The sequence below is a fragment of the Actinomadura luteofluorescens genome, from assembly GCF_013409365.1.
GTDB classification, from domain to species: domain Bacteria; phylum Actinomycetota; class Actinomycetes; order Streptosporangiales; family Streptosporangiaceae; genus Spirillospora; species Spirillospora luteofluorescens.
In genome coordinates, this window is record NZ_JACCBA010000001.1 from 5490305 (window position 1) to 5544130 (window position 53826).

A 53826-nucleotide genomic window follows, 5' to 3' on the forward strand; every position below is an offset into this window, starting at 1 on the left:
GCCAACAAGACGCAGATCAAGCAGGCCGTCGAGTCGGTGTTCGGTGTCAAGGTGACGAACGTGAACACGATCAACCGGCAGGGCAAGCGCAAGCGCACGCGGTTCGGCTACGGCAAGCGCAAGGACACCAAGCGCGCCATCGTCAGCCTGGCCGAGGGCGAGCGGATCGACATCTTCGGCGGCCCGGCCTAAGCAGGCCGGACCGTCCCGAAGACAGACAAGGGATGAACGAAAAAGATGGGCATCCGTAATTACAAGCCGACGACTCCCGGTCGTCGCGGCTCCAGCGTGGCCGACTTCGTCGAGGTCACGCGCCGCGAGCCGGAGAAGTCGCTGCTGCGTCCGCTCCCCAAGAAGGGCGGCCGCAACAACCACGGCCGCATCACGACCCGGCACCAGGGCGGCGGTCACAAGCGCGCGTACCGCGTGATCGACTTCCGCCGGCACGACAAGGACGGCGTCCCGGCCAAGGTCGCGCACATCGAGTACGACCCGAACCGCACCGCGCGGATCGCTCTGCTGCACTACGCGGACGGCGAGAAGCGCTACATCCTCGCCCCGCGCGGCCTGCGCCAGAACGACCGGGTGGAGAACGGGCCGGGCGCGGACATCAAGCCGGGCAACTGCCTTCCGCTGCGCAACATCCCGACCGGTACGGTCGTGCACGCCATCGAGCTTCGCCCCGGCGGCGGCGCCAAGATCGCCCGCAGCGCGGGCGCCGGCGTCCAGCTGCTGGCCAAGGAGGGCAAGTACGCCACGCTGCGCATGCCCTCCGGCGAGATGCGGATGGTGGACGTGCGCTGCCGCGCGACGGTCGGCGAGGTCGGCAACGCCGAGCAGTCGAACATCAACTGGGGCAAGGCCGGCCGCATGCGGTGGAAGGGCAAGCGCCCGACCGTCCGCGGCGTGGCCATGAACCCGATCGACCACCCGCACGGTGGTGGTGAGGGCAAGACCTCCGGTGGCCGGCACCCGGTGAACCCGGCCGGTAAGAAGGAAGGCCGCACTCGCCAGGCGAACAAGTCGAGCGACCGGCTGATCGTCCGTCGTCGCAGCAAGAAGAAGCGGTAGGAGTCGCTCGTCATGCCACGTAGCCTGAAGAAGGGCCCGTTCGTGGACGACCACCTGATCAAGAAGGTGGACGTGCAGAACGAGAAGGGCACCAAGAACGTCATCAAGACGTGGTCGCGGCGCTCCATGATCGTGCCGGACATGATCGGTCACACGATCGCCGTGCACGACGGCCGCAAGCACGTCCCGGTGTTCATCACCGACTCGATGGTGGGACACAAGCTCGGCGAGTTCGCGCCGACGCGCACGTTCCGCAGCCACGTCAAGGAAGACCGCCGCAGCCGCCGAGGCTGAGCAGGCAGAGCAGTTAGCACGTAGGAGAGAGGGAACAGCGATGGAAGCCAGGGCCCAGGCGCGGTTCATCCGCGTCACGCCCAGGAAGGCCCGCCGCGTGGTGGACCTCATCCGCGGCTTGCCTGCCGCGGAGGCTCAGGCGGTGCTGCGGTTCGCCCCCCAGGCAGCGAGTGAGCCGGTGGGCAAGGTGCTGGCGAGTGCCATTGCCAACGCCGAGCACAACTTCAAGCTCGACTCGGGGACGCTCGTCGTCAGTCGCGCGTGGGTGGACGAGGGGCCGACGCTCAAGCGTTTCCGCCCCCGCGCCCAGGGCCGGGCTTACCGCATCAACAAGCGCACGAGCCACATCACCGTGGTCGTGGAGTCGCGAGACGACGCTGTGGCCGCGTCCGGCGGCGGTAAGAAGACGAGGAGGGCCCGGTAGTGGGTCAGAAGATCAACCCGCACGGGTTCCGGCTCGGCATCACCACCGACCACAAGTCCGTGTGGTTCGCCGACAAGCTCTACAAGGACTACGTCAAGGAAGACGTCCAGATCCGGCGCATGCTGCAGAAGGGCATGGACCGGGCGGGCATCTCCAAGGTGGAGATCGAGCGGACCCGTGACCGCGTCGAGGTCAACATCCACACCGCCCGGCCGGGCATCGTCATCGGCCGCCGCGGCGCGGAGGCCGAGCGCCTGCGCGGCGACCTGGAGAAGCTGACCGGCAAGCAGGTCCGGCTGAACATTCTCGAGGTCAAGAACCCCGAGATCGACGCGCAGCTCGTCGCGCAGGGCGTGGCCGAGCAGCTGTCCAGCCGCGTCGCGTTCCGCCGCGCCATGCGCAAGGCGATCCAGTCCGCGATGAAGTCCGGCGCCAAGGGCATCAAGGTCCAGTGCGGCGGCCGTCTCGGCGGCGCCGAGATGTCGCGGTCGGAGTTCTACCGCGAGGGCCAGGTCCCGCTGCACACGCTGCGCGCCGACATCGACTACGGGTTCTACGAGGCCCGGACGACGTTCGGCCGCATCGGCGTCAAGGTGTGGATCTACAAGGGCGAGGCCGCGCAGACGCGCGCCGAGCGCGAGCAGCAGGCCGCGCAGCAGCGCGCCGCGGGCGGCGGCGGTGGCCGCGAGCGCCGCGGTGAGCGTCGCGGCGGCGGCCGTGGCGGCCGTGGCGGACGCGGCGGTGCCGGCGGTGCCGGTGGCGGCGGCGGCCGTGGCGGCGAGCAGAAGCAGCAGCAGGGTTCCGAGCAGCCGGCGCCGACCGCCGAGGCTGCTCCGCAGGGTGAGGGGAGCTGAGTAACCGATGCTGATCCCTCGCAAGGTCAAGCACCGCAAGCAGCACCACCCGAAGCGCCGCGGCATGGCCAAGGGCGGCACGAGGGTGACGTTCGGCGAGTACGGCATCCAGGCCGTCGAGAGCGCGTACGTGACCAACCGGCAGATCGAGGCCGCGCGTATCGCCATGACCCGCCACATCAAGCGCGGCGGCAAGGTCTGGATCAACATCTTCCCGGACCGTCCGCTGACCAAGAAGCCCGCCGAGACCCGCATGGGCTCCGGCAAGGGCTCCGTGGAGTGGTGGGTGGCCAACGTCAAGCCGGGTCGCGTCCTGTTCGAGATCTCCTACCCGAACGAGGACGTCGCCCGGGAGGCGCTCACCCGCGCGATCCACAAGCTCCCCATGAAGTGCAAGATCGTGAAGCGAGAGGTGGGTGAGTCCTGATGGCCAAGGGTCTTACCGCCGACGAGCTGCGGACCGAGCCCGAGGACGTCCTGGTCACCAAGCTCAAGGAGGCCAAGGAGGAGCTGTTCAACCTCCGCTTCCAGGCCGCCACCGGCCAGCTTGAGAGCCACGGGCGGCTGCGCACCGTCAAGCGCGAGATCGCCCGCATCTACACCGTGATGCGGGAGCGCGAGCTCGGCATCGTGACGGTCGAGGACGCCGCGGAGGGCAACGAATGACCGAGCAGACGACCGAGCAGCGGAGCAGCCGCAAGATCCTTGAGGGTCTCGTGGTCAGCGACAAGATGGACAAGACCGTGGTCGTGTCCGTCGAGGACCGCGTGAAGCACCCCAAGTACCACAAGGTGATCCGCCGCACGAAGAACTACAAGGCGCACGACGAGGCCAACGAGTGCGGCGTCGGCGACCGCGTCCGTCTCATGGAGACCCGCCCGCTGTCGGCCACCAAGCGGTGGCGCGTGGTGGAGATCCTCGAGAAGGCCAAGTAGGGCCGCAGGCCCGCGGGACCCCGTCCCGCTATTGACCACAGTCTGGTTCCACCAGGCTCGGCGCCCGCGAAGGGGGCGCCGAGAACCGGTGTGACGAACAGGAGTTAGACGTGATCCAGCAGGAGTCGCGACTCAAGGTCGCCGACAACACGGGTGCGAAGGAGATCCTTTGCATCCGCGTTCTCGGCGGCTCGGGTCGGCGCTACGCGGGAGTCGGCGACATCATCGTCGCGACGGTGAAGGACGCCCTTCCCGGCGCCGGCGTGAAGAAGGGTGACGTCGTCAAGGCGGTCGTCGTGCGCACCCGCAAGGAGCGCCGGCGCCCGGACGGCTCCTACATCCGCTTCGACGAGAACGCCGCCGTCCTCATCAAGGACGGCGGCGACCCCCGCGGCACCCGTATCTTCGGCCCGGTGGGCCGCGAACTGCGCGAGAAGAAGTTCATGCGCATCATCTCGCTCGCGCCGGAGGTGCTCTGATGAAGATCCGTAAGGGCGACGAGGTCATCGTCATCGCCGGCAAGGACAAGGGCGCGACGGGCAAGGTCCTGCGCGTCATCCCGCGCGAGGAGCGCGTCGTCGTCGAGGGCGTCAACCTCATCACCAAGAACATCAAGGCCGACCAGCAGCGTGCCGGCAAGGAGAGCGGTCGCGTCACGGTCGAGGCGCCGCTGCACGTCAGCAACGTCGCGATCGTCGAGGACGGCAAGCCGGCCCGGGTCGGTTACCGCACCAACGACGACGGCACGAAGGTCCGGATCTCGCGCCGTAGCGGTAAGGAGATCTGAGACCGATGACCGAGACCGTTACCGAGCGTCCCGTGCCGACGCCGAGGCTGAAGGTGCGCTACCGCGAGGAGATCGCGGGCCAGATGCGCGAGCAGTTCGGCTACGCCAACGTCATGCAGGTCCCCTCGCTGACCAAGATCGTGGTCAACATGGGGGTCGGCGACGCGGCCAAGGACGCCAAGCTGATCGAGGGCGCGATCCGCGACCTGGCGGCGATCACCGGGCAGAAGCCCGCGGTGAACCGGGCCCGCAAGTCCATCGCGCAGTTCAAGCTGCGCGAGGGCATGCCGATCGGCGCGCACGCCACGCTGCGCGGCGACCGGATGTGGGAGTTCCTGGACCGCCTGCTCGCCACGGCGCTGCCCCGTATCCGCGACTTCCGCGGGCTGTCGCCGAAGCAGTTCGACGGCAACGGCAACTACACCTTCGGGCTGACCGAGCAGGTCATGTTCCACGAGGTCGACCCCGACAAGATCGACCGCTCGCGGGGCATGGACATCACGGTCGTGACGTCCGCGAAGACCGACGACGAGGGCCGGGCGCTGCTCAAGCTCCTGGGCTTCCCCTTCAAGGAGAACTGAGCATGGCGAAGAAGTCGCTGATCGCCAAGGCGGGGCGGAAGCCGAAGTTCGGCGTGCGCTCCTACACTCGGTGCTCGCGCTGCGGGCGTCCGCGCTCCGTCTACCGGAAGTTCGGCCTGTGCCGAGTCTGCTTCCGGGAGATGGCCCACCGCGGCGAGCTGCCTGGCATCACGAAGTCCAGCTGGTGACCGCGTCCCCGGAGCGCGCTCCGGGGACGGCGGGAGCCGGCCTGTAATGACCAACCGGGCGCCTGAGAAGGCGCCCACGACCGCGCCAAAGGTCCACGGGCCGCATCAACCCGAGGAAACCGTGGCGAGGGAGGGCCAGTAGGCCATGACGATGACCGACCCGATCGCAGACATGCTGACGCGTCTGCGCAACGCGAATTCGGCGTACCACGACTCCGTGGCGATGCCGTACTCGAAGATCAAGGCGCACATCGCCGAGATCCTCCAGCAGGAGGGCTACATCTCGGGCTGGACCGTGGAGGACGCCGAGGTCGGCAAGAAGCTCCTGATCGAGCTGAAGTTCGGCCCGACCCGTGAGCGTTCGATCGCCGGCATCAAGCGCGTCTCGAAGCCGGGTCTGCGCGTGTACGCGAAGAAGGACAACCTGCCGAAGGTCCTGGGCGGGCTGGGCGTCGCGATCATCTCGACGTCCTCGGGCCTGATGACGGACCGTCAGGCCGGCAAGCGCGGAGTGGGCGGGGAAGTCCTCGCCTACGTTTGGTGAGGGGAGGGCACAACAAATGTCTCGTATTGGACGTCTCCCCATCAGCGTGCCGAGCGGCGTCGAGGTGAAGCTCGACGGCCGCAAGGTCACCGTCAAGGGCCCGAAGGGCACGCTCTCGCACACCGTCGCCGACCCCATCGAGGTCACGCAGGAGGACGGCCAGCTGGTCGTCTCCCGGCCGAACGACGTCAACAAGGTGCGCGGTCTGCACGGGCTCACCCGGACGCTGATCAACAACATGGTCGTCGGTGTCACCGACGGCTACAAGAAGACCCTGGTCATCCAGGGCGTCGGCTACCGGGTGGTGGCCAAGGGCAAGAACGTGGAGTTCTCGCTCGGCTACAGCCACCCGATCCCGTTCGAGGCGCCGGAGGGCATCACCTTCACGGTGGAGAGGCCGACGCAGCTCGTCGTCGAGGGCATCGACAAGCAGCTCGTCGGTGAGATCGCCGCCCGCATCCGCAAGCTGCGCAAGCCCGACCCGTACAAGGGCAAGGGCGTGCGCTACGAGGGCGAGCAGATCCGCCGCAAGGTCGGAAAGGCTGGTAAGTAGTCATGGCAGGCACCAAGACCCTGGCCGGCAAGGCCACGAGCGGTCGCCAGCTTGCTCGCAAGCGCCGGCACCTGCGGGTCCGCAAGAAGGTCGTGGGCACCGCCGCGCGGCCGCGCCTGGTCGTGACCCGCTCCAGCCGGCACGTGTTCGTCCAGGTCATCGACGACGACAAGGGCCACACGGTGGCCAGCGCGTCGACGATGGAGGCGGACCTGCGCGCCGACTCCGGCGACAAGACGGCCAAGTCCCGCAAGGTCGGCGAGCTCGTTGCCGAGCGGGCCAAGCAGGCCGGCGTCCACGCGGTCGTGTTCGACCGCGGCGGCAACAAGTACCACGGCCGCATCGCCGCTGTAGCGGACGGTGCCCGTGAGGGGGGCCTGGAGCTGTGAAGGCCCTTTACAAGGCGAACGAGAGGAACCACTGATGGCAGCGCAGAGGCGTGGTGGCGGTCAGGGTGGCGACCGTCGCGACCGCCGCGACGACCGCCGCGGTGGCGCCGACAAGGGCCAGTCGTACATCGAGAAGGTCGTGGCGATCAACCGTGTCGCCAAGGTCGTGAAGGGCGGTCGTCGCTTCAGCTTCACCGCCCTGGTGATCGTCGGTGACGGCAACGGCACCGTCGGCGTCGGCTACGGCAAGGCCAAGGAGGTGCCCGCGGCGATCGCCAAGGGCGTCGAGGAGGCCAAGAAGCACTTCTTCAAGGTGCCGCGGATCCAGGGCACGATCCCGCACCTGGTGCAGGCGCGCGACGCGGCGGGCGAGGTCCTGCTCCGTCCGGCCAGCCCCGGTACCGGCGTCATCGCCGGCGGCCCGGTGCGCGCGGTCCTGGAGTGCGCCGGCATCCACGACGTGCTGAGCAAGTCGCTGGGCAGCGACAACGCGATCAACATCGTGCACGCCACGATCGCGGGTCTGAAGTCGCTGAAGCGTCCCGAGGAGATCGCGGCCAAGCGCGGCCTGCCGATCGAGGACGTCGCCCCGGCGGCCATGCTGCGCGCGCGCGCCGCCGGCAGCGAGCCGAGGGCGGAGGTCGCGTCGTCGTGAGCAACCTGAAGATCACGCAGACCAAGTCCGTGATCAGCGAGAAGCAGAACCAGCGTGACACGCTGCGCACCCTGGGCCTGAAGAAGATCGGGCAGAGCGTGGTCCGCGAGGACCGCCCCGAGGTGCTCGGCATGATCCGGACGGTGGCGCACCTGGTCACCGTCGAGGAGGTCGACTGACATGGCGGCTGATCTCGGTAAGGACTCCGCCGCGGAGACCGAGGGCACCCCGCTCAAGGTGCACGACCTGCGTCCGGCCCCCGGCGCCAACAGGGCCAAGACCCGCAAGGGTCGCGGCGAGGCGTCCAAGGGCAAGACCGCCGGTCGCGGCACCAAGGGCACCAAGGCCCGCAACACCGTCCCCGTCGGTTTCGAGGGCGGCCAGATGCCCCTGATCCGCCGGCTGCCGAAGCTCAAGGGCTTCAAGAACCCGAACCGGGTCGAGTTCCAGGTCGTGAACCTGGACAAGCTCGCCGCGCTCTACCCCGAGGGCGGCGAGGTCACGGCAGAGGACCTGGCGACCAAGGGCGCGGTGCGCCGCGGCCGTCCGGTCAAGATCCTCGGCACGGGCGACATCTCCGTCGCGGTCCAGGTGAAGGCGCACGCCTTCTCCGGCGCCGCCAAGGAGAAGATCGCCGCCGCCGGCGGATCCGCCGACGAGCTGTAAGAAGGAACACCTTCGATGCCGGGGCCGCGCCCGCAGGAGGCCCGGGGCCGTGAGGCCACCGGGTCCGGCGGGGCGGCCCCGGTGTCATCTGCTGTTAGAGTCACACGAGCGAAGGTACTCGGCGTGAGATTGCGCACTCTGCCGTCACACGGGGTATTCTCCGCCCGAACTCATGGACCTGAAACCGCCCCCTCGGCGGCCATGAACCCGCCAGTCGCGCAGGAGGAATGGTGCTGACCGCGTTCGCTCGGGCTTTCCGTACGCCTGACCTGCGTAAGAAAATCCTCTTCACGTTGTTCATGATCGTGGTGTTCAGGATCGGTTCGATCCTGCCGACGCCCAACGTGAACGTGAAGGTGCTGAAGGAGACCGCGGACGCGGCCAAGGACAGCAACCAGCTCTACGGCCTGGTCGACCTGTTCAGCGGCGGCGCGCTGTTGAAGCTGTCGGTCTTCGCGCTCGGCATCATGCCGTACATCACGGCCAGCATCATCTTGCAGCTGCTGACGGTGGTGATCCCGCGGCTGGAGGCCCTCAAGAAGGAGGGCCAGGCCGGCACGACGAAGATCACCCAGTACACCCGGTACCTGACGGTCGGGCTGGCGATCCTGCAGGCGACCGGCATCGTCGCGATGGCGAGCACCGGTCAGTTGTTCCAGGGCATCTCCGGCAGCGGCGACATCCTGTACGACAAGGGCATCTTCCCGATCATCACCATGGTGATCATCATGGTGTCCGGCACGACCGTCATCATGTGGCTGGGCGAGCTGGTCACCGACCGCGGCGTCGGCAACGGCATGTCGATCCTGATCTTCACCCAGGTGGTGGCGGTCTTCCCCGCCCAGTTCTGGAGCATCTACAAGTCCAAGGGCGGGTTCGTCTTCGCGATCGTGGTCCTGGTGGGTCTGGCGATCATGGCCGGGGTGGTGTTCGTCGAGCAGGCGCAGCGGCGCATCCCCGTCCAGTACGCCAAGCGGATGGTGGGACGCCGCATGTACGGCGGCACCTCGACCTACATCCCGCTGAAGGTCAACCAGGCCGGCATCATCCCGATCATCTTCGCGTCCTCGCTGCTCTACCTGCCGGTTCTGGCCACCCAGCTGTGGCCCAACACCAAGTGGCTGCAGAAGGTGCAGCCCTATCTCCAGCAGGACAACGCCTGGCACATGGGGATCTTCTTCGTCTTCATCATCTTCTTCACGTACTTCTATGTGGCGATCACCTTCAACCCCACTGAAGTCGCCGACAACATGAAGAAGTATGGTGGATTCATCCCAGGTATCCGTCCTGGTCGGCCGACCGCCGAGTACCTCGACTTCGTGCTGACCCGGATCACCACACCCGGTGCGCTCTACCTGGGGCTCGTGTCCCTCATCCCGATGGTCGCCTTCGCACTCATGAAGGCGAGCTCGGACTTCCCGTTCGGCGGCACGAGCATCCTCATCGTCGTCGGCGTCGGACTGGATACCGTGAAGCAGATCGAGAGTCAGCTCCAGCAGCGCAACTACGAGGGCTTCCTCCGGTAGTGCGTATCGTCCTGGTGGGCCCCCCGGGTGCGGGCAAGGGGACGCAGGCCCAGTTCATCGCATCTCATCTGTCGGTCCCGAAGATCTCGACAGGTGACATCTTCCGCGCGAACGTCAGCGGCGGGACGCCGCTCGGCCGGCAGGCCAAGCAGTACATGGACCGCGGCGACCTCGTCCCCGACGAGGTCACGATCGCGATGGTCCGCGACCGGCTCGGCGAGGACGACGCCCGCGACGGGTTCCTGCTGGACGGGTTCCCGCGCAACGTCCCGCAGGCCGAGACGCTGAAGAAGATCCTCGCCGAGTGGGACACCCGCCTCGACATCGTGCTGGAGCTCGTCGTCGACGAGGACGAGGTCGTCCGGCGACTGTCGGGCCGGCGCACCTGCGACAAGTGCGGCCGGATCTGGCACGTCGACTTCGACGACAAGCAGGACGACATCTGCGACGACTGCGGCGGTCACCTGTTCCAGCGGGACGACGACAAGGAAGAGGTCGTCATGCACCGCCTGGAGGTGTACCGGCATGACACGTCGCCGCTGGTGCAGTTCTACGCCGACGAGAACATCCTCGTCGGCATCGACGCCACGGGGCCGGTCGAAGAGGTCACCAAGCGCGCCCTCACCGCGCTGCGCCCGCTGGAGAAGTGACGGGCCCGCAGGAGAAGTGACGGGCCCGTCGTGGAGCCGTCGGCGCGGACGCGGTGCTCCCGCGTCCGCGCGGCCGTTCCGGCGCGAGAACCGGGGCAAGGGGAGAGATGTTCAAACGGCGTAGGCTCATGATCCAGATGAAGACCCCGGAGCAGGTCGAGCTGATGCGCGCGGCGGGGCTGCTCGTCGGGCGGACGCTGGAGCTGCTGCGCGAGGCCGCCAAGCCCGGCATGAGCACCCTGGACCTGGACGCGCTCGCCGAGGAGCACATCCGCGACAACGGCGGCGTCCCGTCGTTCAAGGGCTACCACGGCTTCACCGGGACGATCTGCGCGTCGGTCAACGAGGAGATCGTGCACGGCATCCCGCGGAGCGGCAAGATCCTGCGCGAGGGCGACGTGCTGTCCATCGACTGCGGCGCGATCGTCGAGGGCTGGCACGGCGACGCGGCGATCACGGTACCGCTGGGCGAGGTCACCGACGAGCAGCGGCGGCTGCTGGAGGTCACCGAGGAGTCCCTGTGGCACGGCCTCGCGGCCGGACGCGCCGGCGCCCGCCTCACGGACATCTCCCATGCGATCGAGGCCCACATCCGCTCTCAGGGCTCCTACGGCATCGTGGAGGGCTACGGCGGCCACGGCATCGGGACCGAGATGCACATGGACCCGCTGATCCCCAACCACGGGGCGCCCGGGCACGGGCCCGTCCTGGAGCCGGGCATGTGCTTCGCGGTGGAGCCGATGGTGAACCTCGGCACGAAGGAGACCGCCGAGCTCGACGACGGCTGGACGGTCGTGACGACCGACGGGCGCACCTCGGCGCACTTCGAGCACACCTTCGCGGTCACGGCGGACGGCCCCCGCGTCCTGACGGCGCTCGACGAGGGCCGGGACCGGTTCGCGAACCTCGGATCCGCGCCGCAGAATGGATAGGGAAGGCAGGTCCTGAGGAGCGGAGGAACGATGGCGCCGAACCCTGACATCCGGGCGTCGGACGCCGACCGCGATCGGGTGGCGGCGAGTCTGCGCGAGCACTGCGCGGAGGGCCGGATCACGATGGACGAGCTGCAGGAGCGGCTCGACGCGGTCTACGGGGCGAAGACGGTCGGGCAGCTCCAGGAGGTCACCTCCGACCTGCCCGAAGAGGATCTGTACCAGCTCCCGGTCCCCGCGAACCAGGCCAAGGGCACCGCGTCGCCGGCGCGGCGGCCGTCCGGCGACCTCGCGACGCAGCGGATGCCGGCGATGTGGGGCGCCTGGGCGACGGTCAGCGCGATCAACCTGACGGTATGGCTGATCATCCTGGTGACGTCGGGCGCGGTCTACCCGTGGTGGATCTGGGTGGCCGGACCCTGGGGCGCCGTCCTGCTGATGCGCACGATCTTCGGCGGGCGCCAGGACGACCGCTGACGCGCCCGCCCGGCAGGGCCGTGGACGGCCCGCCCGGCGCGGTTCACTCCACGTCCATCAGGGGCCGGTAGTTCCCGGTCGGGGCGAAGTGGGTGGTGGCGGTGCCGTCCTCGCCGACGAGGTGGAGGGCGAACCCGGCGGGTTCCCCGGTGACGGCCGCGCGGCCCCGCTGGGTGAGGTCGAGGAACAGCTGCCGGTAGGTGCTCGGGCAGGTGGTGCAGACCCGTCCCGCCAGGGAGCCGACCGTCGCGCGGTGCGCGTGCCCGGAGATCACCCGCACGACCTGCGGATGCCGGGAGATCACGGCCGCGAAGCCGGCGGGGTCGACGAACCGCAGGTCGTCGATGAACCGCATTCCGATCGGATACGGCGGGTGGTGGGTGGCGATGACGGTCGGGACGCCGGGCGCGGCGCCCAGCGTCTCCTCCAGCCAGGCGAGCCTCTCCTCGCTCATGTGGCCGTGGGGATGGCCGTCGACGGTGGTGTCGCAGCAGATCAGGCGCACGCCGGCCACGTCGACGGCGTACTGGACGGGCGCGCCGGGGCCGGTCCCCGTCGCGGCGACCGCCGGGTGGTCGGCGAACATGCGGCGCATCTCGTCGCGGTCGTCGTGGTTGCCGCACATCGGGTAGACGGCCATCGGCAGCGGCGACAGCAGCGCGTGCAGCCGGGCGTACTCGGAGGGCAGCCCGCGGTCGGCGAGGTCGCCGGTGAGGACGACGGCGTCGGGCCGCGCGGGCAGCGACAGCAGGCTCGACACCGCCGACCGCAGCGCGCGGACCGGCCCGGAGTCGTCGTCCATCCGGCCGTCGCGTCCGGCCGCCAGATGGATGTCGCTCAGCTGCGCGATGATCGCCATCGATCCCCTCCCCGTTGCCCCAAGCACATCACGGAACCCCACGCCCCGGGCAGCCCGGGCGAGCGGGCGCCGAGACGATCTTCGCGTCCGCGCGGCGGCACTGTCGACTCGCCCCGGGCGCCGCGCGCTCAGGGAGCGCTCAGGTAGTGCTCAGGCGGGGCTCAGACGACGCTCAGGCGGACCTTCGATGGGAGCCGACCCCCGCGCTCCGGCAGTCTGCCGGACGGCGCTCAGGCGACGTGCGGGATCACCAGGGACAGGGCCGAGGTGACCTCTTCGGGAGCGGGGGCGATGTCGGGGACGACGTCGCGGAGGGCGAGCCAGCCGTTGATGGCCTGGACGGTCGGCTTGGCCTCGATGAGCTGGGGGTCGTCCAGCCCGTACCAGGCGGCGACCTTGGACCACCGCCACAGCCGGTGACCGGCGGTGGACATCTCCGAGGACGGGAAGCCGGTGGCGCCGCGCGCCCCGGTGATCGCGTGCCGGACCGAGTCCAGGGACCGGCCCACCCGCTCGGCGATGTCGCGGATGGTCAGCAGCGGGTCGGCCTCCACCCGCAGGACGTGCACGCCGGGCGCGCTCTCCTCGACGTGCCCGACCACCTCCATGATCGCCGCGGCGAGGGTGGCGCCCGGCCAGGTGCACGAGGCGTTGCCCAGCCGGTCGGCCGAGCGGAGCTCGTCGTTCGAATGGTGGCGGGCGGGGGCTGGAGGACGGGCGGCCGAGCGGAGCTCGTCGTTCGAATGGTGGCGGTCGGCGTGCTGCGGCTCGCTCATGATCGACACCGTGACGGCGCCGTACGTGCGGTCGAACAGCGGGTCGAGCTCGTCCTCGTAGAGGGGTCGGCTGAGGATCAGCGCGAAGTCATAGCTCGGCATGCTGACCCTCCTCGAACGTCGCTCTCCTGGAAAGGTACAACGCGCAGGCGATGTATGCTTGACTCGGGAGCAGTCTCCGGGCACGTATCATGCGTCGATTTCGCATTGCACGGCCGGTTGGCGTAGACTCCCTTGTCGGTCCGTCGACGGCCGCCCGATTCCCCTTCCTGGCGCATCCGCGCCGCGGTGCGGGTTGCGGCCGATTCTCCCCTGGAGAGCCGGGCCGCGTCCAATGAGCCGATCAGCGAAGCGCGGAGGACATGCCCAAGAAAGAAGGGGCCATCGAGATCGAGGGCACCGTCATCGAGTCGCTGCCGAACGCCATGTTCAGGGTGGAGCTCGACAACGGGCACAAGGTGCTCGCCCACATCAGCGGCAAGATGCGGATGCACTACATCCGGATCCTGCCGGACGACCGCGTTGTTGTGGAGCTGAGCCCCTACGACCTCACGCGCGGTCGGATCGTCTACCGCTACAAGTAAATCCCACTGGGGTTGCCTTCCCCGTGCGTGGCGGCGCGGGGGTGACCCTTATCTCTAGGAGACCCAGTGAAGGTCAAGCCGAGCGTCAAGAAGATCTGCAACAAGTGCCGCGTCATCCGCCGGCACGGCCGGGTCATGGTCATCTGCTCCGACCCGCGCCACAAGCAGCGTCAGGGCTGACGCTCACCACCAGCAAGCGCACCGCAGCCTTCACACGGCCGTACGTGCAGGGTCCCGGAAACCCGGGGCCGAGCACGTACGGCAGTGGTGTGTGAAGGAGCACCCCCGGAACTTCGGAGGCCGGGGCCGCCACCCGGGCAGGGTGTTCGCGGACGCGGTGCGTCCATACCTCCGGACGAATGAAGGGAACTGCCCACGATGGCACGCCTCCTCGGCGTCGACCTCCCGCGCGAAAAGCGCCTCGAGGTCGCTCTCACCTACATCTTCGGCATCGGCCGGACGCGGGCGCTGGAGACCCTCTCGGGCACCGGCGTCAGCGGCGACCTGCGCGTGCACCAGCTCGGCGACGACGAGCTGGTCAAGCTCCGCGACTGGATCGAGGCGAACTACAAGATCGAGGGTGATCTTCGCCGCGAGGTCCAGGCGGACATCCGCCGCAAGATCGAGATCGGGTGCTACCAGGGCATCCGGCACCGCCGCGGGCTTCCGGTGCACGGTCAGCGCACGCAGACCAACGCGCGCACCCGCAAGGGCAAGAAGAAGACCGTGGCCGGCAAGAAGAAGGCCGGCAAGAAGTAGTCCGGAGTCGGTCCTCCGGATCGATGACCTCAAGAGTAGAGAGAGCACATGCCTCCTAAGAGCCGTGTCGGCGCCAAGAAGGTGCGCCGCAAGGAAAAGAAGAACGTCGCTCACGGGCACGCCCACATCAAGAGCACGTTCAACAACACGATCGTTTCGATCACCGACCCCAACGGCAACGTGATCTCCTGGGCCTCCTCGGGCCACGTCGGGTTCAAGGGCTCGCGCAAGTCCACCCCGTTCGCCGCGCAGCAGGCCGCCGAGGCCGCCGCCCGGCGCGCGATGGAGCACGGCATGCGCAAGGTCGACGTCTTCGTGAAGGGCCCGGGCTCGGGCCGCGAGACCGCCATCCGGTCGCTGCAGGCGACCGGCCTCGAGGTGGGCTCGATCCAGGACGTCACGCCCGTTCCGCACAACGGCTGCCGCCCGCCGAAGCGTCGCCGGGTCTGAGCAGGGGAGATCTAGAACAATGGCTCGTTACACCGGTGCGGACTGCAAGCTCTGCCGCCGCGAGAAGATGAAGCTGTTCCTCAAGGGCAGCAAGTGCGAGGGCCCGAAGTGCCCGATCGAGATCCGTCCCTACCCGCCGGGTGAGCACGGTCGCGGTCGGCCGAAGGAGACCGAGTACCTGCTGCAGCTTCGCGAGAAGCAGAAGGCGCGGCGCATCTACGGCGTGCTGGAGCGGCAGTTCCACAACTACTACGTCGAGGCGACCCGCCAGCAGGGCAAGACGGGTGACAACCTGCTCACGCTGCTGGAGCGCCGGCTCGACAACGTCGTCTACCGGGCCGGCTTCGCCAAGTCCCGCGACATGGCCCGCCAGCTCATCCGGCACGGCCACATCCGGGTCAACGGCAAGAAGGTCAACATCCCGTCGGCCCTCGTCGGCGAGGCCGACATCGTCGACGTCAAGGCCAAGTCGATGGAGATGACGCCGTTCCAGGTCGCCAAGGCCGAGGTCGGCGAGCGTCAGGTCCCGGCGTGGCTCGGGGTCGACGGCGAGAAGATGCGGATCCTCGTGCACTCGCTGCCCGTCCGGCAGCAGATCGACGCTCCCGTCCAGGAGCAGCTGATCGTCGAGCTCTACTCCAAGTAGCGGCTCAACGCCCGCCGGGGTCCCGGGTGGGACCCCGGCGGATCGGGGAAGAATCCAGAACGCGGTAGTCAAATAGCGGGCACCGCGGAAAGAAGGCACCACCATGCTCATCGCTCAGCGTCCGACTCTCACCGAAGAGCAGGTCGACGAGTTCCGGTCGCGGTTCACCATCGAGCCGCTGGAGCCGGGCTTCGGCTACACGATCGGCAACTCGCTCCGGCGTACCCTGCTCTCCTCGATTCCCGGTGCGGCCGTCACCAGCATCCGGATCGAGGGCGTCCTGCACGAGTTCTCGACCGTGCCCGGGGTGAAGGAGGACGTCACCGACATCATCCTGAACCTCAAGGAGCTCGTCGTCTCCTCCGAGCACGACGAGCCCGTGGTCATGTACCTGCGCAAGCAGGGCCCGGGCGAGGTGACCGCGGCCGACATCGCGCCGCCGGCGGGCGTCGAGGTCCACAACCCGGACCTGCACATCGCCACGCTGAACAACAAGGCCAAGCTGGAGATGGAGCTGACGGTCGAGCGCGGCCGCGGCTACGTCTCGGCCGCGCAGAACAAGCAGCCGGGCCAGGAGATCGGCCGGATTCCGATCGACTCCATCTACTCGCCCGTGCTCAAGGTCACCTACAAGGTCGAGGCCACCCGAGTCGAGCAGCGCACCGACTTCGACCGCCTCATCCTGGACGTGGAGACCAAGCAGGCGATGCTGCCGCGCGACGCGGTCGCCTCCGCCGGCAAGACCCTCGTCGAGCTGTTCGGGCTGGCCCGGGAGCTCAACGTCGAGGCCGAGGGCATCGACATGGGCCCGTCCCCGACGGACGCCGCGCTCGCCGCGGACCTGGCCCTGCCGATCGAGGAGCTGAACCTCACGGTCCGCTCCTACAACTGCCTGAAGCGCGAGGGCATCCACTCGGTGGGCGAGCTCGTCGCCCGCAGCGAGCAGGACCTGCTCGACATCCGCAACTTCGGCGCCAAGTCGATCGAAGAGGTCAAGCAGAAGCTCAACGACATGGGCCTGTCGCTGAAGGACTCCCCGCCCGGGTTCGACCCGAGCGCGGCGGCCGACAACTACGGCGACGACGACCAGGGCTACGCCGAGACCGAGCAGTACTAGGAACCCGAGTCCGGCGGCCGGGGACCCGCGGTCCCCGGCCGGTCCGGAACCAGCTGACACCGGTACCTGACACGGCCGGTGCAGGAAGGAAACGACATGCCCCAGCCCACCAAGGGCGCCCGCCTCGGCGGCGGTGCCGCGCACCAGCGCCTGATCCTGGCGAACCTGGCCACGGCGCTGTTCGAGCACGGCCGCATCACCACCACCGAGGCCAAGGCCCGGCGGGTGCGTCCGCTGGCGGAGAAGCTGATCACCAAGGCGAAGAAGGGCGACCTGCACAACCGTCGCCTGGTCGCCAAGACGATCCGCGACAAGGGCGTGCTGCACGAGCTCTTCACCGAGATCGCGCCGCGCTTCGAGACCCGTCCCGGCGGCTACACCCGCATCACCAAGATCGGGCCGCGCAAGGGCGACAACGCCCCGATGGCCGTGATCGAGCTGGTGCAGGAGCAGCTGGCGGCGTCCGGCGGCACGGCCGCTCCGGCCGCCCCGGCGCCGAAGGCGGAGGAGCCCGAGGCCAAGACGGAGGCCGACGACACGGCCGCCGTGGACGCCAAGGACGAGGCCGCCGGCGACGCCGAAGCCAAGGACGAGGGCGAGAAGGAGTAATCCGCCGCTTGAACTGGGCGAGCGTTTGCTCGAAGTTCGTGAGGGCCCGCCGTTTCCATCGGGACGGCGGGCCCGAACTTTGCCAGACTTGATCGCATGGTCATGGCAGGAGGGCGACGGTTTTCCGGGGAGCGTGTCAGGGGAGTGCCCGACGAACGCGGGCTGCCCGGAGGGAAGAACGGACGTTGGAGAAGGACGACTCGGCTGACATGACCGCACTGGTACGACTCCGGCTCGACATCTCCTACGACGGGTCGGACTTCGCGGGCTGGGCGAGGCAGCCGAACCAGCGGACCGTCCAGGGCGTCATCGAGGACGCGCTGGCCCGGATGCTGCGCCTGGACCCGCCGCCCATGCTCACCGTCGCCGGCCGCACCGACGCCGGCGTCCACGCCCGCGGGCAGGTCGCCCACCTCGTCGTTCCCGTCGCGGCCTACTCGGCGATCAACGGGACGATGCCGCGGCGCCTCGCCGGGCTGCTGCCCCCGGACGTGCGGGTGTGGCGCGTGTCGATCGCCCCGGAGGGGTTCGACGCGCGGTTCTCCGCGCTGTCGCGCCGCTACGTGTACCGGGTGTGCGACAACTCCTTCGGGGTGGAGCCGCTGCGCCGCCACGACGTGCTGTGGCATCCCCGTCCCCTGAACCTCGGCCGGATGAACGAGGCCGCCCGCAGGCTGGTCGGCGAGAACGACTTCGCCGCGTACTGCCGCAGGCGGGAGGGCGCGACGACGATCCGCGAGCTGCTGCGCTACGAGTGGGCGCGCGACGACCGCGACCCGCACCTGGCGCTCGCCACCGTGGAGGCCGACGCGTTCTGCCACTCGATGGTCCGCGCGCTCGTCGGCGCGCTGCTGATGGTGGGGGACGGGCGGCGCGAGGTCGAGTGGCCCGGGCAGGTGCTCGCGGCGCGCGTCCGCGACTCCGGCGTGAACGTGGCGCCCGCGCACGGCCTGTCGCTGGAGGAGATCCGCTACCCCGAGGACGAGAGCCTGGCCAGGCGCGCCCAGGAGACCCGCCGCGTCCGGACGCTGAACGCGACGGCCGCCGCGGCCGCCGACCAGCCCGCCCCGCCCGGCGGCGCGCCCCTGCAGGGCGGCTGACCCGGCGGTCCGGGGTGCGGCCCCCGGGGCCTCAGCCCCGGGAGCGGGCGATGATCGGGCGCAGGTCGTAGTCCAGGAACAGCTGCGCGGCCTTCTTGATCGTCGGGTCGCCGGGCTTGGCCTTCTTGCCGTTCGCCCACTGGACGTAGGCGTAGGCGACGTACCGGCCGCGGACGGTCGCGGCCGCGTACCCGCCGGCCCGGTCGATGTCGGGGGACCGCTTGCCCGCCATGCCGCGGAACCACTCGTAGCGGGCGGGGTCGCCCGCCTTGCTCACGGCGATCGCGGCCGCCTTCGTCGGCAGCACCGCGATCCCGGAGGTGACGGCGAGCTTGCTCTCCGGGTCGATGTAGGTCGCGCGGACGATCTTGCGGCACTGCTGCTTGCGCAGCGCGGCGAGCATGGAGCCGCGGGCCGCGTAGGTGACGTCCCGGTTGAGCGACCAGCGGTCACGGAGGTAGGTCCGGTCGCCGAACCGGATGTTCTCGGTCGGGAAGACGTCGCGGAACGACAGGTCGGCGGTGTCGGTCTTCTCGTTGGTGATGTCGACGGGGGGCCGCGGGCGTGGCGGACGGGGTGACCGCGGGCGTCGTCTGCGCCGCCGCGGGGGCTTCGGGGGTCTTTCCGGACTTGTCGTCCTTGCTGTCCGATCCCGTTCCGCCGATGAGGAACAGGGCGCCGACCGCGGCGAGGATGACCGCGGCGACGCCGCCGATCAACACCGAGCGCCCCTTGGCGCCGCCCCGGCCGGTGGCGGGCATGCCCTGCGGCGGACGTCCGGGCGGCGGGCCGCCGGCCGGGGGCCCGCCCTCGCCGTGGTAGGTCGGCGCGCCCGCCGGGGGCTGTTCTGCGGGCGCCGCGCCCACCGCTGCCGGATCGGCGTGCGGGAACGGGCCGCTTCCGGTGGGCGGGACGACGCCGGGCGGGAGGATGGCGTCCGGGACGAGCACGGGGGCGAGGGACGCGGCGTCCTCCGCCTCCTTGGCCTTCTCGAACGCCGAGAGCGACGCGGGGATGTCCGTCGCGGTGTCGGTCACGGCGGGGTTGTCCACGGTGGCCTCGGTCTCTGGTGTGACGGCCCCCGCGCCCTCGCCTCGCGGCGCCGCGTCCCGGGATCCGCCCTGCGCGGGCGGGACGGGCGGGAAGCCTTCGGGGTCGGTGTCGTCGGGGGAGATCGGGGGCTTGACGATCGGCTCGGCGGGGACGGCGCCGCGGGAGTCGACGCGCGGGACGCCTTTCCCGGCGACGAGCGTCCCGGGCGGTGCCGGGGCGGCCCCGAACGCGGCGGGGGGCTCGGGGGCGAGGGGGGTCCCGGAGGCGGAGGCGTCCGCCTCGTCCTCGACCTCCTCGACCACGGGCGCCGACAGCATCTCCGGCGCCGCGGGCGCCTGCCCGGCCGGCGGGGCGGCGGCGTCCGCGGACTCGGCGGCCCACCAGGGGGCCTCCAGCCCGAAGGCGGGGAGCTTGAGGGGAGCGGCCTCGCCGGCCGGCTCGCCGTGCTCCCGTGCGTCTTTAGGTCCGGACATAAGCAGTGAGGGTATTCATGGGGGTCACTTCTGGAGGGGCTTGCCTTCGGTCTCCCGGTAGTGCAGCGCCAGTGCCAGGTTGCTGCCCTTGACCAGCTGGGTGCCGAAGACTTGGACGGCGGCATGGTACTTGCTCGAAATCTTCTTGCCGTCCGGCCTCTGCACCCACGTCATGATGACGTAGTGGCCGCGCGCCTGCGAGGTGCCGAGCGCCTCGCCCTTGCCGTTGTTCTTGGTGACGCCCTTGCCGGGCAGCGCCACCAGGAACGCGTCCTTGGCGGCGGCGGCCTTGACGGCCTTCTTGGCCGCGGCCTCGGTCTGGAGGTTGAACACGCCGACCGTGCCGATGAGAGAGCCGTTGCTGAGCGCGTAGGTGGCCCGGAGCGACTGCGTGCAGCGCCCCTTCTTGAGGGCCTTCGCCAGGGACACGCCGCCGACGACGCCGGTGCAGCCCTTCTTCCCTGTGGCGGCCGTCCGCACGTACTTGTGGCTGCCCGCCTTGAAGGTCGCCTTGCCGAAGACCTCCTTGAGGGTCAGCGGCGCGGGGTCGGTCGTCCGGCTCTGCAGCTTCACCGGGGTGAGGACGGGCTGCGTGGGGCTCGGCGTGGCCTGCGGCTGCTGGGACGCGGCCTGCGTCGGCTTCGGCTTCGGCTTGGAGTCGCCCTTGAGCATGGACGACAGCCCGACGCCGCCGCCGATGAGGAGGATCCCGGCGACCGCGGCGCCGCCGATGATCAGCGGCAGGTTGCGGCGCTTCTCGGGGCGCTCGGGCGCGGCGGACGGCCCGGGCGGCATGCCCTCGTAGGAGCCGAAGCCGCCCTCGCCCGGGGCGTTCTCGCCGTAGGCGCCGCCGGCGACGGGTTCGTCGCCCCACGCGGGCGGCTGGTCGGACCAGGCCGCGGTCTGCTCGCCGGGCGCCTCGCCCTTGGGTGCGCCGCCGGGGGCACCGCCGGGGGCACCGCCGCCGTAGGGGGCGCCGCCGAACCCGTCGTTGCCGAACCTCTCCTGGCCGAAGCTGTCGCTGCCGAACGGCGGCGTGCCGGACCCCTCTTCACGTGGTGCGAAAGGGGATTCGTCGTTGTCGTGGCCGTACGGCGGCGCTTCGGCTCCGGGTCCGTACGGCGCGTGCGGCGACTGCCGGGGAGGCCAGTCGCCGGGTTTGCCTTGATCGCCCGGATAACCCATGGGTTGGACCTTACCGTTCCTCATTCAGGGCTCTGGACCTTCGCGACACCCACCATGACATGGGGGCGAACCGGACGCCGGTGATTTGCCGAAGGTCATGTCCCCGCCGATCGGGGGCGGTCATTTCCAGCCGAAGTCCTGCGTCCACAGGGGCCCGCCGGACCCCGAGGCCATACCGACGCCGATGGCGCGCAGCCCGCAGTTCAGGATGTTGGCCCGGTGGCCGGGGCTGTCCATCCAGCCCTTCACGACGGCCGAGGCGGTCGGGTAGCCCTTGGCGATGTTCTCCGCTCCGGGGCTGCTGTATCCGGCGTCCTCCATCCGCTTCCAGGGGCTGTCGCCGTTGCGCGACGTGTGGTCGAAGTAGTTGTTGGCCGCCATGTCCGCCGAGTGCTTGCGCGCCGCGGTGGCGAGCCGCGCGTCGTTGCGCAGCGCCGGGCATCCGTGCTTGGCGCGTTCGGCGTTGGTGAGCGAGACCACGCTCGCCTCGGGACCGGACGAGCCGCCGGAACCGCCGGAACCGCCGCCCGGGGTCGTGCTCCCGCCCGGGGTCGAGGGGGCGTCGGGCGCGGCGGACCTCTTGGGCGTGGAGGGCTTGGCCGACGTGCTCTTCTTCGGCGGGTGGATCGCCTTCAGCGGCGGCGTCTGCTCCTCGGCGGCCGGCGCGGGGGAGGCGCTGGTCCGGCCGCCGCCCGCGCCCGTCCCGGAACCGGAGCCCGAGCCCTTGCCGGTCGCGGCGAGCGGGTCGCTCTGCGGTCCGGCCGGGACCTCGACGGACGGGCTGCGCTCCGCCCCGGAGGCGGACGTGTTCTCCGACCGGAACTGGGGCAGGACGAGCCGGTCGATCACGACTCCGGTGCCGATGGCGAGGGCGGACGCGGTGGCGGCCACGACGATCCCCCTCGCGCCCTTCCTCCCGGAGCGCTTCCCGCGCGGCGGGCGGCTGTTCCAGAACGCGTCGCCGTCGCTCGGCGACCGCTCCGCGCGCGGGGGTTCCCGGCGGGCGCGCCGCGGACCGCTGGCGACGAGTTCGTCCCGGTAGGGAGGAGCGGGCCGCGGCGGGACGTCGCGCGGCGCGGAGGCGCCGTGCCGCGCGGGGCCGGGGCGCCCGGCGTCGCCGGGCCGGCGGCCTCCGGCGGGATCGGCTGGTCTGCGGGGAGTAGTCAGCGGGGGCTCCCGGGTGCGGGCCGGCGTGAGCCGGCGTGGACCGGTCGCCCGGCACCATATCCCGATATGGACCCTCTGTTACCAAAATGAATCCAGAAAGGACCAAAACGCTACATGGTGTGATCATCGCGGTGCTGAACGTCCACTCCCGGGCATCGCGGGGCGTACGGCATACTGGAGGCGCGGCCGGAAGCGCCACGGCGCCTCGTTTTGACCCGTGTGCGCGCGGCCGAGTATCCTGCGTGTTTGTTGTGTGCGTCGGCGCCTGCTCGCTGCAGGCGAGAGGCGCGACGACCTGTCGGTGCGTCCCCATCATGTGCGTCCTCGTGGCCGCGTGCGGGCCCCCGGCATCCCGGAGCGCCGGGTCGGATGATCCTCTGATCGGCGCGAGCAGGATTCCGCTGCCAGGTGGCACCCGTCCACGCGGACGGGTGGAGGATCGAAACCGCTGAGAGTCGACGAGAAACGAAGGCTTACGACCGTGCGCACGTACACCCCTAAGCCCGCTGACGTCCAGCGTCAGTGGTACGTCATCGACGCGACCGATGTCGTGCTGGGCCGTCTCGCCAGTCAGGTCGCACAGCTGCTCCGGGGTAAGCACAAGCCGATCTACGCCCCGCACCTCGACACCGGTGACTTCGTCGTCATCGTGAACGCCGACAAGGTGGCGCTGTCGGGCAACAAGCTGGAGCAGAAGCGGGCCTACCGGCACTCCGGCTACCCGGGCGGTCTGCGCTCGGTGAGCTACGGTGACCTGCTGGCCAAGCACCCCGAGCGGGCCGTCGAGAAGGCGATCAAGGGCATGCTGCCCAAGAACTCCCTCGGCCGGAAGATGTTCGGCAAGGTGAAGGTCTACGCCGGGCCGGACCACCCGCACCAGGCGCAGAAGCCGGTCCCGTTCGAGATCACCCAGATCAGCCAGATCAAGAAGTGACGCCCGCGCACGAGCCGATCGTGCGCGACCCGGAAGCAGAGGCCGCCGGGGCACCCGCCTGACGGGCCAGCCGCCCTGGCTAGAACACCCATAGGAGAACCGTGGACGACACCACCGGCGCCGAGCAGGCCGCCGAGCTCGACTCGTACGAGGAAACGCCCTCCGAGTACAGCACCGAGACCCCCGAGGCCGCCGGCGAGGGCTTCCTCGGCCAGCCGGTCGCGACCGGCCCCGCGGCCGGCACCGGCCGCCGCAAGCAGGCCATCGCGCGGGTCCGCATCGTTCCGGGCACCGGCCAGTGGAAGATCAACGGCCGCACCCTGGACCAGTACTTCCCGAACAAGGTGCACCAGCAGATCGTGAACGAGCCGTTCGTGCTGCTGACCCTGGAGGGCCAGTTCGACGTACTCGCGCGCGTGAACGGCGGCGGCACCACCGGCCAGGCCGGCGCGCTGCGCCTCGGCATCTCCCGCGCGCTGCAGTTCGCCAACATCGAGCACCGCCCGGCGCTGAAGAAGGCCGGCTTCCTCACCCGCGACGCGCGGGTGCCCGAGCGGAAGAAGGCCGGTCTCAAGAAGGCCCGCAAGGCTCCGCAGTACAGCAAGCGTTGATCGACGGCACGAGCCGTCGCACCCCGTGGCTTCTCCGCAGCCGGCCCGCAGGGCCGGCGCACCCGGGTGCGGCGGCTCGTCCGCTTTTCCGGGTGTTCTTCTCTTTTCCGGAACCTTCGCTCTGATCGGGAGTTGAACTGTGGCTCGTCTGTTCGGGACCGACGGCGTGCGCGGACTCGCCAACCGCGATCTGACCGCCCCGCTCGCCATGGACCTGTCCGTCGCGGCGGCGCGGGTGCTGGGGGAGCAGGGCGCGTTCAAGGGGCACCGCCCGGTCGCGGTGGTCGGCCGCGACCCCCGCGCCTCGGGAGAGTTCCTGGAGGCCGCCGTCGTGGCGGGCCTCGCGAGCGCCGGGGTGGACGTGCTGCGCCTCGGCGTCCTGCCGACGCCCGCGGTGGCGCACCTGACCCACGCGCTGGACGCCGACCTCGGCGTGATGCTGTCGGCCTCGCACAACCCGGCCCCCGACAACGGGATCAAGTTCTTCGACCGCAGCGGCTACAAGCTCCCCGACGACCTGGAGGACCGCGTCGAGGCGCGGCTCGGCGAGGCGTGGGAGCCGCCGACCGGCGCGGGCGTCGGCCGCGTCCGGGAGGCGCACGGCGCGGTCGAGCAGTACGTCGCGCACCTGCTGACCACGGTCCCGGTGTCGCTGGACGGCCTGCGCGTCGTCATCGACTGCGCCAACGGCGCCTCCAGCGACGTCGCCCCTGAGGCGCTGCGCCGCGCGGGCGCCGAGGTCATCACGATCGGCACGGCCCCCGACGGGCTCAACATCAACTCGGGCTGCGGCTCCACGCACCTGGAGGCGCTGCAGAAGGCCGTCCGCGAGCACGGCGCGGACGCCGGCATCGCCAACGACGGCGACGCCGACCGGTGCCTGGCGGTCACCGCGGGCGGCGAGGTCGTCGACGGCGACCAGATCATGGCGATCCTGGCCCTGGACCTGCGGGAGGCCGGCGCGCTCGCCGCCGACACCGTCGTCGCGACCGTGATGTCGAACCTCGGCTTCAAGCTGGCCATGCGGGAGGCGGGCATCACCGTCGTGGAGACCGCGGTCGGCGACCGGTACGTCCTGGAGGCGATGAAGGAGGGCGGCTTCGGCTTCGGCGGGGAGCAGTCCGGCCACGTCATCATGCTGGATCACGCGACGACCGGGGACGGCGTCCTCACCGGCCTGCACCTGCTCGCCGCGATGGTCCGCCGCGGGCGGCCGCTCGACGAGCTGGCCAAGGTGATGACGCGGCTGCCGCAGGTCCTCATCAACGTCAAGGACGTCGACAAGGACCGTGCCAAGACGTCCCCCGAGCTCGCCGCGGCCGTCTCCGTCGCCGAGGAGGGCCTCGGCGAGACCGGCCGCGTCCTGATCCGCCCGAGCGGCACCGAGCCGATGGTGCGCGTGATGGTGGAGGCGGCGTCCGAGGCGCAGGCCCAGTCGGTGGCCGAGCACCTCGCCGGCGTGGTCCGCACGACCCTCGGCTAGCCCGCCGGGCGCGGCCGGGCGGGCGGCGCCCGCCCGGCTAGCGCTCGTCGATCTCCAGCCGGCCGACCTTCAGATGCGCGATCTCGACGGTCCCGGCCTGGAGGTGGCCGACGACCGCCCGCTTCACGACGAGCTTGCCGATCGCGACCGCGCCGACCGCGACCGCGCCGAGGGCCATGGCCCCGAGCGCCAGCGACCCGAGCCCGTTCCCGGCCCGCAGCGTCAGCCCGGTCGCGGACGCGCCGGTCACCTCCGCGCCGGTCGCCCGGGCCCCCACGCCCCGCTCCGTCCGCACCCGCGGCCGTTCCCGCTCGGTGCTCTCCATGTCCTTGCCGGCGTCCTCGCCGCGGGATTCGCTCATGGGGACGAGCCTACGGCCGGTCAGCAGCGGGCGAGGAAGTCCTGCAGCGCGTCGTGGTCGGAGCGCGTCACCGGGAGCGAGTACTCCTTCGCGACCGCGACGTACTTGATCGCGTAGACGCACTGGAACCCCTTCTGGGGCTTCCACTCGCCGGGGCCCGAGTCGCTCTTCTCCCGGTTGGGCACGCCCCAGACGGCGAGCAGGTTGTCGTGGTCGTTGGCGAACTGCTCGCGCCTGTCCTCGCTCCAGCGGGAGGCGCCCATCCGCCAGGCGAGGGCGAGCGGGTAGACGTGGTCGATCTGCACCTCGGAGGCGTCCTTCTTCTCGAAGGTGATCTGCTTGCCGCTGTAGGGGTCGTCCAGCCTTCCGGCGAGCACGATGCAGCGGCCCTTCTTCTCGACCTTCGTCAGGTCGCGGGCGAGGACGTCGTTGCGCTGGTCGCAGCCGTTGTGGTCGGTGTCCTTCCAGCGCGTGCCGAACTTGTCGCGCCGGTAGCCGCCGTCCGTCGCCGACGCGATCCGCAGCCCCGACAGGTTCTTGCGCGCCTTGGCCTCGTCGCCGGAGGCGGGCCTGGTCGAGCCGGACGAGGGCGATCCCGTCTGCGAGAGGCCCACGTCGCCCTCGCAGCCCGCCGTCGCCAGCGGGACGGCGAGCGCGAGGCCCGCCGCGGCCGTCCGCGCGGCCTTCAGCAGCACCGGAGGCTGTGTCATGACTTCACCGTCCTGGGGGGAGTTTCTTGGCGTTTTTGCCATCTTTCAGGCAAATAATCGATCAAACATTGTGGCCTGGTCTTCCTCCGGATGCGCTCGTGACACAGCACCGCGACGCATACGGCACGATTGGCCCGTGTTGCATCTCAGAGCGATCGTCCCGGCCGAGCGCACGGAAGCGGTCTGCAAGGAGCTCGCGGCCTGCGCGGGCGCCACCAACGTCGTCGTGATCGAGGGCGCCGCCCGCGCCCCGCGCGGCGACCTCGTCACCGCCGACATCGCCCGCGAGTCGGCCAACGAGGTGCTGGACGCGCTGCGCGCCCTCGACGTCGACCGGGACGGGTCGATCGCCCTCGACAAGGTCGACCTGACGCTGTCGGACCGCGCCGAAACGGCCAAGGACCTGGCACCGGGGCACGGCGACGACGCCGTCGTCTGGGAGGAACTGGACCGGCAGGTCAGCGAGGGCACCGCGCTGACCTGGTCGTTCGTGGCGTTCCTCGTGCTGGCCACGCAGCTCGCCGCGATCGCGGCGCTGATCGACTCACCGGTGCTGGTGGTCGGCGCCATGGTCCTCGGACCGGAGTTCGCGGCCATCGCGGCGATCTGCTACGGGCTGGTCCGGCTCCAGCCCGGGCGCATCGTGCAGGCGGTGCGGGCGCTGGCCGTCGGGTTCGCCGTGGCGATCGCGGTCACCTACGTGTGCGCGCTGGCCGCCCGGTGGACCGGCGTGATCGAGCTGGACCGCCTGCCGGACGACCGCCCCCTCACCGCGTTCATCTACAGCCCGGACCGCTGGTCGTTCATCGTCGCGCTGCTCGCCGGCGCCGCGGGCGTCCTGTCGCTCACCGCGGGCAAGTCGTCGGCGCTGGTCGGGGTCTTCATCTCGGTCACCACCGTGCCCGCGGCGGGCAACCTCGCGGTCGCGATGGCGCTCAAGCACGGCAGCGAGATCAACGGGTCGCTGCTCCAGCTGGGCGTCAACGTCGGCGGGATGATCATCGCGGGGACGCTGACCCTGCTCCTCCAGCGGGCCGTGTGGGCCGTCGTGCTGCGCCGGCGCGGCCGAAGGAACGCGATGCGGGGAACTTAGGTCGCTTCGGCATCGGACCAAAGGCTTCCCCTGATCGCCCTTCAGGGTGACGTGCCACGCCGGGCCAGCCGCTAGGTTCGACGGTATGCCCATCATCGCCACCCAGGGCCTGACGATGAGGTTCCCCCGGGTGACCGCCTTGGACGACCTCTCCGTGGCCGTCGAGCCCGGAGTCGTCGGCCTGGTCGGCGCCAACGGCGCCGGCAAGTCGACGCTCATCAAGATCCTCCTCGGGCTGCTGCCGCCCACCTCCGGGACCGCGACCGTGCTCGGCCTCGACATCGCGCGCGAAGGCCTGCGGATCAGGGAGAGCGTCGGGTTCATGCCCGAGTACGACTGCCTGCCGCCGGACGTGTCCGCGACCGAGTTCGTCGTGCACATGGCCCGGATGTGCGGGCTGCCGCCGACCGCGGCCCGCGAGCGCGCCGCCGACACCCTGCGGCACGTCGGCCTGTACGAGGAGCGCTACCGTCCCATCGGCGGCTACTCGACGGGGATGCGCCAGCGGGTGAAGCTCGCGCAGGCCCTCGTCCACGACCCGAAGCTCGTCTTCCTGGACGAGCCCACCAACGGCCTCGACCCGGCCGGACGCGACGAGATGCTCGACCTGATCCGCCGGATCGGCACCGAGTTCGGGATCAGCGTCCTCGTCACCTCGCACCTGCTGGGCGAGCTGGAGCGGGTCTGCGAGCACGTCGTCATCGTCGACGGCGGGAAGCTGCTGCGCTCCCAGGCGGTCGAGGCGTACACGGCCGAGAGCGGCGTCCTCACCGTCGAGGTGGACGAGGAGCGCGACGCGCTCGGACGGCACCTGTACGACCAGGGCGTGGCCGTCCGTCCGGAGGGCCGGTTCCTCGTCGTCGACATCGCCGGCGAGCAGACCTACGACCTGGTCCGCGACGGCGTCGCCGAGCTCGGGCTCCGGCTGATCCGGATGGAGCAGCGCCGCCACCACATCGAAGAGGTCTTCCAGACGCCGCCCGCGCCGCCGCCCCCGGCCGGAGGCGTGCGGCCCGGCGACGTGCAGGAGGGGGCGCCGCGATGAGCACCAGCACCATCCACGACATCGGCTACCGGCACTACGAGGGGCGCCGCAACGGCCGGGCGTACGTGCTGCGGTCGCTGTACGTGCACAACCTGCGCGCCGCCTACGGCCTCGGCCGCCCCGCGCGGGCGAAGGTGATGCCGTTCCTGCTGGCGGCGATCATGCTGCTGCCGGCGGCCGGGTCGGTCGCGGCGTTCGCGTTCACCAAGCAGGAGGACGCGCTGTTCCGCTACGCCTCCTACGCCAACATCATGCAGGTCATCGTGGCGATCTTCCTGGCCACGCAGGCGCCGGTGCTGGCCTCGCGGGAGGTGCGCTTCCACGTCATCCCGCTGTACTTCTCGCGCCCGGTCGGCCATCTCGACTTCGTGCTGGCGAAGGCCGCCGCGATGGCGACCGCCCTCTTCGCGCTGATGGCGGTGCCCGTCACCGTCCTGTACGTCGGCGGCCTGATCTCCAAGATGCCGGACTCGGGCGAGCAACTGCTGAAGTACCTCGGCGCGCTCGTCGGGTGCGTCCTGTTCGCGCTCGTCCTGGCCGCCATCGGGATGGTGGTCGCGGCGTTCACCCCGCGGCGCGGGTTCGGGGTCGCGGCGGTGATCGCCGTCTACATGATCAGCGCGGCGTTCGTCGGCGCCGTCCAGGGGATCGCGGAGGCGCAGACGAACTTCACGGTCCAGGGCTGGGCGGGGCTGTTCACGCCGTTCAACCTGGTCGACATCGTCCAGGTGCGGCTGCTCGGCGCCCAGTCGTCGTCGGCCGGGGTGCCGTCCGGCGTCGCGGGCGGCGTGGTCGCGCTCGCGGTGTGCGCCCTGGTCGTCGTCGGTTCGGTCGCGGTGCTCTACCGCAGGTTCCGGAAGGCGGGCCTCTCCTGATGAGCGAAGCGAACCGGGGGGTGTGGAGGGTCGCCTCCCCACATGGGAGGAAGATATGAGCGAGCTCATCTTGGAGAACGTGTCCCGGTGGTACGGGAACGTCGTCGCCGTCAACGGCGTGACGATGAAGGTCGGGCCGGGCGTCACCGGGCTCCTCGGCCCGAACGGGGCGGGCAAGTCGACGCTCATCCACATGATGGGCGGGTTCCTCGCGCCGTCGTCCGGGTCCGTCACGCTGGACGGGACGCCGATCTGGCGGAACCCGGGCGTCTACCGCAGCCTCGGGCTCGTGCCCGAACGGGAGTCGGCGTACGACTTCCTCACCGGCGAGCAGTTCATCCTCGCGATGGCCAAGCTGCACAAGCTGCCCGATCCGCGCGCCGCCGCCCGCCGCGCCATCGGCCTGGTGGAGATGGACTACGCGGCCGGGCGCCCCATCGGCAACTACTCCAAGGGCATGAAGCAGCGCATCAAGATGGCGTCGGCGCTGGTGCACGACCCGCCCGTGCTGCTGCTGGACGAGCCGTTCAACGGCATGGACCCGCGGCAGCGGCTCCAGCTGATGGACCTCATCCAGCGGATGGCGGCCGAGGGACGCACGATCCTGTTCTCCTCGCACATCCTGGAGGAGGTGGAGCGGCTCGCCAGCCACATCGAGGTGATCGTGGCGGGGCGGCACGCGGCGTCCGGCGACTTCCGCAAGATCCGGCGGCTGATGACCGACCGGCCGCACATCTTCCTCGTCCGCTCGTCCGACGACCGGCGCCTGGCCGCCGCCGTCATCGCCGACGGGTCGGCCCGCAGCGTCCAGCTCACCGACAAGGGCCTGCAGGTCGAGGCGGTCGACTTCCAGCGCTTCACCTGGCTGCTCCCGCAGGTCTCCCGGGACGCCGGCGTGCGCCTGTGGGAGGTCTCCCCGGCCGACGAGTCCCTCGAAAGCGTCTTCTCCTACCTGGTGGCCCGATGAATGGCACGATCGCGATGATCACGTTCCGGGCGATGCTCGGACGCAAGCGCGCGCTGCTCCTGCTGGGGCTGCCGCTGCTCCTGCTGGTGCTGGCGGCGGCGCTGAAGGTGACCGGCAACGACGACCTGGACGTGTCGGCGAACGTCCTGCAGAAGTTCGGCCTGGCGACGCTGCTGCCGCTGCTCGCGCTGATCGCCGGGACGGGCGTGATCGGCCCGGAGATCGACGACGGCCAGATCATGTACGTGCTGACCAAGCCGGTCCCGCGCGAGGTGATCGTGCTGACGAAGCTGGTCGTGGCGATCGTCCTGGTGACGGCGTTCGCCGCGGTGCCGACGCTGCTGGCGGGGCTGATCCTCACGGGGACGACCGCGCAGCTGACGCCGGCGTTCGCGATCGGCGTGCTGATCGGCGGCGTCGTCTACAGCGCGGTGTTCGTCGCGCTGGCCGTCGCCAGCCGCAACGCGGTCACGATCGGCCTGCTGTACGCGCTGGTGTGGGAGTCGCTGCTCGGCAACTTCGCGCCGGGCGCCAAGTCGGCGTCCATCCAGCAGTGGTGCCTGTCGGTGACGGACGCGCTCACCGGCGCCTCGCCGGTGAGGTCGACCGTGGACCTTCCCGTGGCGATCGGGCTGCTGGTCGCGGTGACGCTCGTCGGGGCGTTCCTCGCCACCTTCCGGCTCCGCTCCCTGCCGGTCGCCAGCGCCGACTAGCGGGCGAGGAGGCCGCGGTCCATGGCGACGACGACGGCGTGCGTGCGGTCGCCGACGTCCAGCTTCGCGAAGACGCGGAGCAGGTGGGTCTTGACGGTCGCCTCCGTGATGACGAGCCGCCGCCCGATCTCGGCGTTGGACAGGCCGTCGGCGACCGCCCGTAGCACCTCGATCTCCCGGGCGGTCAGCGCGGCCGGTTCGGGGCGGCGCATCCGGGCGACGAGCTTCTCGGCCACCCGGGGCGCGAGGACGGTCTCGCCGCGCGCCGCCGCGCGGACGGCGTCGACCAGCTGGTCGCGGGTGGTGTCCTTGAGCAGGTAGCCGATGGCCCCGGCCTCGATCGCGCGCTCGATCTCGGCGTCGGTGTCGTAGGTGGTGAGGACGAGGACGCGGGTGCCGAGCCGGCCGAGCTCGGCGGTGGCCGCGACGCCGTCCAGCACGGGCATCCGCAGGTCGAGCAGCGCGACGTCGGGACGGAGCCGCTCGGCCAGGGCGATCGCCTCGCGGCCGTCGCCGGCCTCGCCGACGATCTCGATGCCGGGCTCGGCGGCCAGCAGCGCGACGACGCCCGCGCGCATGACCGTGTGGTCGTCCACCACGATGATCCTGAGTTTCGCGGTCATCTCACGCCCTCGCGGGGATCATGGCGAGGATCCGGGTGCCCTCGCCGGGGGAGCTGGTCACGGTGAGCTCGCCGCCCAGCTCGGCGAGGCGGCGGCGCATGCCGTCGAGGCCGAAGCCGCGCGAGGCGGCCACCGCGAACCCGCGCCCGTCGTCGGTGATCTCCAGCTCGACGCCGTGCGGGTGCCGTTCGAGGACGACGCCGACCGTCGACGCGGCTGCGTGCTTGCGGACGTTGGCGAGCGACTCCTGCGTGCAGCGCAGCAGCGCGATCCGGGTCGTCTGGTCGCATTCGACGTAGGGCAGCTCGGCGTGCACGGTGAGCCCGGTGTCCTCGGCGAACCGGTCGAGGGTGCGGCGCAGCGTCCGGGCGACCGACGCGGGGGCGACGCTGCCCTGCGACGCCGCTCCGACGAGGACGCGCGCCTCCGCGAGGTTCTCCCGCGCCGTCTGCTCGATCGACACGAGCTGGCGGCCGCTGCGGTCCGGGTCGGAGCGCAGGCCGTCGCGGGCCGCCTCCGCCAGGACGACGATGGACGCGAACCCCTGCGCGAGCGTGTCGTGGATCTCGCGGGCGATCCGTTCGCGCTCGTCGGCGGCGCCCTGCCGGCGCTGCGCCTCGGCGAGGCGGCGCTCGGCGTCGGCCAGGTCGGCTTCGAGGCCCCGGGCGCGCTCGTCGTACTGCCGCACCACCCGGTGCATCCACAGCCCGAACAGGACGCCCGTCGCGTACCCGATGAGCGCGGCGATCGAGTTGCCGGTCAGCGGCTCCCCGCCCGGGGCGTTGTGGAGGGCGCCGCCGGCGACGGCGGCCGCGGTGGCGGCGCCGCTGAGCAGCACCGCGCGCCGCGGGCTCCCCGCGAGGATCCAGAAGTGCGGGAGGGACGTGATGAGCAGGGACGCGGCGCCGCCCATGAGGTAGGAGACGGCGCCGATCCCCGCGATCAGCGTGCCCAGGAACGTGTTCCGGCGCAGGGCGGGGTTCCCGGGGAACGTCTCCGTGATCGGGTAGCAGAGCCCGAGCACGGAGAGCAGCGCCAGCGTCGGGGCTCTGGTGGAGTCCGGCTGGTCCGCCACCGCCAGCGCGGGCGGGATCAGCCCGAACAGGACCCAGGCGGCCGCGTACCACCTGCGGAGCGCCCGCACCTGAGGACGTTCACCGGGCTGCACCATGCCGGTCAGCCTATGTTCTGCGGCACGGACCCGGTCGCGCGGTCCGCCGCCCGGTGGGGGCCGCGCCGGTGCGGCCGTCCGGGCCACCAGCACCGGTCGCCGAGCAGCAGCATCAGCGCGGGCAGGACCGTGATGCGGATGACGGCGGCGTCCAGGAGCACCGCCACCGCCAGCGCGAAGCCCATCTGCTTCAGCTCCATGATGTGGACGGTGGCGAACCCGGCGAACACCGTGACCATGACGAACGCGGCGCTGGTCACGACGCTCGCCGAGCCGCCGACCCCGTCCAGCACCGCCTGCCGGGTCGGGACGCCGCGCAGCGCCGCCTCCCGGATCCGGCTGATCACGAACACCTGATAGTCCATCGACAGCCCGAACAGGATCACCAGGAGGAACAGCGGGACGCGGGAGCCGACCGAGCCGGTGGAGGTGAAGCCGAGGAGCCCCTCCGCCCACGTTCCCTGGAACACCAGGGTGAGCAGGCCGAGCGAGGCGCCGGCCGACAGCAGGTTCAGCACCACGCCGATCAGCCCGAGGACCACCGAGCGGAACGCCCACACGGTCATCGCGAACGTCACCAGCAGCAGCGCCCCGATGACGAACGGCAGCTTGCCCTCCTGGTGCTCGGGATAGTCGGCGTAGCGGGCCACGTCCCCGGTCACGGCGGTCTCCACGCCGAGCCTCCCGACGGTCTCCGGGACGTACTCGCCGCGGACCCGCTCCAGGGAGCGCCGCGCGGCGCCGGTGCTCACGTGGTGCGGCACCGCGAGTTCGAGCAGGCTGATCCGCCCGTCCGGCGAGGTCCGCAGCTCGGACGTCCCGGCGAGCAGGGGGTCGCCCTCGGCTCGCTCCGCCAGGGCGCGCAGGGACGCGGTGACCTCGTCCGCGCGTCCGGCGTCGGCCCGGACGACGATCTGGTGCATGGCCTTCAGCTCGGGGAACGCCGCGTTCAACCGGTCGTAGGTCTGCATCGCCGGGATCTCGCGCGGGTGGCTGTCGCGGCCCATGTCGGTGAGGTCGATGCTCAGCAGCGGCGCGGTCAGGGCCAGCATCGCCGTCACGGCCACGGCGAGCGTCACGGCGGGGTGCCTTCCGGTCGGACGCAGCATCGCCCGCGTGATCCGGCCGCCGCCCGTCCGCGGCGGCTTCGGCGTCCGGCCGCGCCGGACGGCCCGCCGCTCCGCCCACCCGCCGAGCTTCGCCAGCACCGCCGGGAGGACGGTCAGCGAGCTGACGACCGCGATCAGCGTGACGACGATCGCCGCGGTCGCGATCGAGGAGAAGATCACGTCGTCGGCCAGGTAGAGGGTCGCGCTGGAGGCGGCGACCGCCAGCCCGGACACCACCACCGAGCGCCCCGACGTCGCCGCGGCGGTCTCCACGGCCGCCCGCGCGTCCAGCCTGCCGCCCGAGCGGGCCCGCTCCTCCCGTTCCCGCTTGAGGTAGAAGAGGGTGTAGTCGACGCCGACCGCCATGCCGATCAGCAGGATCACGCTGGCGCCGACCCCGGCGTCCGGGAAGACGTGCGAGGCGAGCATCGACAGGCCGATCGCCGCCGCGATCGAGGTGAGCGCGAGGACCACCGGCACGACCGCCACCGCGAACGACCCGAACACCAGCAGCAGCGTGACCAGCGTGATCGGCAACGCGATCATCTCGGTGCGGGCGAGGTCGTCGTCGCGCAGCTCCCCGACGCCCTTGCTGATCGACGGGGAGCCCGTCTCCTCCACCCGCACGCCCCGGTGCGCGGCCTGGACGGCGGCGGTCTGGGCCCGCAACGGCTCGACGTGCTCCTTGCCCTGGAGTTCGGAGCCCTTCAGCGTCACGTCGACGCGGACCGCCGAGCCGTCCTTCGACCGCACGGGCGCGGACACCGACGCGACCTCGGGCAGCCGCCCCATCCGCGCGGCGGCGTCCCGCGCCGCCGCGTCGGCGGCCGCGCCCCTTCCGGTGACCAGGACGTGCTCGACGGGCCGCTGCTGGAGCCCGCCCTCGGCCGCGATGGCCTCCCCCCGGCCGGCCTCGCCGATCCGGAAGTCCTCGGTCGTGGCGGCGTGCCCTCCGGCCGCGATACCGATCCCGAGGCACAGCACCACGAACAGCAGCCAGGCCGCCATGCCGCGCCAGGGGTGCCCGGCGCTCCACCGGGCCATGCGTACGAGTAGATCCGTCATACCGGAAATGCTGGCTGCGGCACCCCTGCGCGCATGAGCCTCGACCGGTGGAACCCGCCGTCCACCGATCGGTGGACGGCGGGTCCCCGTCAGGCGGTCAGGCGGGCCAGCTCGGCGAGCATCTCGGACGCGGTGACCGGGTCGAGCGCGCCGAACGGATGCGCCTTCCCGGAGTAGCGGCCGGTCATCAGCATGACGCGCTCGATCGTCTGCTCCGCGAACTCCTCCGGGTTCAGGACGCGGATGCCGGGCTCGAACGCGACCATCACGTGCCGCTCGTCCGGGGTGATCAGGTTGACCTGGCGGCGGAACCCGCCGGTCTCCTTGTCGCCCAGCTCCCAGCCGCGGGACGTCATGCCCATGAATTTGCCGAAATGAGCGGTGGCGCCTTCGAAGCGGGTCAGCCGGGTGGCCTCGCGCTCGCCGTCCTCCAGCTCGTGGACGGGACGTCCGAGCTGCGGGAACGGCTGGAGGATCTCGTAGTCTCCGAAGACCGACGCCCAGGCCGCCACGGTGTCCGCCCCCAGAAGGACCGGGTGCGGGAGCGTCACGCGGGCGCCCTCCGGGAGGACGTACCCGTCGTCGTGGACGTCGGCGAGCGTGCCGTCCTCGGCGACCCGGAACGCGGTGCCGTCCGCCGACCACACCAGGCGCCGCGCGATGTGGCGCATCAGCGGGTGCCCCGCGAAGACCGAGCGGAACTCCTCGGGCGTCCAGGAGCGCCCGGCCACCATCGCCTTCTCCAGCCGCCTGATCTGGTCGGCGGCGACCGCCCGGGCCTCCTTCTTGAGGTCGGCGAACCGCTGGTGGGCGAGCGGCGCGAGCTGGTCGTCGTCCTTGACGCCCGGCTTCGGCAGCGTCTTGCGGGGCTTGCCGTCCCCGTCGGTCACGAAGGGCTTGAGCTGCTCGTCGAAGCCGACGACGAACCGGCGCGGGCCGTAGTCGAGCGTCATCGAGCCCTCGGCGTCCAGGCCGAGGTCGGGGACGAGCAGGTCCGCCAGCTGCTCGGAGGTCAGGCCGCGCTTCCGTGCGGCGGCGTTCAGCAGGCCCTGCGCGCGGGGGCGCAGGTGCTTGGTGTCGGCCCCGCGGCGGACGATGCGGTCCAGATGGCGCAGCCTGCCGTCGGCGGGCATGTCGATCGCCATGAGGACGTCGAGCGCCGTCCACCCCTTGAACGTCCAGGTGTAGTAGTTGTCCCAACGCACCATCCGGTCGGCCAGCCGGGCGGCCGCAGCGGCGTCGCCGAAGCGTCGCAGGGCGTACTGCACGCCCTGCGACGCCCACAGCCCGCTGCCACGGTCGTGGACGCTGAGAGCCCATGCGAATTCGGCCAGGGAGGCCGGGTCGCACAGCTCGATGACCTGCTCGCAGCCCGGGTACGGGTCCTCCGGAGTGGAGATCAGCAGCATCGTCACGAAGTGCTGGACCGCCTTCACCGGCAGCGCCTGCTCGCGGCCGCGCAGCAGGAGCCGCGGGAGCTTGCCGACGGTCTCGGTGTCCCATTCCGGCAGCTCGTCGGGGAACTGGTCCAGCGGGTCCGTGCGCAGTTCCTCGATCGCCGCGACCGCCTCGTCGCCGTACGCCCGCGCCGCGTCCACGAGGCAGCCGCTGCCGTGCTCGCGGGCGATCAGAGTGAGGCCCTGCTCGGCCTTCGTGCGCTTGGGGCCGGGCTTGCGCAGCGCGTCCGGGATGACGAACGGGGCCACGGCGGCGCCGTGCCAGGTGAACCAGAGCCGCGCGGCCTCGTCGACCTGGTGGCGGCCGAGCGCGCCGATCATGATCTGCGCGGTGGCGTCGTCCAGGAACGGGACGAGCGCCGCCGCGCAGGAGATGTGCCCCTTCGCCGCGTGGAGCAGCAGCCGGTGGGCGGTGATGCCGCGACGCGCGGCGAAGTGCTTCAGCGGGACCACGTTCACGTAGCTGTCCCAGTCGCCGTAGTAGCGCTCGTCGGCGAGAAGCTCGTCGGCGAGGTCGTCAGGACCTTGCATCAACAGCCAGTAGTAGCCGCGGCGCCGGTCCCCGCCCTGCGGGAGCTTCAGCATCTCGCCGCTGCGGAACCGCTCGGCCAGCGCCTTCCAGTCGGGCTCCTCGGGGAAGGGTTCGTGCGCCTTCGGGAACATGTGGGGGGTCTTCAGCCACTCGTCCCGCACCCCGGGCGGCCAGGACTCCACAGCGGGCGTCTTCGGGCGTTTCAGGCCCTTCAGGACGACCGGCTCGGCATTCGCGCGCCTCCGGCGCGTCCACGGCGGATCGACGAGCAGGCGGGGCAGAGCGCTCTCGGGGGCGTCCTCGACGGCGGGAATGTCGGTCATCGCTCCAGTTTCACCACAGGCACGGACAGTATCGACCGTCAGACGCACGACCACGACGCGCGGTTCGGCCGGTTCACGGGCCGGGCCGGTTCACAATCAATGTGACGCGTGTTACAACGGGCGAGGGGATCTTGTAACGATCCATCAGGGAGTGTGCTCATGACAGTTACGCGCCGCCAGCTCCTCGCCAGGACGGGTGCGGTGGGGGCGGGGATCGCCTTCACCGGAGCCGTGGAGCAGTTGTTCGCAGGAAGCGCGTCCGCCGCCCCGACCGGCGGCCACGACGGGTACGGGCCCCTCGTGCCCGACCCGAAGGGCCTGCTGGACCTGCCGCGCGGCTTCCGCTACACCGTCCTGTCCCGCGAGGGCGACCCGCTGCGCTCGGGGGAGGGGGCGGTGCCGAGCCACTGCGACGGGATGTCGGCCTTCCCCGGGCGCCGGGGCCGGACGTGGCTCGTCCGCAACCACGAGAACCGGCCGGACGCCGCGCACCGGGTCCCGGCGGTCGACGGCGTCACCTACGACCCGGGCGGCCTCGGCGGCTGCACCGCGCTGGAGGTCGACGCGGCCGGGCGCGTGCACACCGAGCGCGTCGCCATCGCCGGGACGGCCGTCAACTGCGCGGGCGGCCCCACCCCGTGGAACACGTGGCTGACCTGCGAGGAGACCGAGGACAAGGCGGGCACCGGGAACTACACCAAGGACCACGGGTTCATCTTCGAGGTCGACCCGTACGACCAGGGCCGCACCGTCCCCGAGCCGCTGACCGCGATGGGGCGATTCCAGCACGAGGCGATCGCCGTCGACCCGGGCGACGGCACCGTCTACGAGACCGAGGACGCCTTCGACAAGCCGTTCGGGCTGTTCTACCGGTTCCAGCCGAAGCGGCCGCGCGGCGGGTTCGGCAGCCTGCGCGCAGGCGGTCGGCTGGAGGCGCTGTGCGTCCCCGGCGTCCCGGACCTGTCGGTCGTGCAGGAGCCCGGCACCGTGTTCGAGCACGTCGAGTGGAAGAAGGTGCCCGACCCGCTCGCGGCGCAGACCCCGATCCGGTTCCAGGACTTCGGGTCCGGTGGCATCACCCACGCCCAGAAGCTGGAGGGCTGCTACTGGGGCGGCGACCGCGTCTACTTCGTGTCGAGCTTCGCGAAGAAGAAGGACGGCTCCCAGGCGGACCACTTCGGGCAGGTGTGGTCCTACGAGCCGCGCCACCGCCGGCTCACCCTCGTCATCGTGTTCGGCCCGGACACCGACGTCGAGAAGCCCGGCGAGTCGCCCGACAACATCTGCCTGGCGCCGCAGGGCGGCCTGATGGTGTGCGAGGACGGCAACGGCGCCCAGCACGTCTTCGGCGTCTCCCGCCGCCGCACGGTCTACCCCATGGCCCGCAACCGCCAGAACATCGGCACCGAGACCGAACCCGAGTGGGGCGAGTTCGCGGGAGTCACGTTCTCCCCCGACAACCGCACGATGTACGTCAACGCCTACACCCCAGGCACGACCTTCGCCGTAACAGGCCCCTGGACCCGCTGACCCCAGCCACCACCGCAACCAAGCAACAACCTGAAGGGTTGCGATCGCGTCCGAAGGCAGATTCGAGCGAAGCAAGAATCTGATCGCGCAGCGAGCCGCAAGGCGAGCCGGAGCGATGCCGGCGATCGCCCGCAGTGCCCGACGATGGAGGGCCGCCAGGCCCGAAGGAGGAGTGCACTGCAATAAGCACAGCAGGGCCGCCAGGCCCGAAGGAGGAGAGGGATCAAATCCGGCGCAGTCGGACTCGCTGGACCGAGTGGCTCCTGTCCTTGTGGAGGACGAGGGTGGCGCGGGCGCGGGTGGGGAGGATGTTGGAGACGAGGTTGATCTCGTTGACGTCCCGCCACACGCGCTGGGCGAACGCGGCGGTCTCGTCCTCGTCCAGTTCGCGGGCGTACTTGTGGAAGTAGGAGCGCGGGTCGGTGAACGCGGTGCGGCGCAGCGCGAAGAGCCGGTCGATGTACCACTGCCGGATGTCCTCGACCCGCGCATCCACATAGATGGAGAAGTCGAAGAAGTCGGATACGCCCAGGGCGCCGGGCGGGGGCGCCTGCAGCACGTTCAGGCCCTCGACGATCAGGATGTCGGGGCGCCGGACGGTCTGCGCCGCGTCCGGGACGATGTCGTACTCCAGGTGCGAGTACACCGGGATCGACGCCTCCGCCGCGCCCGACTTGATCGCCGACACGAACCGGACGAGGGCGCGGCGGTCGTAGGACTCGGGGAACCCCTTGCGGTCCATGATCCCGCGCTCGGCCAGGACGGCGTTCGGGTGCAGGAAGCTGTCGGTCGTGACCAGTTCCACGCTCGGGTGCTCCGGCCAGCGGGCGAGGAGCGTGCGCAGCAGCCGGGACGTGGTGGACTTGCCGACCGCGACGCTGCCCGCCACGCCGACGATGAACGGGGTGGGCCGCACCTCGCCGCCGAGGAAGTCGCTGACGGTGTCGCGCAGCCGCCCGTCCGACAGGAAGAACAGGTTGAGGAGCCGGGACAGCGGCAGGTACACCTCCTCGACCTCGGTGATGTCGATCGGGTCGCGCAGGCCCCGCAGGGCGTCCAGCTCACCGGGGGTGAGCGGGAGCGGGGTGTTCTCGCGCAGGCCGCGCCAGGCCTCACGGGAGAGTTCCACGTAGGGGCTCGGCACGGTGTCCCATCCGCTCGTCATGGCTGAACAGTAACCGGGCTGGGTTCCGGTCACCGGGTTTCCACCGGTCGTCCACGCTAGCGTCATGCTTGGGAGGCCCTCGCAGGTAGGTCCGGTGCGCGGCACCGAATAGAGTTGCCGCCATGTGCGGAATCGTGGGGTACGTAGGCGGCCGGTCCGCCCTCGACGTGGTCGTCGACGGCCTGGCGCGGCTGGAGTACCGCGGCTACGACTCGGCCGGAGTGGCCGTGCTGGCCGACGGGAAGCTGGCGACGGCCAAGCGCGCGGGCAAGCTGGTGAACCTGCGCGGCGCCCTGGAGGAGGAGCCCCCGCCCGCCGGGACGCTCGGCATGGGGCACACCCGGTGGGCGACGCACGGCGCGCCGAACGACCGCAACGCCCACCCGCACGTCGACTGCACCGGCTCCGTCGCGGTGATCCACAACGGGATCATCGAGAACTTCGCGGAACTGCGGGCCGAGCTGGAGGAGGGCGGTCACGGGCTCGGGTCCGACACCGACACCGAGGCCGTCGCCCACCTGCTGGAGGACGAGCTGAAGGGCGGCGGCGACCTCGCCGACGCCATGCGCCGCGTCTGCGGCCGGCTGGAGGGCGCGTTCACGCTGGTCGCGACGCACACCGGGTCGCCGGGCCTGGTCGTCGGGGCGCGCCGCAACTCCCCGCTGGTCGTCGGCGTCGGGGACGGCGAGAACTTCCTGGCCAGCGACGTGGCCGCGTTCATCGAGCACACCCGCGACGCGATCGAGCTGGGCCAGGACCAGATCGTCGAGCTGCGCGCCGAGGGCGTGCGGGTCACCGACTTCGACGGGCACCCCGCCGAGGTGAAGGAGTACCACGTCGACTGGGACGTGTCCGCCGCGGAAAAAGGCGGCTACGACTACTTCATGCTCAAGGAGATCGCCGAGCAGCCGCGCGCCGTCGCCGACACGCTGCTCGGCCGGATCGGCGCCGACGGGCGCCTGCACCTGGACGAGATGCGCATCCCGGACCGGGAGCTGCGCGAGGTCGACAAGATCATCATCGTGGCGTGCGGGACGTCCTACCACGCCGGTCTGATCGCCAAGTACGCGATCGAGCACTGGGCGGGGCTGCCCTGCGAGGTCGAGCTGGCCAGCGAGTTCCGCTACCGCGACCCGATCCTGTCCCCGACGACGCTGGTCATCGCGATCTCCCAGTCGGGCGAGACGATGGACGCGCTGATGGCAGTCCGGCACGCCCGCGAGCAGAAGGCCAAGCTGCTCGGCATCTGCAACGTCAACGGCTCCACGCTGCCCCGCGAGTGCGACGGCGTCCTCTACACGCACGCCGGGCCCGAGATCGCGGTCGCGTCCACCAAGGCGTTCCTCACCCAGCTCGTCGCCGTCTACCTCATCGCCCTCTACATCGCGCAGGTGCGCGGCACCAAGTGGGGCGACGAGGTCTTCGCCATGGTCCAGCTCCTCGAACGGATGCCGGAGAAGGTGGAGAAGGTCCTGGAGACCATGGAGCCGGTGCGGGAGCTGGCCCGCTCACTGGCCGGCGAGCGGTGCGTGCTGTTCCTCGGCCGCCACGTGGGCTTCCCGGTCGCGCTGGAGGGCGCGCTCAAGCTCAAGGAACTGGCGTACATGCACGCCGAGGGCTTCGCCGCCGGCGAGCTGAAGCACGGCCCGATCGCGCTGATCGAGAAGGACCTGCCCGTCGTGGTCGTCGTGCCGCCGCGGGCGCGGGACGTCCTGCACGACAAGATCGTGTCGAACATCCAGGAGATCAGGGCCCGCGGCGCCCGGACGATCGTGATCGCCGAGGAGGGCGACGCGTCGGTCGAGCCGTACGCGGACACGCTGATCAGCGTCCCGGCCGTCCCGACGCTGCTGCAGCCGCTGGTCACGACCGTCCCGCTTCAGGTCTTCGCGTGCGAGCTGGCCACGGCCAAGGGCCACGACGTCGACCAGCCGCGCAACCTCGCCAAGTCCGTCACCGTCGAATAGCGGGCGGTTCGGGCGGGCAGCCCGAAAACGACTGAACCCTCCGGCGCCGGGCCGCGTCCCATCGACATCGGGACCGGCCCGGCGTCGGAGGTGACGGGTGGCAGGAGACGGCGGCCTCGCGATCGAGGCGCGCGGGGTGGTGCGGCGCTTCGGGCCGGTGGAGGCGCTGCGCGGCCTCGACATCACCGTCCCGTACGGGCAGGTCACGGCGCTCGTCGGGGCCAACGGCGCGGGCAAGACGACGCTGTTGCTGATCCTGGCGACCCTCCTCGCGCCCGACGCGGGCACGGTGCGGATCGCGGGACACGACGCGCTCGCCCAGCCCGTGCGGGCGCGCGAGGCGCTCGGCTGGATGCCGGACACGTTCGGCGTGTACGACCAGCTCACGGTGGACGAGTACCTGGCGTTCTTCGCCGACGCCTACGGGCTGTCCAAGCAGGAGCGCCCGCGCCGGATCAGGGCGCTGCTCAGCCTCGTCCACCTGGAGGACCGTCTCGGTCAGCCCGTCCACGCCCTCTCGCGGGGGCAGAAGCAGCGCCTCGGGATGGCGCGGGCCCTCGTGCACCGGCCGCGCGTGCTGCTGCTGGACGAGCCCGCGTCCGGCCTCGACCCGCGCTCCCGCATCGAACTGCGCGACCTGCTGCGCTCCCTCGCGGCGGACGGGGTCGCGGTGCTCGTGTCGAGCCACATCCTCAGCGAGCTGGAGGAGATCGCCGACCGGGTCGTCCTGGTCGACCACGGACGCACGGCCGGGGACCACGCGATGGCGGAGATCGCCGGTGCGGCGGCCCGGGTCCGGTGGCGGATCCGCTCGCTCGACCTGGAGCCGCTGGCGGCGGCGCTGGACCGCGAGCCCGGCCTGGCGTGGAAGGGGGCGGGCGACGCGGCGGGGGGCGCCGAGGTCGGTCCGCTGACCGAGGACGAGGCGGCCGGGCTGCTGGCCAGGCTCGTCACCGCAGGCGTGCCCGTCAGCGGCCTGGCGCCCGCCGGCAGCGCGCTCGAATCGGCCTACCTGGCGATGACCGAGGACCGGAGGTGAGTGCCGTGACCGCGCGTGGAATCGGCCTGGTGGCGCGGCAGGAGATCAGGACGCGGCTGCGGACCGGCCGCTGGAAGATCCTGCTCGCGGCCTGGTTCCTGACCGTCAACGGGCTCGGGCTGCTGTTCCGGGTGGCGCTGGAGTACGGCGACAGCTCCTCCTACGGCGAGCCGGGCGTCCCCATGTTCGGCGGGGTCCTGCTCGGGGTGCTGGTGCTGACGCTGCTCGTCACCCCGGCGCTCGGCGGGCAGTCGGTCAACGGCGACCGGGAGCGCGGGACGCTCGCGACGCTGCAGGTAACCCGGCTCACCCCGGGCGAGATCGCGCTCGGCAAGCTCGCCGCCGCCTGGGGGACCGGCCTGGTCGCGCTGCTCCTGACGCTGCCGAGCCTGCTGCTGCCGGTCGCCGAGGGCGCCATCGGCGCGGGGCGGGCCCTCGTCGTCCTGCTCGTGACGGCGCTGATGATCGGCGTGGTCTGCGCGATCTCGCAGGCCTGGTCGGCGGTGCTGGCCCGCAGCGTCACCTCGATCCTGCTGTCGTACCTGACGGTGTTCGGCCTGCTCGTCGGGACGCCGCTGCTGTTCACGCTGGCGGTGCCGCTCACGTCCGAGCACATCGACGGCGCCTACGGCGAGTACGACCGGGAGCACACCGAGCGGATCTGGTGGCTGCTGGCCCCGAACCCGGTCGTCGCGCTCGCCGACGCGGCGCCGCGCCTGCCCGAGCGCCGGATCCTCGTCGGCGACCAGGTGATCACGCGCTCGGCGTCGTCCGACCCGCTCGGGCAGATCAGCCGCAGCGTGCGCGAGGTCCGCGCGGGGGACGACCGGTACGGGTCGTCCCGCGAGGGTGGAGCCGCGGTGTGGCCGTGGGGGCTGGCCTTCGATCTGGCCCTCGCGGGAGGCGCGGTGGTGATCACGGCCTCTCGCCTGCGCACGCCTCTCCACCGGGTTCCCCGGGGCGTTCGCGTGGCGTGAGCGCGCCCCCAATGCGATCAACTTCTGCGAAATGCGATCAGCGGGGCGGGGAGCCGCGGAAAAACATGTGGCATATCCTGCGGTGGCGCGCATCCGCTCCCGCTGATCGCAATTCTCCGGCCGGTTGGAAATCTCTCCGGCGATGCAAGTTGCAGTGACTATTTCAGCGGGTGGTCGAAACGGCCGCCTTTGGCCTCCTCCGTGAACCTGCGCCATTCGTCGGGCCGGAACGACAGGATCGTCGCGGTGTCCTCGGTGTCGCGTACGGATATGGCGTCCCCGCCGCGCCGTGCGACCTCGACGCAGCCGTTGCTGGCGCCGCATCGAGCGCTCTTTCTCCATCGGGCGGGCGGTGTCCCCTGGAAATTCATTCCGGCTCCCTGCATTGAAAGTTGCATTGCCCGCGGCCGCGCTGCCGGTGCTCAAGCACACGGTAACAAGATCGCAAAAAACGCCTGATCACGTCCGGGTGGCGCGGTACCCGTGTGACAGGCGTGGCGAGGTAGTTGCAGAGTGCCGGGTGGGAGGGCGACGAGCCGGGTCAGCGGTGGACCCGGCCCCTGCGTCGTGGCCCCGCGCCGCCCTGTGCGGACGGGGCCGGACGGCGCGTCGGCGCCGGGTCAGCAACCCAGGTCGAAATCACCCTTCTTTGCCCGCTTGAGAAATTCCCGCCATTCCGACTGGGAGAAGGACAGGACCGGACTCTGCGTGCCGTGCTTCGCGTCTCGCGCCCCGATAAAACGGGATGAATCGACCAGTGTGGCGATCTCGACGCAGGTGTTGCTCGCCCCGCAGTAGGCGCTTTTCCTCCATTGAGGTACAGGAGTGACAAAAGAGGACACTCGGTGCCTTTCACAAGGATTGAGCCCCTTGGCGGACCGTCACCACGCCTCTTTGACCTCGGCTATGCGCCGCCGCGATTCCGCGGCGTCCAGTGCCTGCCGGGACAGACTCGAATAAGCGAGCCGGTACATATAGGTGACGGCTTCATCCGCGAAGTGGCTGATCGTCAGGGATTCCGTGTGAACGATATCAGGAAAGGTGATGTCGTGCACCGAAGAGAATTCTAGAAGGATAAACGATTCAGTCAACACCGAGTGTGCTATGTCCAACGGCAAGATCTGTACGTTCACGTTCGGCCGCTCGGTCATCTGGTACAGATGTTCGAGCTGCTCGCGCATCACCTTGTGATCGCCGATGCGGCGCCGCAGAACCGCCTCGTCGATAATCGCCGACAGTTCCAGCGGAGTGGGCCCGTCCAGCAGTTCGCGCCGCCGCATTCGCACGTCCAGCCGGCGTTCGAGTTCCTGTGGAGGCAGGGTGGCCAGGTCACTCCAGCCACCGATCACATTTCGGGCGTAGCTCTCCGACTGCAGGAGCCCGGGAATGACCGTGCTGCCCCATTCCCGGGCGGCGGTGGCCTCGGACTCCAGCGCGATGAAGTTCGCGAGCGGGCTCGGGAGGTCGCGGTAGTCCTCCCACCAGCCCCGCTGGGCGGCGTCGTGCGCCAGGGAGATCAGGTCGTCGTGCCGCGCGCCGTCGATCTCGTACAGATCGAGCAGCCGCCGCACATCGCCGATCTTCGCGCCGGTCCGCGCGTTCTCGATCCGGCTGACCTTGGCTGTGGACCAGGCGAGCCGTTCGGCGACCTCGTCTCCGGTCAGGGCCTCTGCGCTCGCGCAGTCTCCGGAGCTCGGCGGCCAGCCGCCGCTGCCGGACGGAGGGACCTCGGGAAGTGCTCATTGCTCGGGCCTCTCCAGTCCCGGCGGACTGATCTGGGCGCATTCTGCCGCACCGGGGGGTCGCGGCGCGAATACATCGGACCGGTGGACCAAGATTCTACGGCTGATGATTCTTTTACGCACATGACACCGAAACTTGCGGTGCAAGTTGTGATCACCTCCGCCGGAGGTTGCGGACGGTCCCCACGTGGCACTCTAAGTGTGTGATCGACTTGGGGAGCGGCGGATGAGGTACGCGCACGAGGTCGGCAAGGTCCGGGCGGCCGAGCGGGCCCTCATGGCCCGCCTCCCGGACGGCGCCCTGATGCAGCGCGCCGCCGCCGGGCTGGCCTCGGTCTGCGCGCACCTCCTGCCCGCCGTGTACGGGGCCCGCGTCGTCCTGCTGGTCGGCGGCGGCGACAACGGCGGGGACGCCCTGTACGCCGGGGCCCGCCTCGCCCGGCGCGGCGCCCGCGTCCGGGCCGTCCAGGCCGGGTCCACGATCCATCCGGGCGGGCTGGCCGACCTGCGCGCCGCCGGCGGCCGCCTGCTGGACTCCGGCGCCGAGGCCGCGATCGCCGGCGCCGACCTGATCATCGACGGCCTGACCGGCATCGGCGGCACCGGCGGCCTCCGCGAGCCGCACGCCCGGTACGCCGCGCTCGCCTCCGAGTCCGCCGGGCTCGTGGTCGCCTGCGACGTCCCGAGCGGGGTGGACGCGAGCACGGGGCGCGTCGAGGGCGCGGCCGTCCACGCCGACGTCACCGTCACCTTCGGCACGCACAAGCCGGGCCTGCTCATCGACCCGGGCGCGGCCCGCTGCGGCGTGGTCGAGCTGGTCGACATCGGGCTCGGCCCCGACCTGCCCGACCCCGACGTCGTCGCGGCCCGGCCCGCCGACATCGCCCCGCCCGAGCCCCGCCCCGAGTCCGACAAGTACCGCCGCGGAGTCGTCGGCATCCTCGCCGGGGGCGACCAGTTCACCGGTGCCGCCGTCCTCAGCGCCGGCGGCGCCGTCCGCGGCGGCGCCGGAATGGTCCGCTTCGCCTCGGTGGCCCGCCCGGTCGAGCTCGTCCGCCAGCGCTGGCCCGAAGTGGTCACCACCGTCATCGAGCCGGGCCGCCACGACGCGCGGGTCCTGGAGCGCATCGGACGCGTCCAGGCCTGGGTCGCCGGCCCCGGCCTCGGCACCGGCGACGCCGCCGAGGCGCTGCTGGAGGCCGTCCTCACCACCGACCTGCCCGTGCTGGTGGACGCCGACGGCCTCACCGTCCTGGCCCGCCGCCGCGATCTGCTGCGCCGCGCAGCCCCGACCGTCCTCACCCCGCACGCGGGCGAGCTGTCCCGCCTCGTCGCCGCCGCCCGCGAGGACATCGAGGCCGCCCGCCTCGACCACGTCCGCCGCGCCGCCGCCGAACTCTCCGCGACCGTCCTGCTCAAGGGCTCCACGACCCTGGTCGCCGAACAGGACCGCCCCGTCCGCGTGAACCCGACCGGCACCCCCCGCCTGGCCGCCGCCGGCACGGGCGACGTCCTGTCCGGCCTGATCGGCGCCCTCCTCGCCGGCGGCATGCCCGCCCTCGACGCGGCCGCCGCCGGCGCCTACCTCCACGGCCTCGCCGCCCGCCTGGCCTCGGCCCCCACCCCCGGCCCCGAGGCCCCCATCAGCGCCCAGGACGTGATCGAAGCCCTCCCCACCGCCTTCAGAGCGGTGTCTTCCCTGGGGGGCGACCCCCTGGAACCCGCTGTGTTTGCCCAGGGGTAGCGACCCCCCTGGAACCCCCCGTCACGAGCCGGGCGATCCTCACGCCACGGCTGAGGTCCTCGTGCCCGTGCCGGTTCGCGTCGTGTCGCTCCGGTCGCCCGGCTCGACGGGTCGAGCGACCTCCAGGCGCCTAGAGCGCCTTCCGGCCGCCCGACCCGCACTGTGTTTGCCCAGGGGGGCGACCCCCTGGAACCCCCGTTGCGAGCCGGGCGATCCTCACGCCACGGCTGAGGTTCTCGTGCCCGTGCCGGTTCGCGTCGTGTCGCTCCGGTCGCCCGGCTCGACGGGTCGAGCGACCTCCAGGCGCCTAGAGCGCCTTCCGGCCGCCCGACCCGCGCTGTGTTCGCCCAGGGGGGCGACCCCCCTGGAACCCCCCGTCACGAGCCGGGCGATCCTCACGCCACGGTGCGGGTTTGCTGCGCCCGTGCGGGTTCGCGTCGTGTCGCTGCGGTCGCCCGGCTCGACGGGCCGTGCGACCTCCAGGCGCCAGAGCGCCTTCCGGCCACCCGACCCGCGCCCGGCTCAGGTCCCATCTCCAAGAGCGTCACAGCCGTGGCACGTCCAAGAGCGCTGGACGTGAACGATTCACACCCTCTTGGGCTCGTAGTCCAACCGAGGCGCGGGCAGGCGCGTGGAGCGAGTGCAGCGAGCGCAACGCGCATGCCCGCCGAGCCGGGCGACCGCAGCGACACGACACCGACCCGCACGGACACAACACACCCGCACCGTGGCGTGAGGATCGTCCGGCTCGAAACGGGGGTTCCAGGGGGTCGCCCCCCAGGAAAGACACAGCGGGTCGCCCCCCAGGGAGGACACAGCGGGTCGCCACCCTGGGAGAATGAGCCCATGAGGGTTCCTGCGGAGGCACGGGTCGATCTCGGTGCCATCGGCCACAACGTCTCGGTGCTGCGCGAGCGCGCGGGGGGCGCCGAGGTGATGGCCATGGTGAAGGCCGAGGCTTACGGGCACGGGCTGGTGGAGGCCGCCCGGGCCGCGCTCGCCGGCGGGGCGTCCTGGCTGGGCGTCGCGAAGCTGGCCGAGGCGCTGCGTCTGCGGGACGAGGGCGTCTCCGTTCGGACGCTGGTCTGCCTGGGGGTTCCCGGGGAGCCCTACGAGGAGGCCGTCGCACGGGACGTGGACCTGACCGTCGGGGCGGTCTGGCTGCTGGACGAGGTCGTCCGGGCGGCGGAGCGGGCCGGGCGCGAGGCGCGGATCCACCTCAAGGCCGACACGGGCATGTCGCGCGGGGGCGCGCGGGGCGACGACTGGGAGGCGCTGGTCGAGGCGGCGCTCAAGGCCGAGGCCACGGGGCACGTGCGGGTCGCGGGGGTCATGTCGCACTTCGCCTGCGCGGACGAGCCCGGCCATCCCTCGATCGCGGCGCAGCTCGGCGCGTTCACCGAGATGGTCGCGCACGCGGAGGAGGCGGGGGCGCGGTTCGAGGTGCGGCACATCGCGAACTCGGCGGCGGCGCTGACGCTGCCGGAGGCGCGGTTCGACCTCGTCCGGCCCGGCATCGCGACGTACGGGCTGAGCCCCGTGCCGGCGCTCGGCGGGTTCGGGCTGCGGCCCGCGATGACGCTCGTGGCGGACGCGGCGCTGGTCAAGCGGGTTCCGGCCGGTAGCGGAGTGTCGTACGGTCACACCTACCGCACCGAGCGGGAGACCACGCTGGCCGTGGTGCCCGTGGGGTACGGGGACGGGATCCCGCGGCACGGGTCCAACGTGCTGGAGGTCCTCGCGGGCGGGCGCCGCAGGACGATCGCCGGGCGGGTCTGCATGGACCAGTTCGTCGTCGACCTCGGCGACGACCCGCTCGCGGCGGGAGACGAGATCATCCTGTTCGGCCCGGGCGACCGGGGCGAGCCGACCGCGCAGGAGTGGGCGGACGCGCTGGGGACGATCTCGTATGAGATCGTCACCCGCATCGGAGCCCGGGTACCGAGGGCGTACCCGGGAGGGGGGCTGTAGGGGGCGCGGTCATGGACAGCAGGAACAGGCGCAGGATCGGTGTCGCCGGCGTCGTCGCGGGCGTGGGCGCCGCGGGGGTGGGCGCGGCGGTCGGGCTGCGGCGCTTCGCCGTCGGCCGGGTGCGGCTGCGCCCGGACCCCGACGCGGCCGAGCCCTTCGGCGAGCTGCGCGGGCGGGAGATGTCCGTCCGGGCCGACGACGGCGTACCGCTGCACGTGGAGGTCGACGGGCCCGACGACGCCGCCCTCACCGTCGTGTTCTGCCACGGCTACACCCTGAACCAGGACTCCTGGCACTACCAGCGCCGCGACCTGCGGGGTTCGCTGCGGCTGGTGTTCTGGGACCAGCGCGCCCACGGCCGTTCGGGACGCGGCGAGCCCGGGGACGCGACGATCGAGCAGACCGGTGACGACCTGCGCGCGGTGCTGGAGGCGGCCGTCCCGCCGGACCGTCCGGTGGTCCTCGTGGGGCACTCCATGGGCGGCATGTCGATCATGGCGCTGGCGGACCGGCATCCCGAGCTGTTCGGGTCGCGGGTCGTGGGCGTGGCGCTGGTGAACACCTCCTGCGGCGACATGGGGGAGATGACGCTGGGGCTGCCCCTGGTGCTGGCCAAGGCCGTCCGGCCGCTCGCCCCGGGGACGCTGCGCGGCCTCGGCCGCCGCGCGGAGCTGGTCGAGAAGGCCCGCGGGCTGGGCGCCGACCTGGCGTTCGTCGTCACGCGGAAGATGGCGTTCGCCGACAAGTACGTCAGCCCGTCCGTGGTGGGCTTCCTGGAGCAGATGATCAGGGAGACGCCGATCGACGTGATCGCGGAGTACTACCCGGCGCTGATGGCGCACGACAAGATCGGGTGCCTGGACGTGCTCGGCGGGGTGCCGATGCTCGTCCTGGCGGGCGGCCGCGACCGGCTGACCCCCGCGGAGCACGCCCGCCGGATCGCCGCGGCGCTGCCGGACGCGGAACTGGTCGAGGTGGAGGAGGCCGGGCACGTGCTGCCGCTGGAGTACCCGGGCGTGGTGACCGGGGGGCTGCGCCGGCTGGTCGAGCGGGTCCGTCCCGCCTACGAGGAAGAGGAGCGCACCGCGTGAACGCCGTCACCGTCACCGTCCCGACCGCCGAGGACATGCGCGAGCTCGGGCTGCGCCTGGCCGGGCTGCTGCGGGCGGGCGACCTGCTCGTGATGACGGGCCACCTCGGCGCGGGCAAGACGACCCTCACGCAGGGCATCGGCGAGGGGCTGAAGGTGCGGGGCCCGATCACCTCGCCCACGTTCGTCATCGCGCGGGTGCATCCGTCGCTGGCGGGCGGCCCGTCGCTGGTGCACGTGGACGCCTACCGGCTGGGCGGTTTCGCGGAGCTCGACGATCTCGATCTGGACGCGTCGATCGCGGAATCGGTGACGATCGTGGAATGGGGAGAAGGGCTCGCCGAAGGCCTCGCCGAGGACCGGCTGGAAGTGATCATTTCTCGCGGGGACGGGCCGGGAGAGGGACGCGAGGTAAGGATCGTCGGGGTCGGTGATCGCTGGTCCGACCTGGCGCTCGGCCCTGAATGATCTTGGACTGGCAACATCTACGGTTTTTGCCTGGCTGGTTGGTCCATTTTACGGCTTGATGTCGTACTCTTTGCCGGAACGAACCTCACCTTCGCGACATATCAATCCGAACGGGAGTGGGGCCGGTGAGTGGCAGCCATCGCAGCGGGAATTACCGCGACAGCTATCGCGCGTCGGGCGGTGGCCAGGGCTCAGGCGGCGGTTACCGGCCGGACGGCGGTGGATACGGCGCGGGCGAGGACCCGTACGGGCGCTACTCGTCGGGCCGGCCGGGCAGCGGCCCGTACCAGCGGGAGACCGGCCCGTACGAGACCGATACCGGCCAGGGTGCCGGCAGCGCCGACTACCGCACCGAGAGCGGCGGATACCGGACGGGGAGCGGCACCCACCGCGGCGGCGCCGGATACCGCAGCGGCAGCCACCGGGTGGCGCGCGAGCGCCGCACCGGGCGGCGCTGGGCCGTCGTCCTCGGTGGCGCGGTCGTCGGCGTCGCCGTCTGCGGGCTCGCGGCGTTCGCCGTCCTGACCGGCGTCGGCGCGAGCGGCGAAAAGAGCACCGGCCAGGTCGTCGGCAGCGGCGCCACGGACAACGCCCCGGCGGCAAGGGGCGAGCGCACCGCCGTCCCCGACTCCTGCACGATCGTCGGCGACGACCTGATCGGCCGGCTGGCGCCCGAGTCCGAGCGCACCGACGCCGACAACTACCAGGGCGACGACCAGCAGAACCAGTGCGTGTGGGGTGCCTACGCGGGCGAGAAGAGGCGGCAGCTCACGATCGAGCTGCGCGCGATCGCGGCCGGGGCCGCGGCCTCCCCGACGGAAGCCGCACGCAAGACGTTCGCGACCGAGCGGACCGCCGACGAGTCCGGCAAGGCGCTGCTGGCCGGGCAGAAGCTCACCGACAAGATCCGGCTGACCGGCGTCGGCGACGAGGGCTACATCGTCTACAGCGTCGACGACAACCAGGGCTCCGGCGAGGCCGTCGGCAACGTCCGGGTCGCCAACGTCCTGGTCACCGTGCACTACTCGGGCTCGGACAAGGGCGATCCGCTGTCGTCGGACGCCGCCACCGGCGGCGCCACCGATGTCACCAAGGCCGTGGTCACCGCCCTGAGCCGCTCCTGAGCCGGGCCGAGCCGGGCCGAGACGCCTGGGCGAGAGCCGGACCAGTCCGCGCCCGTGGCCGGTAGGCTTACAACCCGTGCTGGTCTTGGCTTTCGATACCGCGACCGCCGCGATCACCGTGGCGCTGTACGAGTGGACCCCGGGAGAGGGCGCGGTGCCGCGCGGCCTGGCGGAGGCCGTCGACCGGCGGCGCCACACCGAGCTGCTCACCCCGTCCATCGCGGAGGTGATGGCGGAGGCGGGGGCGGCCCCCGACGATCTCAGTGCGATCGCCGTCGGCGTCGGGCCGGGGCCCTACACGGGCCTGCGGGTCGGGCTGGTCACCGCCCGCGCGATGGGCGAGGCCCTCAGCGTTCCCGTGCACGGCGTCTGCACGCTCGACATCATGGCCTGGGCCACGAAGCGGGAGGGGCCGCTCGCCGTCGCCACCGACGCCCGCCGCAAGGAGGTCTACTGGGCGCGGTACGACTCGGCGCGGTTCCGCGCCACCGAGCCCGCCGTGGGCCCGGCGGCGGACGTGCTGAAGGGCGCGCCCGAGGGGCTGCCCGTCGTGGGCGAGGGCGCGGCCCTGTACCCGGAGGTCCTCGGAGGGTCCGGGCACGAGCCGCTGCTGCCCACCGCGAGCGCCCTGGCGGAGCTCGCCGTCGCGCGGCTGTCGGGCCTGAAGGGGCCCGAGCTGCTGCCGCCGGAGCCCCTCTACCTGCGCCGGCCCGACGCGAAGGAGCCGGGCCCCCGCAAGAAGGTGACGCCGGCGTGAGCGACGTCGTCCTGCGGCCCATGACCGGTGCGGACCTTCCGGCCGTCCACCGGCTCGACCGGGTGCTGTTCCCGGAGGACACCTGGAGCGAGGAGATGCTCGCCGGGGAGCTCGCCGACCAGCCGCGCACCCGGTACTACGTCGTCGCGGAGGCGCCCGGCGGCGAGATCGTCGGCTACGCGGGGCTGGCCGCGGCGGGCGGGCAGGCCGACGTGCAGACGATCGGTGTGCGCGCGGACCGCCGCAAGGGCGGCATCGGCGCGGTGCTGCTCACCGCCCTGCTGGAGGAGGCCGTCCGGCGCGGCAGCGAGTCGGTGTTCCTGGAGGTCCGGGCCGACAACGACGCCGCCCACCGCCTCTACGAGCGGTTCGGTTTCGAGCGGGTCGGCATCCGCAAGCGCTACTACCAGCCCTCGGACGTGGACGCGATCGTCATGTGCCGCAAGCTCCGCGACCGTCCGCCCATGGGCTTCACCAGGCCCGACTGAGCCGGAGCGGAACAAGGCGCCCTGGGGACGGACGGGAAGACAGGGCGAACGGGGAGACAGGGAGACTCACGTGATTCGGGACGAGCCACTGGTGCTCGGCATCGAGACGTCCTGCGACGAGACCGGGGTCGGGATCGTGCGCGGGCACACGCTGCTGGCGGACGCGATCGCCTCCAGCGTGGACCAGCACGCCCGGTTCGGCGGCGTCGTGCCGGAGGTCGCGTCGCGCGCCCACCTGGAGGCGATGGGGCCGACCGTCGAGCGCGCGCTCGCGGACGCCGGGGTGGCGTTCACCGACGTGGACGCGCTCGCGGTGACCGCGGGCCCGGGGCTGCCGGGCGCGCTGATGGTCGGCGTCGCCGCCGCCAAGGCGTACGCGCTGTCGCTC

At 71.4% G+C, this 53826-nt stretch carries 66 protein-coding genes and 1 pseudogene (2 of these 67 only partly in view); 50 read left to right on the plus strand and 17 right to left on the minus strand.

Annotated elements, in window-relative coordinates:
• The 22 genes from rplW to BJY14_RS25665 all read left to right on the plus strand — a co-directional run.
• On the plus strand, positions 1-192 hold the 3' portion of the coding sequence (rplW, locus tag BJY14_RS25560; protein ID WP_179845944.1) for a 50S ribosomal protein L23. The gene continues 108 nt to the left of window position 1, outside the view; the window shows 192 of its 300 coding nt (coding positions 109-300); the start codon falls outside the window, past its left edge; it ends in the stop codon at positions 190-192.
• Positions 193-237: 45 nt separating this feature from the next.
• Positions 238-1071, plus strand: a complete 834-nt coding sequence (rplB, locus tag BJY14_RS25565; RefSeq protein ID WP_141580631.1) for a 50S ribosomal protein L2 — start codon at positions 238-240, stop codon at positions 1069-1071.
• Positions 1072-1083: 12 nt separating this feature from the next.
• Complete coding sequence (rpsS, locus tag BJY14_RS25570; protein ID WP_089314946.1) at positions 1084-1365, plus strand: 30S ribosomal protein S19; 282 nt, start codon at positions 1084-1086, stop codon at positions 1363-1365.
• 40 nt (positions 1366-1405) lie between these two features.
• The gene (gene rplV / locus BJY14_RS25575) at positions 1406-1789 is read left to right on the plus strand and encodes a 50S ribosomal protein L22 (RefSeq protein WP_179845945.1); all 384 of its coding nucleotides are present in this window, start codon (positions 1406-1408) and stop codon (positions 1787-1789) included.
• Positions 1789-2643: a 30S ribosomal protein S3 gene (gene rpsC, locus BJY14_RS25580; RefSeq protein WP_179837682.1), complete on the plus strand. Its 855-nt coding sequence runs from the start codon at positions 1789-1791 to the stop codon at positions 2641-2643. The genes rplV and rpsC overlap by 1 nt, the downstream gene beginning before the upstream one ends.
• A 7-nt stretch (positions 2644-2650) precedes the next feature.
• Positions 2651-3070, plus strand: coding sequence for a 50S ribosomal protein L16 (rplP, locus tag BJY14_RS25585; RefSeq protein ID WP_179845946.1), 420 nt, complete (start codon positions 2651-2653; stop codon positions 3068-3070).
• On the plus strand, positions 3070-3309 hold the full coding sequence (gene rpmC / locus BJY14_RS25590; RefSeq protein WP_149258921.1) for a 50S ribosomal protein L29: 240 nt from the start codon (positions 3070-3072) through the stop codon (positions 3307-3309). The genes rplP and rpmC overlap by 1 nt, the downstream gene beginning before the upstream one ends.
• The gene (rpsQ, locus tag BJY14_RS25595) at positions 3306-3578 is read left to right on the plus strand and encodes a 30S ribosomal protein S17 (RefSeq protein WP_179845947.1); all 273 of its coding nucleotides are present in this window, start codon (positions 3306-3308) and stop codon (positions 3576-3578) included. The genes rpmC and rpsQ overlap by 4 nt, the downstream gene beginning before the upstream one ends.
• Before the next feature lie 110 nt (positions 3579-3688).
• Positions 3689-4057, plus strand: coding sequence for a 50S ribosomal protein L14 (gene rplN, locus BJY14_RS25600; protein ID WP_021596728.1), 369 nt, complete (start codon positions 3689-3691; stop codon positions 4055-4057).
• Positions 4057-4365 (plus strand): 50S ribosomal protein L24, encoded by a 309-nt coding sequence (gene rplX / locus BJY14_RS25605; RefSeq protein ID WP_141580642.1) that lies wholly within the window; start codon positions 4057-4059, stop codon positions 4363-4365. The genes rplN and rplX overlap by 1 nt, the downstream gene beginning before the upstream one ends.
• A gap of 5 nt (positions 4366-4370) precedes the next feature.
• Complete coding sequence (gene rplE / locus BJY14_RS25610) at positions 4371-4946, plus strand: 50S ribosomal protein L5 (RefSeq protein WP_179845948.1); 576 nt, start codon at positions 4371-4373, stop codon at positions 4944-4946.
• Between the two features lie 2 nt (positions 4947-4948).
• On the plus strand, positions 4949-5134 hold the full coding sequence (locus BJY14_RS25615) for a type Z 30S ribosomal protein S14 (RefSeq protein WP_141580646.1): 186 nt from the start codon (positions 4949-4951) through the stop codon (positions 5132-5134).
• A gap of 145 nt (positions 5135-5279) precedes the next feature.
• Positions 5280-5678 (plus strand): 30S ribosomal protein S8, encoded by a 399-nt coding sequence (gene rpsH, locus BJY14_RS25620; RefSeq protein WP_089314938.1) that lies wholly within the window; start codon positions 5280-5282, stop codon positions 5676-5678.
• Positions 5679-5694: 16 nt separating this feature from the next.
• The gene (rplF, locus tag BJY14_RS25625; RefSeq protein WP_179845949.1) at positions 5695-6231 is read left to right on the plus strand and encodes a 50S ribosomal protein L6; all 537 of its coding nucleotides are present in this window, start codon (positions 5695-5697) and stop codon (positions 6229-6231) included.
• Positions 6232-6233: 2 nt separating this feature from the next.
• Positions 6234-6620 (plus strand): 50S ribosomal protein L18, encoded by a 387-nt coding sequence (gene rplR, locus BJY14_RS25630; RefSeq protein WP_179845950.1) that lies wholly within the window; start codon positions 6234-6236, stop codon positions 6618-6620.
• A gap of 34 nt (positions 6621-6654) precedes the next feature.
• On the plus strand, positions 6655-7275 hold the full coding sequence (rpsE, locus tag BJY14_RS25635) for a 30S ribosomal protein S5 (RefSeq protein ID WP_372505490.1): 621 nt from the start codon (positions 6655-6657) through the stop codon (positions 7273-7275).
• Positions 7272-7454 carry a 50S ribosomal protein L30 gene (gene rpmD / locus BJY14_RS25640; protein ID WP_021596720.1) on the plus strand — a complete coding sequence of 61 codons (183 nt, stop codon included), beginning with the start codon at positions 7272-7274 and terminating at the stop codon, positions 7452-7454. Before rpsE ends, rpmD begins: the two co-directional genes overlap by 4 nt.
• Position 7455: 1 nt before the next feature.
• Positions 7456-7941, plus strand: coding sequence for a 50S ribosomal protein L15 (gene rplO / locus BJY14_RS25645; protein WP_179845951.1), 486 nt, complete (start codon positions 7456-7458; stop codon positions 7939-7941).
• A 299-nt stretch (positions 7942-8240) separates the two neighbouring features.
• Positions 8241-9467, plus strand: coding sequence for a preprotein translocase subunit SecY (gene secY / locus BJY14_RS25650; RefSeq protein WP_376770053.1), 1227 nt, complete (start codon positions 8241-8243; stop codon positions 9465-9467).
• Positions 9467-10117, plus strand: a complete 651-nt coding sequence (locus tag BJY14_RS25655; RefSeq protein WP_179845952.1) for an adenylate kinase — start codon at positions 9467-9469, stop codon at positions 10115-10117. Before secY ends, BJY14_RS25655 begins: the two co-directional genes overlap by 1 nt.
• Before the next feature lie 107 nt (positions 10118-10224).
• A complete protein-coding gene (gene map / locus BJY14_RS25660; RefSeq protein WP_179845953.1) occupies positions 10225-11049 on the plus strand; it encodes a type I methionyl aminopeptidase in 825 nt (274 codons plus the stop codon).
• A 30-nt stretch (positions 11050-11079) separates the two neighbouring features.
• Entirely contained in the window at positions 11080-11526 is a 447-nt protein-coding gene (locus BJY14_RS25665) for a DUF1707 SHOCT-like domain-containing protein (RefSeq protein ID WP_179845954.1), read from the plus strand.
• Positions 11527-11569: 43 nt separating this feature from the next.
• On the opposite strand, the gene BJY14_RS25670 is transcribed toward BJY14_RS25665, so the two are convergent.
• Positions 11570-12385, minus strand: coding sequence for a phosphodiesterase (locus tag BJY14_RS25670; RefSeq protein WP_179845955.1), 816 nt, complete (start codon positions 12383-12385; stop codon positions 11570-11572).
• 230 nt (positions 12386-12615) lie between these two features.
• Positions 12616-13263, minus strand: a complete 648-nt coding sequence (locus BJY14_RS25675; RefSeq protein ID WP_179845956.1) for a hypothetical protein — start codon at positions 13261-13263, stop codon at positions 12616-12618.
• A gap of 260 nt (positions 13264-13523) precedes the next feature.
• Here BJY14_RS25675 and infA point away from each other — a divergent pair, with 260 nt between their 5' ends.
• The 8 genes from infA to truA all read left to right on the plus strand — a co-directional run bounded on the left by infA (position 13524) and on the right by truA (position 18426).
• On the plus strand, positions 13524-13745 hold the full coding sequence (gene infA / locus BJY14_RS25680) for a translation initiation factor IF-1 (RefSeq protein ID WP_018657567.1): 222 nt from the start codon (positions 13524-13526) through the stop codon (positions 13743-13745).
• Positions 13746-13811: 66 nt separating this feature from the next.
• On the plus strand, positions 13812-13925 hold the full coding sequence (gene rpmJ / locus BJY14_RS25685) for a 50S ribosomal protein L36 (protein WP_021596712.1): 114 nt from the start codon (positions 13812-13814) through the stop codon (positions 13923-13925).
• Between the two features lie 198 nt (positions 13926-14123).
• Positions 14124-14504 carry a 30S ribosomal protein S13 gene (gene rpsM, locus BJY14_RS25690; protein ID WP_179845957.1) on the plus strand — a complete coding sequence of 127 codons (381 nt, stop codon included), beginning with the start codon at positions 14124-14126 and terminating at the stop codon, positions 14502-14504.
• A 48-nt stretch (positions 14505-14552) separates the two neighbouring features.
• Positions 14553-14954 (plus strand): 30S ribosomal protein S11, encoded by a 402-nt coding sequence (rpsK, locus tag BJY14_RS25695; protein WP_021596710.1) that lies wholly within the window; start codon positions 14553-14555, stop codon positions 14952-14954.
• Positions 14955-14973: 19 nt separating this feature from the next.
• On the plus strand, positions 14974-15600 hold the full coding sequence (gene rpsD, locus BJY14_RS25700) for a 30S ribosomal protein S4 (protein ID WP_179845958.1): 627 nt from the start codon (positions 14974-14976) through the stop codon (positions 15598-15600).
• 103 nt (positions 15601-15703) lie between these two features.
• On the plus strand, positions 15704-16717 hold the full coding sequence (locus BJY14_RS25705; protein WP_179845959.1) for a DNA-directed RNA polymerase subunit alpha: 1014 nt from the start codon (positions 15704-15706) through the stop codon (positions 16715-16717).
• Between the two features lie 96 nt (positions 16718-16813).
• Positions 16814-17326, plus strand: coding sequence for a 50S ribosomal protein L17 (gene rplQ / locus BJY14_RS25710; RefSeq protein WP_179845960.1), 513 nt, complete (start codon positions 16814-16816; stop codon positions 17324-17326).
• A gap of 209 nt (positions 17327-17535) precedes the next feature.
• Positions 17536-18426: a tRNA pseudouridine(38-40) synthase TruA gene (gene truA, locus BJY14_RS25715; protein WP_179845961.1), complete on the plus strand. Its 891-nt coding sequence runs from the start codon at positions 17536-17538 to the stop codon at positions 18424-18426.
• A 31-nt stretch (positions 18427-18457) separates the two neighbouring features.
• Here truA and BJY14_RS25720 read toward each other — a convergent pair whose 3' ends face one another.
• The 4 genes from BJY14_RS25720 to BJY14_RS46705 all read right to left on the minus strand — a co-directional run bounded on the left by BJY14_RS25720 (position 18458) and on the right by BJY14_RS46705 (position 22028).
• On the minus strand, positions 18458-18829 hold the full coding sequence (locus BJY14_RS25720; protein WP_179845962.1) for a hypothetical protein: 372 nt from the start codon (positions 18827-18829) through the stop codon (positions 18458-18460).
• A 46-nt stretch (positions 18830-18875) separates the two neighbouring features.
• On the minus strand, positions 18876-19952 hold the full coding sequence (locus BJY14_RS25725; RefSeq protein ID WP_179845963.1) for a hypothetical protein: 1077 nt from the start codon (positions 19950-19952) through the stop codon (positions 18876-18878).
• 24 nt (positions 19953-19976) lie between these two features.
• On the minus strand, positions 19977-21137 hold the full coding sequence (locus BJY14_RS25730) for a hypothetical protein (RefSeq protein ID WP_179845964.1): 1161 nt from the start codon (positions 21135-21137) through the stop codon (positions 19977-19979).
• 120 nt (positions 21138-21257) lie between these two features.
• Positions 21258-22028, minus strand: a complete 771-nt coding sequence (locus BJY14_RS46705) for a CAP domain-containing protein (RefSeq protein WP_179845965.1) — start codon at positions 22026-22028, stop codon at positions 21258-21260.
• Between the two features lie 757 nt (positions 22029-22785).
• Here BJY14_RS46705 and rplM point away from each other — a divergent pair.
• The 3 genes from rplM (at position 22786) to glmM (ending at position 25332) form a co-directional block, all read left to right on the plus strand.
• Complete coding sequence (gene rplM, locus BJY14_RS25740) at positions 22786-23238, plus strand: 50S ribosomal protein L13 (RefSeq protein ID WP_141580685.1); 453 nt, start codon at positions 22786-22788, stop codon at positions 23236-23238.
• Positions 23239-23339: 101 nt separating this feature from the next.
• Positions 23340-23849 carry a 30S ribosomal protein S9 gene (gene rpsI, locus BJY14_RS25745; protein ID WP_179845966.1) on the plus strand — a complete coding sequence of 170 codons (510 nt, stop codon included), beginning with the start codon at positions 23340-23342 and terminating at the stop codon, positions 23847-23849.
• 139 nt (positions 23850-23988) lie between these two features.
• Positions 23989-25332 carry a phosphoglucosamine mutase gene (gene glmM, locus BJY14_RS25750; protein ID WP_179845967.1) on the plus strand — a complete coding sequence of 448 codons (1344 nt, stop codon included), beginning with the start codon at positions 23989-23991 and terminating at the stop codon, positions 25330-25332.
• A gap of 37 nt (positions 25333-25369) precedes the next feature.
• Here glmM and BJY14_RS25755 read toward each other — a convergent pair whose 3' ends face one another.
• A complete protein-coding gene (locus BJY14_RS25755) occupies positions 25370-25693 on the minus strand; it encodes a hypothetical protein (protein ID WP_246396093.1) in 324 nt (107 codons plus the stop codon).
• 20 nt (positions 25694-25713) lie between these two features.
• Positions 25714-26403 (minus strand): HNH endonuclease family protein, encoded by a 690-nt coding sequence (locus BJY14_RS25760; protein ID WP_179845968.1) that lies wholly within the window; start codon positions 26401-26403, stop codon positions 25714-25716.
• Between the two features lie 136 nt (positions 26404-26539).
• Between BJY14_RS25760 and BJY14_RS25765 the strand changes: the two genes are divergently transcribed.
• The 5 genes from BJY14_RS25765 (at position 26540) to BJY14_RS25785 (ending at position 31096) form a co-directional block, all read left to right on the plus strand.
• Positions 26540-27496: a DUF389 domain-containing protein gene (locus BJY14_RS25765; RefSeq protein WP_179845969.1), complete on the plus strand. Its 957-nt coding sequence runs from the start codon at positions 26540-26542 to the stop codon at positions 27494-27496.
• An 85-nt stretch (positions 27497-27581) separates the two neighbouring features.
• Positions 27582-28541, plus strand: coding sequence for an ABC transporter ATP-binding protein (locus BJY14_RS25770; RefSeq protein ID WP_179845970.1), 960 nt, complete (start codon positions 27582-27584; stop codon positions 28539-28541).
• A complete protein-coding gene (locus tag BJY14_RS25775) occupies positions 28538-29416 on the plus strand; it encodes an ABC transporter permease (protein ID WP_179845971.1) in 879 nt (292 codons plus the stop codon). Before BJY14_RS25770 ends, BJY14_RS25775 begins: the two co-directional genes overlap by 4 nt.
• Positions 29417-29471: 55 nt before the next feature.
• Positions 29472-30383, plus strand: coding sequence for an ABC transporter ATP-binding protein (locus tag BJY14_RS25780; protein ID WP_179845972.1), 912 nt, complete (start codon positions 29472-29474; stop codon positions 30381-30383).
• On the plus strand, positions 30380-31096 hold the full coding sequence (locus tag BJY14_RS25785; RefSeq protein WP_179845973.1) for an ABC transporter permease: 717 nt from the start codon (positions 30380-30382) through the stop codon (positions 31094-31096). Before BJY14_RS25780 ends, BJY14_RS25785 begins: the two co-directional genes overlap by 4 nt.
• On the opposite strand, the gene BJY14_RS25790 is transcribed toward BJY14_RS25785, so the two are convergent.
• The 4 genes from BJY14_RS25790 to BJY14_RS25805 form a co-directional block, all read right to left on the minus strand.
• Positions 31093-31719 (minus strand): response regulator, encoded by a 627-nt coding sequence (locus tag BJY14_RS25790; RefSeq protein WP_179845974.1) that lies wholly within the window; start codon positions 31717-31719, stop codon positions 31093-31095. The genes BJY14_RS25785 and BJY14_RS25790 overlap by 4 nt on opposite strands.
• A 1-nt stretch (position 31720) precedes the next feature.
• The gene (locus BJY14_RS25795) at positions 31721-32890 is read right to left on the minus strand and encodes a sensor histidine kinase (RefSeq protein ID WP_179845975.1); all 1170 of its coding nucleotides are present in this window, start codon (positions 32888-32890) and stop codon (positions 31721-31723) included.
• Positions 32891-32895: 5 nt separating this feature from the next.
• Positions 32896-35064, minus strand: a complete 2169-nt coding sequence (locus BJY14_RS25800) for an MMPL family transporter (protein ID WP_179845976.1) — start codon at positions 35062-35064, stop codon at positions 32896-32898.
• 89 nt (positions 35065-35153) lie between these two features.
• The gene (locus BJY14_RS25805) at positions 35154-37376 is read right to left on the minus strand and encodes a DUF4132 domain-containing protein (protein ID WP_179845977.1); all 2223 of its coding nucleotides are present in this window, start codon (positions 37374-37376) and stop codon (positions 35154-35156) included.
• A gap of 159 nt (positions 37377-37535) precedes the next feature.
• Here BJY14_RS25805 and BJY14_RS25810 point away from each other — a divergent pair, with 159 nt between their 5' ends.
• Positions 37536-38906 carry an alkaline phosphatase PhoX gene (locus BJY14_RS25810; RefSeq protein WP_179845978.1) on the plus strand — a complete coding sequence of 457 codons (1371 nt, stop codon included), beginning with the start codon at positions 37536-37538 and terminating at the stop codon, positions 38904-38906.
• Positions 38907-39129: 223 nt separating this feature from the next.
• Here the strand turns inward: BJY14_RS25810 and coaA are convergent, their stop codons facing one another.
• The gene (coaA, locus tag BJY14_RS25815; RefSeq protein ID WP_179845979.1) at positions 39130-40071 is read right to left on the minus strand and encodes a type I pantothenate kinase; all 942 of its coding nucleotides are present in this window, start codon (positions 40069-40071) and stop codon (positions 39130-39132) included.
• A gap of 122 nt (positions 40072-40193) precedes the next feature.
• On the opposite strand from coaA, the gene glmS reads away from it, so the two are divergent.
• The 3 genes from glmS to BJY14_RS25830 all read left to right on the plus strand — a co-directional run bounded on the left by glmS (position 40194) and on the right by BJY14_RS25830 (position 44054).
• Positions 40194-42038 (plus strand): glutamine--fructose-6-phosphate transaminase (isomerizing), encoded by a 1845-nt coding sequence (gene glmS, locus BJY14_RS25820; protein ID WP_179845980.1) that lies wholly within the window; start codon positions 40194-40196, stop codon positions 42036-42038.
• A 97-nt stretch (positions 42039-42135) separates the two neighbouring features.
• Positions 42136-43077, plus strand: a complete 942-nt coding sequence (locus tag BJY14_RS25825; protein ID WP_179845981.1) for an ABC transporter ATP-binding protein — start codon at positions 42136-42138, stop codon at positions 43075-43077.
• Positions 43078-43082: 5 nt separating this feature from the next.
• Positions 43083-44054, plus strand: coding sequence for an ABC transporter permease (locus BJY14_RS25830; protein ID WP_179845982.1), 972 nt, complete (start codon positions 43083-43085; stop codon positions 44052-44054).
• A gap of 158 nt (positions 44055-44212) precedes the next feature.
• Here the strand turns inward: BJY14_RS25830 and BJY14_RS25835 are convergent, their stop codons facing one another.
• The 4 genes and pseudogenes from BJY14_RS25835 to BJY14_RS45620 all read right to left on the minus strand — a co-directional run.
• Positions 44213-44425 carry a DUF397 domain-containing protein gene (locus tag BJY14_RS25835; protein ID WP_179845983.1) on the minus strand — a complete coding sequence of 71 codons (213 nt, stop codon included), beginning with the start codon at positions 44423-44425 and terminating at the stop codon, positions 44213-44215.
• A gap of 249 nt (positions 44426-44674) precedes the next feature.
• Positions 44675-44896, minus strand: a complete 222-nt coding sequence (locus BJY14_RS25840; RefSeq protein ID WP_179845984.1) for a DUF397 domain-containing protein — start codon at positions 44894-44896, stop codon at positions 44675-44677.
• 39 nt (positions 44897-44935) lie between these two features.
• Positions 44936-45625: a DUF5753 domain-containing protein gene (locus tag BJY14_RS25845; protein ID WP_312879399.1), complete on the minus strand. Its 690-nt coding sequence runs from the start codon at positions 45623-45625 to the stop codon at positions 44936-44938.
• A 6-nt stretch (positions 45626-45631) separates the two neighbouring features.
• Positions 45632-45718 (minus strand): annotated as a pseudogene (locus BJY14_RS45620) (helix-turn-helix domain-containing protein); the annotation flags it as partial.
• A gap of 304 nt (positions 45719-46022) precedes the next feature.
• Here BJY14_RS45620 and BJY14_RS25850 point away from each other — a divergent pair.
• The 8 genes from BJY14_RS25850 to tsaD all read left to right on the plus strand — a co-directional run.
• Positions 46023-47540: an NAD(P)H-hydrate dehydratase gene (locus BJY14_RS25850; RefSeq protein ID WP_179845985.1), complete on the plus strand. Its 1518-nt coding sequence runs from the start codon at positions 46023-46025 to the stop codon at positions 47538-47540.
• A gap of 846 nt (positions 47541-48386) precedes the next feature.
• Positions 48387-49511 (plus strand): alanine racemase, encoded by a 1125-nt coding sequence (alr, locus tag BJY14_RS25855; protein ID WP_179845986.1) that lies wholly within the window; start codon positions 48387-48389, stop codon positions 49509-49511.
• Positions 49512-49522: 11 nt separating this feature from the next.
• The gene (locus BJY14_RS25860; protein ID WP_179845987.1) at positions 49523-50602 is read left to right on the plus strand and encodes an alpha/beta fold hydrolase; all 1080 of its coding nucleotides are present in this window, start codon (positions 49523-49525) and stop codon (positions 50600-50602) included.
• Positions 50599-51069 carry a tRNA (adenosine(37)-N6)-threonylcarbamoyltransferase complex ATPase subunit type 1 TsaE gene (gene tsaE / locus BJY14_RS25865; RefSeq protein WP_258943819.1) on the plus strand — a complete coding sequence of 157 codons (471 nt, stop codon included), beginning with the start codon at positions 50599-50601 and terminating at the stop codon, positions 51067-51069. Before BJY14_RS25860 ends, tsaE begins: the two co-directional genes overlap by 4 nt.
• 125 nt (positions 51070-51194) lie before the next feature.
• On the plus strand, positions 51195-52193 hold the full coding sequence (locus tag BJY14_RS25870) for a hypothetical protein (RefSeq protein ID WP_179845988.1): 999 nt from the start codon (positions 51195-51197) through the stop codon (positions 52191-52193).
• A 76-nt stretch (positions 52194-52269) separates the two neighbouring features.
• Positions 52270-52950, plus strand: coding sequence for a tRNA (adenosine(37)-N6)-threonylcarbamoyltransferase complex dimerization subunit type 1 TsaB (gene tsaB / locus BJY14_RS25875; protein WP_179845989.1), 681 nt, complete (start codon positions 52270-52272; stop codon positions 52948-52950).
• Positions 52947-53438 carry a ribosomal protein S18-alanine N-acetyltransferase gene (rimI, locus tag BJY14_RS25880; protein ID WP_258943822.1) on the plus strand — a complete coding sequence of 164 codons (492 nt, stop codon included), beginning with the start codon at positions 52947-52949 and terminating at the stop codon, positions 53436-53438. Before tsaB ends, rimI begins: the two co-directional genes overlap by 4 nt.
• Positions 53439-53508: 70 nt before the next feature.
• A protein-coding gene (gene tsaD / locus BJY14_RS25885; RefSeq protein ID WP_312879400.1) for a tRNA (adenosine(37)-N6)-threonylcarbamoyltransferase complex transferase subunit TsaD crosses the window boundary here: on the plus strand, positions 53509-53826 show its beginning. Its footprint extends 720 nt past the window's final position; 318 of the gene's 1038 nt are visible here — the first part of the coding sequence; it begins with the start codon at positions 53509-53511; its stop codon lies beyond the right edge, outside the window.

What these genes read in the sequence shown, in the direction of transcription:
- rplB (WP_141580631.1), top strand. Translation starts at nt 238, where the DNA reads ATGGGCATCCGTAATTACAAGCCGACGACTCCCGGTCGTCGCGGCTCC.
- rpsS (WP_089314946.1), top strand. Translation starts at nt 1,084, where the DNA reads ATGCCACGTAGCCTGAAGAAGGGCCCGTTCGTGGACGACCACCTGATC.
- rplV (WP_179845945.1), top strand. Translation starts at nt 1,406, where the DNA reads ATGGAAGCCAGGGCCCAGGCGCGGTTCATCCGCGTCACGCCCAGGAAG.
- rplP (WP_179845946.1), top strand. Translation starts at nt 2,651, where the DNA reads ATGCTGATCCCTCGCAAGGTCAAGCACCGCAAGCAGCACCACCCGAAG.
- rpmC (WP_149258921.1), top strand. Translation starts at nt 3,070, where the DNA reads ATGGCCAAGGGTCTTACCGCCGACGAGCTGCGGACCGAGCCCGAGGAC.
- rpsQ (WP_179845947.1), top strand. Translation starts at nt 3,306, where the DNA reads ATGACCGAGCAGACGACCGAGCAGCGGAGCAGCCGCAAGATCCTTGAG.
- rplX (WP_141580642.1), top strand. Translation starts at nt 4,057, where the DNA reads ATGAAGATCCGTAAGGGCGACGAGGTCATCGTCATCGCCGGCAAGGAC.
- rplE (WP_179845948.1), top strand. Translation starts at nt 4,371, where the DNA reads ATGACCGAGACCGTTACCGAGCGTCCCGTGCCGACGCCGAGGCTGAAG.
- BJY14_RS25615 (WP_141580646.1), top strand. Translation starts at nt 4,949, where the DNA reads ATGGCGAAGAAGTCGCTGATCGCCAAGGCGGGGCGGAAGCCGAAGTTC.
- rpsH (WP_089314938.1), top strand. Translation starts at nt 5,280, where the DNA reads ATGACGATGACCGACCCGATCGCAGACATGCTGACGCGTCTGCGCAAC.
- rplF (WP_179845949.1), top strand. Translation starts at nt 5,695, where the DNA reads ATGTCTCGTATTGGACGTCTCCCCATCAGCGTGCCGAGCGGCGTCGAG.
- rplR (WP_179845950.1), top strand. Translation starts at nt 6,234, where the DNA reads ATGGCAGGCACCAAGACCCTGGCCGGCAAGGCCACGAGCGGTCGCCAG.
- rpsE (WP_372505490.1), top strand. Translation starts at nt 6,655, where the DNA reads ATGGCAGCGCAGAGGCGTGGTGGCGGTCAGGGTGGCGACCGTCGCGAC.
- rplO (WP_179845951.1), top strand. Translation starts at nt 7,456, where the DNA reads ATGGCGGCTGATCTCGGTAAGGACTCCGCCGCGGAGACCGAGGGCACC.
- secY (WP_376770053.1), top strand. Translation starts at nt 8,241, where the DNA reads ATGATCGTGGTGTTCAGGATCGGTTCGATCCTGCCGACGCCCAACGTG.
- map (WP_179845953.1), top strand. Translation starts at nt 10,225, where the DNA reads ATGTTCAAACGGCGTAGGCTCATGATCCAGATGAAGACCCCGGAGCAG.
- BJY14_RS25665 (WP_179845954.1), top strand. Translation starts at nt 11,080, where the DNA reads ATGGCGCCGAACCCTGACATCCGGGCGTCGGACGCCGACCGCGATCGG.
- BJY14_RS25670 (WP_179845955.1), bottom strand. Translation starts at nt 12,385, where the DNA reads ATGGCGATCATCGCGCAGCTGAGCGACATCCATCTGGCGGCCGGACGC.
- BJY14_RS25675 (WP_179845956.1), bottom strand. Translation starts at nt 13,263, where the DNA reads ATGCCGAGCTATGACTTCGCGCTGATCCTCAGCCGACCCCTCTACGAG.
- infA (WP_018657567.1), top strand. Translation starts at nt 13,524, where the DNA reads ATGCCCAAGAAAGAAGGGGCCATCGAGATCGAGGGCACCGTCATCGAG.
- rpsM (WP_179845957.1), top strand. Translation starts at nt 14,124, where the DNA reads ATGGCACGCCTCCTCGGCGTCGACCTCCCGCGCGAAAAGCGCCTCGAG.
- rpsK (WP_021596710.1), top strand. Translation starts at nt 14,553, where the DNA reads ATGCCTCCTAAGAGCCGTGTCGGCGCCAAGAAGGTGCGCCGCAAGGAA.
- rpsD (WP_179845958.1), top strand. Translation starts at nt 14,974, where the DNA reads ATGGCTCGTTACACCGGTGCGGACTGCAAGCTCTGCCGCCGCGAGAAG.
- BJY14_RS25705 (WP_179845959.1), top strand. Translation starts at nt 15,704, where the DNA reads ATGCTCATCGCTCAGCGTCCGACTCTCACCGAAGAGCAGGTCGACGAG.
- rplQ (WP_179845960.1), top strand. Translation starts at nt 16,814, where the DNA reads ATGCCCCAGCCCACCAAGGGCGCCCGCCTCGGCGGCGGTGCCGCGCAC.
- truA (WP_179845961.1), top strand. Translation starts at nt 17,536, where the DNA reads ATGACCGCACTGGTACGACTCCGGCTCGACATCTCCTACGACGGGTCG.
- BJY14_RS25720 (WP_179845962.1), bottom strand. Translation starts at nt 18,829, where the DNA reads ATGCTCGCCGCGCTGCGCAAGCAGCAGTGCCGCAAGATCGTCCGCGCG.
- BJY14_RS25725 (WP_179845963.1), bottom strand. Translation starts at nt 19,952, where the DNA reads ATGTCCGGACCTAAAGACGCACGGGAGCACGGCGAGCCGGCCGGCGAG.
- BJY14_RS25730 (WP_179845964.1), bottom strand. Translation starts at nt 21,137, where the DNA reads ATGGGTTATCCGGGCGATCAAGGCAAACCCGGCGACTGGCCTCCCCGG.
- BJY14_RS25755 (WP_246396093.1), bottom strand. Translation starts at nt 25,693, where the DNA reads ATGAGCGAATCCCGCGGCGAGGACGCCGGCAAGGACATGGAGAGCACC.
- BJY14_RS25760 (WP_179845968.1), bottom strand. Translation starts at nt 26,403, where the DNA reads ATGACACAGCCTCCGGTGCTGCTGAAGGCCGCGCGGACGGCCGCGGCG.
- BJY14_RS25770 (WP_179845970.1), top strand. Translation starts at nt 27,582, where the DNA reads ATGCCCATCATCGCCACCCAGGGCCTGACGATGAGGTTCCCCCGGGTG.
- BJY14_RS25775 (WP_179845971.1), top strand. Translation starts at nt 28,538, where the DNA reads ATGAGCACCAGCACCATCCACGACATCGGCTACCGGCACTACGAGGGG.
- BJY14_RS25780 (WP_179845972.1), top strand. Translation starts at nt 29,472, where the DNA reads ATGAGCGAGCTCATCTTGGAGAACGTGTCCCGGTGGTACGGGAACGTC.
- BJY14_RS25785 (WP_179845973.1), top strand. Translation starts at nt 30,380, where the DNA reads ATGAATGGCACGATCGCGATGATCACGTTCCGGGCGATGCTCGGACGC.
- BJY14_RS25790 (WP_179845974.1), bottom strand. Translation starts at nt 31,719, where the DNA reads ATGACCGCGAAACTCAGGATCATCGTGGTGGACGACCACACGGTCATG.
- BJY14_RS25795 (WP_179845975.1), bottom strand. Translation starts at nt 32,890, where the DNA reads ATGGTGCAGCCCGGTGAACGTCCTCAGGTGCGGGCGCTCCGCAGGTGG.
- BJY14_RS25800 (WP_179845976.1), bottom strand. Translation starts at nt 35,064, where the DNA reads ATGACGGATCTACTCGTACGCATGGCCCGGTGGAGCGCCGGGCACCCC.
- BJY14_RS25805 (WP_179845977.1), bottom strand. Translation starts at nt 37,376, where the DNA reads ATGACCGACATTCCCGCCGTCGAGGACGCCCCCGAGAGCGCTCTGCCC.
- BJY14_RS25810 (WP_179845978.1), top strand. Translation starts at nt 37,536, where the DNA reads ATGACAGTTACGCGCCGCCAGCTCCTCGCCAGGACGGGTGCGGTGGGG.
- coaA (WP_179845979.1), bottom strand. Translation starts at nt 40,071, where the DNA reads ATGACGAGCGGATGGGACACCGTGCCGAGCCCCTACGTGGAACTCTCC.
- glmS (WP_179845980.1), top strand. Translation starts at nt 40,194, where the DNA reads ATGTGCGGAATCGTGGGGTACGTAGGCGGCCGGTCCGCCCTCGACGTG.
- BJY14_RS25835 (WP_179845983.1), bottom strand. Translation starts at nt 44,425, where the DNA reads ATGAATTTCCAGGGGACACCGCCCGCCCGATGGAGAAAGAGCGCTCGA.
- BJY14_RS25850 (WP_179845985.1), top strand. Translation starts at nt 46,023, where the DNA reads ATGAGGTACGCGCACGAGGTCGGCAAGGTCCGGGCGGCCGAGCGGGCC.
- alr (WP_179845986.1), top strand. Translation starts at nt 48,387, where the DNA reads ATGAGGGTTCCTGCGGAGGCACGGGTCGATCTCGGTGCCATCGGCCAC.
- BJY14_RS25860 (WP_179845987.1), top strand. Translation starts at nt 49,523, where the DNA reads ATGGACAGCAGGAACAGGCGCAGGATCGGTGTCGCCGGCGTCGTCGCG.